This is a genomic window from Microbacterium sp. AISO3 (genome assembly GCF_002204305.1).
Lineage (GTDB): Bacteria > Actinomycetota > Actinomycetes > Actinomycetales > Microbacteriaceae > Microbacterium > Microbacterium arborescens.
The window spans coordinates 57,672-113,401 of the sequence record NZ_NHRF01000006.1 but is presented as its reverse complement, the minus strand read 5'-3'; the positions used below and the strand labels follow the sequence as shown (position 1 = coordinate 113,401).

The 55,730-nt window shown below is 70.2% G+C and carries 54 protein-coding genes (2 of these 54 cut by a window edge); 20 read left to right on the top strand and 34 right to left on the bottom strand.

The features are described 5' to 3' along the window. Together CBF90_RS10520 and CBF90_RS10515 are read right to left on the bottom strand one after the other, a co-directional pair. A protein-coding gene (locus CBF90_RS10520) for a bifunctional 4-hydroxy-2-oxoglutarate aldolase/2-dehydro-3-deoxy-phosphogluconate aldolase (protein ID WP_088380552.1) crosses the window boundary here: on the bottom strand, window positions 1-616 show its 5' portion. Its footprint begins 5 nt before the window's first position; only the first 616 of its 621 coding nucleotides appear in the window; the start codon lies at window positions 614-616; its stop codon lies beyond the left edge, outside the window. After that, window positions 613-1,551 carry a sugar kinase gene (locus tag CBF90_RS10515; protein ID WP_242435659.1) on the bottom strand — a complete coding sequence of 313 codons (939 nt, stop codon included), beginning with the start codon at window positions 1,549-1,551 and terminating at the stop codon, window positions 613-615. Before CBF90_RS10515 ends, CBF90_RS10520 begins: the two co-directional genes overlap by 4 nt. A 175-nt stretch (window positions 1,552-1,726) precedes the next feature. Here CBF90_RS10515 and CBF90_RS10510 point away from each other — a divergent pair, with 175 nt between their 5' ends. Genes CBF90_RS10510 through CBF90_RS10500 form a run of 3 tightly spaced genes read left to right on the top strand, consistent with a single transcriptional unit; the run spans window position 1,727 to window position 4,349 of the window. After that, a complete protein-coding gene (locus CBF90_RS10510) occupies window positions 1,727-2,668 on the top strand; it encodes an ABC transporter ATP-binding protein (RefSeq protein WP_088380551.1) in 942 nt (313 codons plus the stop codon). Beyond that, on the top strand, window positions 2,665-3,525 hold the full coding sequence (locus CBF90_RS10505; RefSeq protein WP_023955576.1) for an ABC transporter permease: 861 nt from the start codon (window positions 2,665-2,667) through the stop codon (window positions 3,523-3,525). Before CBF90_RS10510 ends, CBF90_RS10505 begins: the two co-directional genes overlap by 4 nt. Next, window positions 3,522-4,349: an ABC transporter permease gene (locus CBF90_RS10500; RefSeq protein ID WP_088380550.1), complete on the top strand. Its 828-nt coding sequence runs from the start codon at window positions 3,522-3,524 to the stop codon at window positions 4,347-4,349. The genes CBF90_RS10505 and CBF90_RS10500 overlap by 4 nt, the downstream gene beginning before the upstream one ends. Before the next feature lie 22 nt (window positions 4,350-4,371). On the opposite strand, the gene CBF90_RS10495 is transcribed toward CBF90_RS10500, so the two are convergent. The 9 genes from CBF90_RS10495 to CBF90_RS10455 form a co-directional block, all read right to left on the bottom strand. Then, entirely contained in the window at window positions 4,372-5,352 is a 981-nt protein-coding gene (locus CBF90_RS10495; RefSeq protein ID WP_172407821.1) for an NADP-dependent oxidoreductase, read from the bottom strand. Window positions 5,353-5,475: 123 nt separating this feature from the next. Further along, window positions 5,476-6,918, bottom strand: a complete 1,443-nt coding sequence (locus CBF90_RS10490; protein ID WP_088380548.1) for an MFS transporter — start codon at window positions 6,916-6,918, stop codon at window positions 5,476-5,478. 221 nt (window positions 6,919-7,139) lie between these two features. Next, on the bottom strand, window positions 7,140-7,490 hold the full coding sequence (locus CBF90_RS10485; protein WP_064955711.1) for a hypothetical protein: 351 nt from the start codon (window positions 7,488-7,490) through the stop codon (window positions 7,140-7,142). A 40-nt stretch (window positions 7,491-7,530) separates the two neighbouring features. After that, entirely contained in the window at window positions 7,531-8,004 is a 474-nt protein-coding gene (gene ribH, locus CBF90_RS10480) for a 6,7-dimethyl-8-ribityllumazine synthase (protein WP_023955566.1), read from the bottom strand. Then, the gene (locus CBF90_RS10475; RefSeq protein WP_023955564.1) at window positions 8,001-9,320 is read right to left on the bottom strand and encodes a bifunctional 3,4-dihydroxy-2-butanone-4-phosphate synthase/GTP cyclohydrolase II; all 1,320 of its coding nucleotides are present in this window, start codon (window positions 9,318-9,320) and stop codon (window positions 8,001-8,003) included. The genes ribH and CBF90_RS10475 overlap by 4 nt, the downstream gene beginning before the upstream one ends. Next, the gene (locus CBF90_RS10470; RefSeq protein ID WP_023955562.1) at window positions 9,317-9,949 is read right to left on the bottom strand and encodes a riboflavin synthase; all 633 of its coding nucleotides are present in this window, start codon (window positions 9,947-9,949) and stop codon (window positions 9,317-9,319) included. Before CBF90_RS10470 ends, CBF90_RS10475 begins: the two co-directional genes overlap by 4 nt. Then, entirely contained in the window at window positions 9,949-11,031 is a 1,083-nt protein-coding gene (ribD, locus tag CBF90_RS10465; RefSeq protein WP_088380547.1) for a bifunctional diaminohydroxyphosphoribosylaminopyrimidine deaminase/5-amino-6-(5-phosphoribosylamino)uracil reductase RibD, read from the bottom strand. The genes CBF90_RS10470 and ribD overlap by 1 nt, the downstream gene beginning before the upstream one ends. A 260-nt stretch (window positions 11,032-11,291) precedes the next feature. Continuing rightward, on the bottom strand, window positions 11,292-12,155 hold the full coding sequence (locus tag CBF90_RS10460; protein ID WP_088380546.1) for an Fpg/Nei family DNA glycosylase: 864 nt from the start codon (window positions 12,153-12,155) through the stop codon (window positions 11,292-11,294). A 69-nt stretch (window positions 12,156-12,224) separates the two neighbouring features. Then, window positions 12,225-12,788, bottom strand: a complete 564-nt coding sequence (locus CBF90_RS10455; RefSeq protein ID WP_023955556.1) for a GNAT family N-acetyltransferase — start codon at window positions 12,786-12,788, stop codon at window positions 12,225-12,227. A gap of 389 nt (window positions 12,789-13,177) precedes the next feature. Between CBF90_RS10455 and CBF90_RS10450 the strand changes: the two genes are divergently transcribed. Beyond that, window positions 13,178-14,059 carry an endonuclease domain-containing protein gene (locus CBF90_RS10450; RefSeq protein WP_242435658.1) on the top strand — a complete coding sequence of 294 codons (882 nt, stop codon included), beginning with the start codon at window positions 13,178-13,180 and terminating at the stop codon, window positions 14,057-14,059. A gap of 180 nt (window positions 14,060-14,239) precedes the next feature. On the opposite strand, the gene CBF90_RS10445 is transcribed toward CBF90_RS10450, so the two are convergent. From CBF90_RS10445 to sdhC, 8 genes are all read right to left on the bottom strand, one after another. Continuing rightward, window positions 14,240-14,770: a hypothetical protein gene (locus tag CBF90_RS10445; protein WP_023955552.1), complete on the bottom strand. Its 531-nt coding sequence runs from the start codon at window positions 14,768-14,770 to the stop codon at window positions 14,240-14,242. Continuing rightward, the gene (gene trpS, locus CBF90_RS10440) at window positions 14,763-15,770 is read right to left on the bottom strand and encodes a tryptophan--tRNA ligase (RefSeq protein WP_071919208.1); all 1,008 of its coding nucleotides are present in this window, start codon (window positions 15,768-15,770) and stop codon (window positions 14,763-14,765) included. Before trpS ends, CBF90_RS10445 begins: the two co-directional genes overlap by 8 nt. A gap of 100 nt (window positions 15,771-15,870) precedes the next feature. Further along, window positions 15,871-16,710: an exodeoxyribonuclease III gene (locus CBF90_RS10435; protein WP_036306185.1), complete on the bottom strand. Its 840-nt coding sequence runs from the start codon at window positions 16,708-16,710 to the stop codon at window positions 15,871-15,873. A 33-nt stretch (window positions 16,711-16,743) separates the two neighbouring features. Beyond that, a complete protein-coding gene (locus CBF90_RS10430) occupies window positions 16,744-17,904 on the bottom strand; it encodes a YihY/virulence factor BrkB family protein (protein ID WP_071919210.1) in 1,161 nt (386 codons plus the stop codon). Window positions 17,905-17,962: 58 nt separating this feature from the next. After that, window positions 17,963-18,733: a succinate dehydrogenase iron-sulfur subunit gene (locus tag CBF90_RS10425; protein WP_023955544.1), complete on the bottom strand. Its 771-nt coding sequence runs from the start codon at window positions 18,731-18,733 to the stop codon at window positions 17,963-17,965. Beyond that, window positions 18,733-20,559, bottom strand: a complete 1,827-nt coding sequence (gene sdhA, locus CBF90_RS10420) for a succinate dehydrogenase flavoprotein subunit (protein WP_023955542.1) — start codon at window positions 20,557-20,559, stop codon at window positions 18,733-18,735. Before sdhA ends, CBF90_RS10425 begins: the two co-directional genes overlap by 1 nt. Window positions 20,560-20,605: 46 nt before the next feature. After that, window positions 20,606-21,049, bottom strand: a complete 444-nt coding sequence (locus CBF90_RS10415) for a succinate dehydrogenase hydrophobic membrane anchor subunit (protein ID WP_023955540.1) — start codon at window positions 21,047-21,049, stop codon at window positions 20,606-20,608. Beyond that, entirely contained in the window at window positions 21,049-21,483 is a 435-nt protein-coding gene (gene sdhC / locus CBF90_RS10410; RefSeq protein WP_023955538.1) for a succinate dehydrogenase, cytochrome b556 subunit, read from the bottom strand. The genes CBF90_RS10415 and sdhC overlap by 1 nt, the downstream gene beginning before the upstream one ends. 189 nt (window positions 21,484-21,672) lie before the next feature. Here sdhC and CBF90_RS10405 point away from each other — a divergent pair, with 189 nt between their 5' ends. The 9 genes from CBF90_RS10405 to CBF90_RS10365 all read left to right on the top strand — a co-directional run bounded on the left by CBF90_RS10405 (window position 21,673) and on the right by CBF90_RS10365 (window position 32,235). Next, window positions 21,673-22,788, top strand: coding sequence for a mannose-1-phosphate guanylyltransferase (locus tag CBF90_RS10405; RefSeq protein ID WP_023955536.1), 1,116 nt, complete (start codon window positions 21,673-21,675; stop codon window positions 22,786-22,788). Between the two features lie 127 nt (window positions 22,789-22,915). Continuing rightward, complete coding sequence (locus CBF90_RS10400) at window positions 22,916-24,028, top strand: BMP family protein (protein ID WP_023955534.1); 1,113 nt, start codon at window positions 22,916-22,918, stop codon at window positions 24,026-24,028. Between the two features lie 85 nt (window positions 24,029-24,113). Further along, window positions 24,114-25,628 (top strand): ABC transporter ATP-binding protein, encoded by a 1,515-nt coding sequence (locus CBF90_RS10395; RefSeq protein WP_023955532.1) that lies wholly within the window; start codon window positions 24,114-24,116, stop codon window positions 25,626-25,628. After that, the gene (locus tag CBF90_RS10390; RefSeq protein ID WP_064955703.1) at window positions 25,625-26,959 is read left to right on the top strand and encodes an ABC transporter permease; all 1,335 of its coding nucleotides are present in this window, start codon (window positions 25,625-25,627) and stop codon (window positions 26,957-26,959) included. Before CBF90_RS10395 ends, CBF90_RS10390 begins: the two co-directional genes overlap by 4 nt. Continuing rightward, a complete protein-coding gene (locus tag CBF90_RS10385) occupies window positions 26,959-28,236 on the top strand; it encodes an ABC transporter permease (protein ID WP_023955528.1) in 1,278 nt (425 codons plus the stop codon). Before CBF90_RS10390 ends, CBF90_RS10385 begins: the two co-directional genes overlap by 1 nt. Before the next feature lie 7 nt (window positions 28,237-28,243). Then, on the top strand, window positions 28,244-28,645 hold the full coding sequence (locus tag CBF90_RS10380; protein WP_023955526.1) for a cytidine deaminase: 402 nt from the start codon (window positions 28,244-28,246) through the stop codon (window positions 28,643-28,645). Continuing rightward, window positions 28,642-29,952: a thymidine phosphorylase gene (locus tag CBF90_RS10375; protein ID WP_064955702.1), complete on the top strand. Its 1,311-nt coding sequence runs from the start codon at window positions 28,642-28,644 to the stop codon at window positions 29,950-29,952. Before CBF90_RS10380 ends, CBF90_RS10375 begins: the two co-directional genes overlap by 4 nt. 92 nt (window positions 29,953-30,044) lie before the next feature. Next, window positions 30,045-31,160: an adenosine deaminase gene (locus CBF90_RS10370; protein WP_088380545.1), complete on the top strand. Its 1,116-nt coding sequence runs from the start codon at window positions 30,045-30,047 to the stop codon at window positions 31,158-31,160. Between the two features lie 166 nt (window positions 31,161-31,326). Further along, window positions 31,327-32,235, top strand: coding sequence for a hypothetical protein (locus CBF90_RS10365; protein WP_088380544.1), 909 nt, complete (start codon window positions 31,327-31,329; stop codon window positions 32,233-32,235). 90 nt (window positions 32,236-32,325) lie between these two features. Here the strand turns inward: CBF90_RS10365 and CBF90_RS10360 are convergent, their stop codons facing one another. The 7 genes from CBF90_RS10360 to CBF90_RS10330 form a co-directional block, all read right to left on the bottom strand. Further along, window positions 32,326-33,129, bottom strand: a complete 804-nt coding sequence (locus CBF90_RS10360) for an alpha/beta hydrolase (RefSeq protein WP_088380543.1) — start codon at window positions 33,127-33,129, stop codon at window positions 32,326-32,328. Beyond that, complete coding sequence (locus tag CBF90_RS10355; RefSeq protein ID WP_088380542.1) at window positions 33,126-34,292, bottom strand: mannitol-1-phosphate 5-dehydrogenase; 1,167 nt, start codon at window positions 34,290-34,292, stop codon at window positions 33,126-33,128. The genes CBF90_RS10360 and CBF90_RS10355 overlap by 4 nt, the downstream gene beginning before the upstream one ends. Then, window positions 34,289-34,726 carry a PTS sugar transporter subunit IIA gene (locus CBF90_RS10350; RefSeq protein WP_023955519.1) on the bottom strand — a complete coding sequence of 146 codons (438 nt, stop codon included), beginning with the start codon at window positions 34,724-34,726 and terminating at the stop codon, window positions 34,289-34,291. The genes CBF90_RS10355 and CBF90_RS10350 overlap by 4 nt, the downstream gene beginning before the upstream one ends. An 86-nt stretch (window positions 34,727-34,812) precedes the next feature. Next, the gene (locus CBF90_RS10345; protein WP_064955699.1) at window positions 34,813-36,462 is read right to left on the bottom strand and encodes a PTS mannitol transporter subunit IICB; all 1,650 of its coding nucleotides are present in this window, start codon (window positions 36,460-36,462) and stop codon (window positions 34,813-34,815) included. A gap of 47 nt (window positions 36,463-36,509) precedes the next feature. After that, window positions 36,510-38,165, bottom strand: coding sequence for a phosphoenolpyruvate--protein phosphotransferase (gene ptsP / locus CBF90_RS10340; RefSeq protein ID WP_023955517.1), 1,656 nt, complete (start codon window positions 38,163-38,165; stop codon window positions 36,510-36,512). Window positions 38,166-38,215: 50 nt separating this feature from the next. Then, a complete protein-coding gene (locus CBF90_RS10335) occupies window positions 38,216-38,488 on the bottom strand; it encodes an HPr family phosphocarrier protein (protein WP_023955516.1) in 273 nt (90 codons plus the stop codon). Continuing rightward, the gene (locus CBF90_RS10330; RefSeq protein ID WP_023955515.1) at window positions 38,485-38,838 is read right to left on the bottom strand and encodes a PTS sugar transporter subunit IIB; all 354 of its coding nucleotides are present in this window, start codon (window positions 38,836-38,838) and stop codon (window positions 38,485-38,487) included. The genes CBF90_RS10335 and CBF90_RS10330 overlap by 4 nt, the downstream gene beginning before the upstream one ends. Window positions 38,839-38,945: 107 nt before the next feature. Between CBF90_RS10330 and CBF90_RS10325 the strand changes: the two genes are divergently transcribed. Further along, on the top strand, window positions 38,946-40,865 hold the full coding sequence (locus CBF90_RS10325) for a transcription antiterminator (protein ID WP_023955514.1): 1,920 nt from the start codon (window positions 38,946-38,948) through the stop codon (window positions 40,863-40,865). 10 nt (window positions 40,866-40,875) lie between these two features. On the opposite strand, the gene CBF90_RS10320 is transcribed toward CBF90_RS10325, so the two are convergent. The 3 genes from CBF90_RS10320 to CBF90_RS10310 form a co-directional block, all read right to left on the bottom strand. Continuing rightward, entirely contained in the window at window positions 40,876-41,445 is a 570-nt protein-coding gene (locus CBF90_RS10320; protein WP_023955513.1) for a GNAT family N-acetyltransferase, read from the bottom strand. Between the two features lie 150 nt (window positions 41,446-41,595). Continuing rightward, the gene (locus CBF90_RS10315; RefSeq protein WP_088380616.1) at window positions 41,596-43,296 is read right to left on the bottom strand and encodes a phospho-sugar mutase; all 1,701 of its coding nucleotides are present in this window, start codon (window positions 43,294-43,296) and stop codon (window positions 41,596-41,598) included. A gap of 26 nt (window positions 43,297-43,322) precedes the next feature. Then, window positions 43,323-44,156 (bottom strand): purine-nucleoside phosphorylase, encoded by an 834-nt coding sequence (locus CBF90_RS10310; RefSeq protein ID WP_023955510.1) that lies wholly within the window; start codon window positions 44,154-44,156, stop codon window positions 43,323-43,325. A gap of 68 nt (window positions 44,157-44,224) precedes the next feature. Here CBF90_RS10310 and CBF90_RS10305 point away from each other — a divergent pair, with 68 nt between their 5' ends. Beyond that, entirely contained in the window at window positions 44,225-45,688 is a 1,464-nt protein-coding gene (locus tag CBF90_RS10305) for an NAD(P)H-quinone dehydrogenase (protein WP_088380541.1), read from the top strand. A gap of 109 nt (window positions 45,689-45,797) precedes the next feature. Here CBF90_RS10305 and CBF90_RS10300 read toward each other — a convergent pair whose 3' ends face one another. The 3 genes from CBF90_RS10300 to CBF90_RS10290 all read right to left on the bottom strand — a co-directional run bounded on the left by CBF90_RS10300 (window position 45,798) and on the right by CBF90_RS10290 (window position 48,788). Then, window positions 45,798-46,250: a hypothetical protein gene (locus CBF90_RS10300; RefSeq protein ID WP_088380540.1), complete on the bottom strand. Its 453-nt coding sequence runs from the start codon at window positions 46,248-46,250 to the stop codon at window positions 45,798-45,800. Between the two features lie 16 nt (window positions 46,251-46,266). Further along, window positions 46,267-48,033, bottom strand: a complete 1,767-nt coding sequence (locus CBF90_RS10295; protein ID WP_023955504.1) for a biotin carboxylase N-terminal domain-containing protein — start codon at window positions 48,031-48,033, stop codon at window positions 46,267-46,269. A 98-nt stretch (window positions 48,034-48,131) separates the two neighbouring features. Next, entirely contained in the window at window positions 48,132-48,788 is a 657-nt protein-coding gene (locus CBF90_RS10290) for a nucleoside triphosphate pyrophosphatase (RefSeq protein ID WP_088380615.1), read from the bottom strand. A gap of 44 nt (window positions 48,789-48,832) precedes the next feature. Between CBF90_RS10290 and CBF90_RS10285 the strand changes: the two genes are divergently transcribed. From CBF90_RS10285 to CBF90_RS10270, 4 genes are read left to right on the top strand one after another with little or no spacing between them, the layout of a single operon-like run. Further along, on the top strand, window positions 48,833-50,128 hold the full coding sequence (locus CBF90_RS10285; protein ID WP_088380539.1) for a class I SAM-dependent RNA methyltransferase: 1,296 nt from the start codon (window positions 48,833-48,835) through the stop codon (window positions 50,126-50,128). A gap of 9 nt (window positions 50,129-50,137) precedes the next feature. Then, window positions 50,138-50,794, top strand: coding sequence for a response regulator transcription factor (locus CBF90_RS10280; RefSeq protein ID WP_023955498.1), 657 nt, complete (start codon window positions 50,138-50,140; stop codon window positions 50,792-50,794). Beyond that, window positions 50,784-52,022 (top strand): sensor histidine kinase, encoded by a 1,239-nt coding sequence (locus tag CBF90_RS10275; protein WP_023955496.1) that lies wholly within the window; start codon window positions 50,784-50,786, stop codon window positions 52,020-52,022. Before CBF90_RS10280 ends, CBF90_RS10275 begins: the two co-directional genes overlap by 11 nt. Further along, window positions 52,019-53,095, top strand: coding sequence for a hypothetical protein (locus tag CBF90_RS10270; RefSeq protein ID WP_023955494.1), 1,077 nt, complete (start codon window positions 52,019-52,021; stop codon window positions 53,093-53,095). The genes CBF90_RS10275 and CBF90_RS10270 overlap by 4 nt, the downstream gene beginning before the upstream one ends. 220 nt (window positions 53,096-53,315) lie before the next feature. Here CBF90_RS10270 and CBF90_RS10265 read toward each other — a convergent pair whose 3' ends face one another. Further along, the gene (locus CBF90_RS10265) at window positions 53,316-53,567 is read right to left on the bottom strand and encodes an acyl-CoA carboxylase subunit epsilon (RefSeq protein WP_242435657.1); all 252 of its coding nucleotides are present in this window, start codon (window positions 53,565-53,567) and stop codon (window positions 53,316-53,318) included. Continuing rightward, entirely contained in the window at window positions 53,564-55,153 is a 1,590-nt protein-coding gene (locus CBF90_RS10260; protein WP_023955490.1) for an acyl-CoA carboxylase subunit beta, read from the bottom strand. Before CBF90_RS10260 ends, CBF90_RS10265 begins: the two co-directional genes overlap by 4 nt. Before the next feature lie 129 nt (window positions 55,154-55,282). Between CBF90_RS10260 and CBF90_RS10255 the strand changes: the two genes are divergently transcribed. Further along, window positions 55,283-55,730: the 5' portion of a biotin--[acetyl-CoA-carboxylase] ligase gene (locus CBF90_RS10255; RefSeq protein WP_023955487.1), read on the top strand. The gene runs 341 nt beyond the window's last position; only the first 448 of its 789 coding nucleotides appear in the window; it begins with the start codon at window positions 55,283-55,285; its stop codon lies off the right edge, out of view.

The following is a 55,730-nucleotide window of genomic DNA, read 5'->3' as shown; positions in this document are numbered from 1 at the left end:
TGTTCATCACCTCGGCGAGACGCGCCAGTTCGGCAGCATCTGCGAGGGCGGATCCGACGGCTACGACGCGCGCGCCTCCGTCGAGGAATGCCGGCGCGTTTCGCGCATCCATCCCGCCGGTCGCGACGAAGGACACGTCGGGGAAGGGGCCGCGCATCATGGTGAACCACGACGGGCCGAGCGCGGCCGCGGGGAACGCCTTCAGCCAGCGCAGACCGGCGCGTCGCGCCTGGTGGATCTCAGACGCTGTCGCGACTCCCGGAAGCGACGGCATCCCCGCGTTCTCGCTGGCTCGCACCACCTCGAGGTCCCAGCCGGGGCTCACGGTGAACGTCGCGCCGGCCGACGCGGCGTCGCGCACGGTCCGCGCGTCGACGATCGTTCCCGCTCCCACCTGCTTGCCGCGGGCGCGGCCCGCCTCGACGACGGCGGTCAGCGCATCGAGGTCGACGGCGGTCTGGATCGGCACCTCGACCGCGTCGATACCGAGGTCCCAGGCGGTCTCGGCCAGCTGCAGGCTGCGCTCGACGCCCATCCCGCGGAGGATCGCCATGACGGGTGAGCCCGCGAACGCGTGGTCGAACCACGAGCCGGCGGTGTCTGCGGGGGTGTTCATGCTCGTCCTCTCGACGATGGTGACGGATCGGGCTGGGGAACGTCGGATGTAGCCGCGAGAGCGCGGGCGGCGGTCGCGTGTCCGTTCTCGAGGCGGCGCCGGGCATCGCCGCCGCGGATCAGCTCGCCGAGCCATCCCGCCGCGAACGCGTCTCCGGCTCCCACGGCCTCGACGACCTCGACGCGGTGCGCGGGCACGGTGACGACGTCGACCGGTCCGAACTCCGTCGCCTCGATGTCGGCGTCTTTCACGACGAGGTGCGGGACGTTCGGGAGATGCGAGCGGATGTCGGCCGCCGTGCTCGTGCCCCACAGCCGTTCGGCCTCGTCCCGGCCGACGAAGACCGCGTCGGCGCGCTCCGCGGCGTCGGCGATCGTTCGCGCGGCCGCCTCCGCATCGGGCCACAGGGCGGGTCGATGGTTCACGTCGAAGCTGACTCGAACGTCGTGCGAGCGCGCGGCGTCGATGGCGGCGTGGACGAGATCGCGGCACGAGGGGGAGAGGGCGAGCGTGATGCCCGTCAGATGGACGGTGTCGACCGTGGACCAGTCCACGACATCGAGTGCCGCGGGCGACAGGCGGGATGCCGCTGAGCCGGCGCGGTAGTAGTGGACGCCGTGGCCGGGGTCCTTGATGTAGACGCCGGTCGGTGCGCCGTCGTCGATGACCACGCCGTCCGTGCTCACACCGTGGCTCTCGATCCGACGCCGGATGCGGCGTCCCAGCGGGTCGTCGCCGAGGGCGCTGAACCATCGGGCGCTCAGCCCGGCGGCGGCGAGGTGGCAGGCGAGGTTCGACTCCGCGCCGCCCGCCTCCAGGCGGAAGTCGTCGGCGGACTCGAGCGGCTCGGCTCGCGCCGGGACGACGAGAGCCATCGTCTCGCCGATGCTCAGTACGTCGATCGCCCGAGACCGCGGGTTCGCCGGTTCGCTCACGCGACCCCCTTCCGCGGGCGGGCCCGCTTCACGTTGGTTTGACTCTTCCGCGGGCGGGCCCGCTTCACGATGGTTTAACTCGAATTATGCGGGGTTGACGAAAATCTTGCAAGAGTGGTCCGCTGGTGGTCTCCGGCGCCCCGGCGATGTCCGGCCGCATCGCTAGTGTTGTCGCGTGCCAGAATCCGTCATCTCCGCTCGTGGGCTGCGCAAGACCTATGCCGTGAAGGGCAAGCCCGACTTCGTCGCCGTCGACGACCTGTCGTTCGAGGTGGCGCCGGGCGAGTCCTTCGGGCTGCTCGGCCCGAACGGTGCCGGCAAGTCGACGACGATGAAGATGATCGGTGCGGTGTCCACCCGCAGCGGCGGCGACCTGGAGATCCTCGGGCTCGATCCCGATCGATACGGACCCGAGATCCGGTCGCGGCTCGGCGTCGTGCCCCAGCAGGACAACCTCGACGGCGAGTTGAACGCCCGCGAGAACCTCTACATCTACGGGCGGTACTTCGGTCTGCCGGGCAAGGTGTGCCACGAGAAGTCCGACGAGCTCCTCGCCTTCGCGCAGCTCGAGGACAAGGCGAAGAACAAGGTCGACCAGCTCTCGGGCGGCATGAAGCGGCGCCTCACGATCGCGCGCGGTCTCATCAACGATCCGCGCATCCTGCTGCTCGACGAGCCGACGACGGGCCTCGACCCCCAGGCCCGCCACGTGCTGTGGGACCGGCTGTTCCGGCTGAAGGAGCGCGGCACGACGCTCGTGCTCACGACGCACTACATGGACGAGGCCGAGCAGCTGTGCGACCGGCTCATCGTCGTCGACAAGGGGCGGATCATGGCCGAGGGCACCCCGGCCTCCCTCATCCGCGAGCACTCGAGTCGCGAAGTGCTCGAGGTGCGGTTCGGCTCCGACCGCAACGAGTCCGCAGCGGTGCAGCTGCGAGGGATCGGCGACCGCGTCGAGGTGCTTCCCGACCGCATCCTCGTCTATGCGCACGACGGCGAGGCCGCCCTCGAGCGCGTGTCCGCAGCCGGCCTCACGCCGCTCACGAGCCTCGTGCGCCGCTCGAGCCTCGAAGACGTCTTCCTGCGCCTGACCGGACGGTCGCTGATCGAATGAGCACGCGAACCGCGCACCCCACACTCGACGAGCTGCGCGCCGAGGCGCTCGCCGGCGGTCGCAGGCCCCGGCGCTACGGCACCTGGTACGTCGCCGAGCACATGATCCGCGCCATGCGCGCCTACGGCTGGACGATCGTGGTCGGCGCCGTCGGGCAGCCGATCATGTATCTGCTCGGGCTCGCGGTAGGCCTCGCGGCCCTCATCACCGCGCCGATCTCCTCCCACGGGCAGGAGGTCGGGTATCTGCCGTTCGTCGCGCCGGCGCTGCTCGTCACCGCCGCGATCGCAGTGGCCTCCGAAGAGATGACCTATCCGGTGATGGCGGGCTTCAAATGGCGCCGCTACTTCTACGGATTCAACGCGTCGGCACTGTCGAGCCCCCAGATCGCGAACGGCGTCATCATCGGTGCCACGGCGCGGATGATCGTCGCCGTCTCCGCGTACTACCTCTTCATCTGGCTCCTGCCGTTCGGGGCGGTGCCGAATCCCGCCACGGGGTGGCTGTCGATCCTCGCGGGCGTTGCGGCCGGTATCGCCTTCGGCATCCCGCTCATGGCGTACGCCGGGTCGATCCAGGACGACAAGGGGCAGTTCGCTCTCGTGCAGCGGTTCATCTTCATGCCGATGTTCCTGTTCTCGGGCACGTTCTACCCCGTCGAGACCCTGCCGATCGGCCTGCAGTGGATCGCGTGGATCTCGCCCTTGTGGCACGGCGCCGAGCTGGGGCGCGCGGCGACCTACGGGGCCGACATCGGTGCCGGGATGATCGCCGTGCACGTGCTCTACCTGCTCGCGCTCGCCGCCGTCGGGTACCTCTGGGGCCGGCGCGTCTTCACCGAGAGGCTCGCGAAATGAGCGCCGTGATCGAGCGGGGTGCACCGGCGGGACGGAGCGGCGGCGTGAGGGCGCTGTGGGCGGGCAACCCCGGCGCAGTCGTGCAGCGCGGTCTCATCGCGGCGCGCTCGTCGAGCTGGATCGTCGTGCTCTCGGGCTTCTTCGAGCCCGTGTTCTATCTCGCGTCTCTGGGCATCGGGCTCGGGGCCCTCATCGGCGAGGTCGAGACCTCGTCGGGCGCTGCGGTCCCGTACGCCGCCTACATCGCTCCCGCGCTCCTCGCGGTCTCGGCGATGAACGGCGCCGTGTACGACTCGACGTGGAACGTCTTCTTCAAGCTCAACTACGGCAAGCTCTACGAGGGCATGCTGTCGACCTCGCTGGGCCCGCTCGACGTCGCCCTCGGCGAGATCCTCTACGCGCTGCTGCGCGGTCTGGTCTACGCCACCGGATTCATGATCATCATGCAGGTGCTCGGCCTCAATCTCGCGTGGACCGCCGTGCTCGCGCTCCCGGCGGTGCTGCTCATCGCCTTCGGGTTCGCGAGCGTCGGAATGGCGGTCACGAGCTATATGAAGACGTTCCAGCACATGGACTGGATCAACTTCGTGCTGCTGCCGATGTTCCTGTTCTCGGCGACGTTCTACCCGATCACGGTCTATCCCGAGTGGGTGCAGGTGATCGTGCAGGCGCTGCCGCTGTGGCACGGTGTCGAGCTGATCCGCGGCCTGACGACCGGCATTCTCTCCGCCGGAATGCTGTGGCACGTGCTCTACTTCGTCGTCATGATCGCGCTCGGTCTCGTCTTCACCACGAAGCGGTTACGCGCCCTGTTCCTCGACTGACCGTGCCCGGGCGCGATCGGCGCTACGACTCGATGACCTCGCGGGCCTTGCGGATCCGCCGAGGGTTCACGGGGTGCGTGGCGAGCACGACCTTGCCCCGGGAATGCAGCTTCTGAAGGTCGTCGTACGCCTCGGCGACATCGGCGAGCGGGTAGAAGCCCGACACGAGCGGAGAGACCACCCGCTTCTCGGCGAGCTCGACGACCTTTCGCAGTTGCGCCGTGCCGTGGGCGACGGCGTCGGGGCTGTCGGAGAGCAGGGCCACCTCGCGATCGCGACGATCGGCGCTCGACCGGAACCGTCCCGCGGGCACGCCGAGAGCCTCCGCTATCTCGTGCCCGTCCTGCCCGAAGTTGTCGATGAACGCTGTCACGCCCCCGGGTGCGATGGCGCGGATTCGCTCGACGATCCCCTCGCCGTAGCGAACCGGCTTCACGCCGAGCTGGCGCAGATAGTCGAAGTTGCGCTCGCCGCACGTGCCGATAACGCGCGCGCCGCGGTGCATGGCGATCTGCGCCTCGATGCTGCCGACGCCACCGGCCGCCGCCGAGATGACGACGGTGTCGTCGGCGCCGATCTTCAGCTCGTCGAGGATGTCGAGGGCCGTGGTGCCCGCGAGATACAGCCCGCCTGCTGTCTCGAAGGTCACGGCGCGAGGCTTGCGCACCAGCCGGTCCACCGCGACCGTGACATGGCTCGCATGCGCACCCGACCGCAGATGACCGACGACATCGGTGCCGACGGGGAACCCGCTGGTGCCCGGGCCCGCAGCGATGACGGTGCCTGCGAAGCAGCTGCCCGAGCGGCGCGGATAGGGATCGTCCCACTCCTTCTCGGCACCGGAGCGCACGAACCCGTCGATGTGGTTGAGCCCCATCGTGATGACCTCGACCGTCACCTCGCCGGCGCCGGGTTCCGGCAGCGGTCGCTTCACCAGACGCAGGACCTCAGGACCTCCGGGCGCGTCGTATTCGACGACCGCTGCCTCGGTGACTTTTCTCATGGCACCCTCCTGACCTGAATGTGAATCAGACAGTAGACCGCGCATCCGGGGGCGGGGAGAGCTTGACAAAGACGGATGCCGCGAGCCCGAAGGCCCGCGGCATCCGTTCGTCCGGAGTCGGGATCAGCGCGTGGCTGCCGCGTCGCCGATGTTGGTGTCGTACTCGGAGTCCTTGGTCTCCTTCGACAGCCACAGGGCGATGAAGGTGAGCACGGCGGATGCCGTCAGGTATACGCCGACGAGCCACGTCGATCCGCCCGCGAGCGCCCACAGGGTCGTCGCGATGCTGGGGGCGACGGCCGCGCCGAGGATCGACGCCACGTTGTACGAGATGGCCGAGCCGGTGTACCGCACGTTGGTCGGGAACAGCTCGGGGAGGAGCGCCCCCATCGGACCGAACGTCGCGCCCATGAGCATGAAGCCGAGTACGAGGAACGCCTGGACGAGCGCGCCGGTGAACTTCGGGTCGAGCTGCGGCGCGAGGAACACCGCGAACAGCAGGCCGAACACGGCGATGACCCCGGTGACCCACAGGAGCAGCTTGCGGCGGCCGATCGAGTCGGCGACGGGGCCCGACAGCAGCGTGAAGATGCCGAAGAAGATGACGCCGACGATCTGCATGATGACGAAGTCGGTGAACCCGAACCCGAGGCCCGGGACGTAGGCCGCGGCATCGAACGTCGCTCCCGACGCCTCGGCGGTCGCCTGCGCGGCCTCGAGGGTCGGCTTGGTGCCGTACGCGAGGGTGAAGCTCGTCATGAGGTAGAAGAGCACGTAGGTCGCGAGCATGATGAACGTGCCGAGGATCAGCGCGCGCCAGTGGCCGCGGATGACGGATCCGAGCGGGAACTTGCGGATGGCGCCGGTCTTCTCCGCCTTGGCGAACGTCTCGCTCTCGACGAGCTTGAGACGCACCCACAGGCCGACTATGACCATGACCGCCGAGAACAGGAACGGCACACGCCAGCCCCAGGCGAGGAACTCCTCGGAGCGCTGAGCCGGGCCGTCGGGGTGGGGCAGCGCGAAGTAGATCACGAGGAAGACCGAGTTCGCGATGATGAACCCGATCGGAGCGCCCAGCTGGGGGAAGGTTCCGTACCAGGCGCGCTTGCCCTTCGGGGCGTTCTCGGTGGCCACGAGTGCCGCTCCCGACCATTCGCCGCCGAGGGCGAAGCCCTGAGCGAGGCGCAGCACGAGAAGCAGCAGGGCCGCCCACCAGCCGATGTCATTGAAGGTGGGGAGGCATCCGATGAGGATCGTCGCGATGCCCATCGTCAGGAGCGACGCGACGAGGGTCGCCTTGCGGCCGAACTTGTCGCCGAAGTGACCGAAGACGACGGCGCCGATGGGGCGGGCGATCATCGCTGCGCCGAAGACCGCGAACGAGGCCAGGAGCGACGCGGTGTCGTCGTCGCTCGGGAAGAAGAGGATCGGGAAGACCAGGACGGCCGCGGTCGCGTAGACGTAGAAGTCGTAGAACTCGATCGTGGTGCCGACGAGGCTGGCGGTGATGACGCGGGAACGGGGGTTCGCGGGCGCGGCGGGGTCCGCGGTGGCGGATGACATGTGCGGTGTGATGCCTGTCTGGGAGAACGGGTGAGCGCCCTCGTGGGAGCGTGCCGGTGGGCGGACGTCCGAGGCGGGGTGGTGCGGCGGACGCTCGACGCGGGGATCACCGGCGGCGTCGACGGTGTCGGCGACGCACGATCGTCCATTCTACGGCGGATGCCGCGACCCGGCGTCCGAGTCGCGGCATCCGCGTGCGTGGTGGGCCGGGGCCCGCGTCGTCAGCGCCAGAGCACCGCGATCGCGACGTTGGCCACCGTGCCGATTCCGATCAGCCAGAAGATGGCGGCGGGAACCGACTGGGTGCGCTTCTGGCGGGCCGAGCCGATGCCCAGCAGTGCACCGATCACGAGCAGGATGACGAGCTTGACGGCGATCTTCGTGTAGTTGAACTCGTGGTCGGTTCCCCACGGTGCTGCCAGGGCGAGCCCGGCGACACCGGCGACGAGGAGGCCGTAGCTCATGACCCGCGTGATGCGGCGGGCGCCGAGGGCTTCGACGAGCCAGGCGCCGAAGAGCGTGGCGAAACCGATGAGGTGGACGACGAGGACGATTCCGCGGAGCGTTTCCATACCCTCAGCCTAGCTGAAGGTATGGGGTTCCGACACGGTGTCAGCCGCGAAGCGTACGCAGCGTCAGCGCGGTGCGCAGCGCGGCATCCGCGGCCTCGGCACCCTTGTCCTCCTTCGAGCCGGGCAGACCCGCCCGGTCGATGCCCTGCTGCTCGTCGTCGAGGGTGAGCACGCCGAAACCGACCGGCTTGCCCGTGTCGATCGCGACGCGCGTCAGCCCGTCGGTGGCCGCCGACGACACGAAGTCGAAGTGCGGTGTGCCGCCGCGGATGATGACGCCGAGGGCGACGACGGCATCCGCTCCGGAATCCAGCGCGGCCTTCGCCACCACCGGAAGCTCGAAGGATCCCGGCACGCGCACGAGGCGCCAGGCCGCACCCGACTCCTCGAGCACGCGCTCGGCGCCGGCGATGAGGCCGTCGGTGATGACGTCGTGCCACTGGCCGGCGACGACGACGACCTTCAGGTCGCTCGCGTCGATCTGCTGGCGTTCGGGGGCGCCGTGTCCGCTCATGCGATGTTCTCCGAGTTCTGTCGGGGGTCGGTGGTCTCGTCCGCGGTGGCTGCGGCCGTGCCGCGGGCGAGCGCCGCGCTCAGCTCGGCGTCGTCGATGATGTGCCCCATGCGGTCGCGCTTCGTGGCGAGATACTGGTGGTTGTTGGCGCCCACGCCGACGAGCAGGGGAACCTGCTCGGCGATGTCGAGGCCGAGCGCGCGCAGCTGCGACACCTTGTCGGAGTTGTTCGTCAGCAGCCGGATGCTGCCCACGCCCAGGTCCGCGAGGATGCCGGCTGCCGCCGCGTAATCGCGGGCGTCGGCGGGGAGCCCCAGTGCGAGGTTCGCGTCGAGGGTGTCGAGCCCGCGCTCCTGCAGCTGGTAGGCCCGCAGCTTGTTGATGAGACCGATGCCGCGGCCCTCGTGCCCGCGCATGTAGATGACGATCCCGCCGTCGCGGTCGATCGCGTCGAGAGCGGCATCCAGCTGCGGTCCGCACTCGCACTTGAGCGAGCCGAACGCCTCGCCCGTGAGGCACTCGGAGTGAACGCGCACGAGCGGGGCGGCCTCGGTCAGGTCGCCCGAGACGACCGCGATGTGGTCGGTCCCGGTGACGCGATCTTTGTAGGCGAGGAACCGGAACGCGCCGTGCGAGGTCGGCACCTGCGCCTCGGCCCGCAGGCTCACGCGGCGCCGGTTCGATGCGGCACCGCCGGCGGGACGCGGGTCGGTCTCGTCGAGGTGTGCGATGAGCTGCTCGATCGTGATGACCGGGATGCCGTCGCGCTCACCGAGCTCGAGCAGACCCGGCATCCGCATCATCGAACCGTCATCGGCCACGATCTCGGCGATCGCGCCGACCGGCTCGAGACCGGCGAGCTGCATGAGCTCGACCGCGGCTTCGGTGTGACCGCTGCGCTCGCGCACGCCGCCCTCGACGGCGCGCAGGGGGAGGATGTGGCCGGGGCGGATGACGCTGCCCGGCGTCGACGCGGGATCGGCCAGCACCGTGAGGGTGCGGGCCCGGTCGGCGGCGCTGATGCCGGTGGTCACGCCCTCGGCAGCGTCGACCGACACGGTGTAGGCGGTGCCCCGAGCATCCTCGTTCGTCTCGACCATCGGGGGGAGGTCGAGGCGATCGGCCCACTCGGCGGGCATCGGAGCGCAGATGAAGCCGCTCGAGTGACGGACCGTCCATGCGATCCACTCGGGCGTGGCGAGGGCGGCCGACAGGATGACGTCGCCCTCGTTCTCGCGGTTCTCATCGTCGGCGACGATGATCGGCTTTCCGGCCCGCAGCGCGTCGAGCGCTTCGGAGAGGGGAGAAAGGCTCATCGGGAGCCTCCTTCGTTCGAAAGGGTGGTGAATGCCAGCAGCCGCTGGACGTGTCGGGCGAGGATGTCGGTCTCGAGGTTGACCGCGTCGCCGGCGATCCGGTCGCCGAGCGTCGTCGCGGCGAGGGTCTCGGGGATCAGGGAGACCTCGAGCCACGCCTCCGGCACGATCGCGGCGCTGACGTCGCTGACGGTCAGCGAGACGCCGTCGACCGTGATCGAGCCCTTGTCGACGACGAGCGGGGCGAGATCTGCGGGCACCGAGATGCGCAGGACGCGCCACTGCTCGCCGGGACGCACTTCCAGGACGCGGCCGAGGCCGTCGACATGTCCCTGCACGATGTGCCCGCCCAGGCGGGTGTGCGCCGCGAGCGCGCGCTCGAGGTTCACGGCCCGGCCCGGCTCGATCCCGGTGAGGCTCGACACGTCGAGGGTCTGGCGCATCACGTCCGCCGTGAACCAGTCGTCGCCCTGATCGACCACCGTGAGGCAGACGCCGCTGACGGCGATGGAGTCGCCGTGGCCGGCATCCGACACCGCCTTCGGCGCACGCACGGTGATCCGCACGCCGTCACCCGACGGCTCGACGGCGACGACCTCGCCGATCTCTTCGATGATTCCGGTGAACATCAGGCGTCTCCTTCGGACGGGGATGTCGGGGGCACGGGGGAGGCGATCACCAGCAGGTCGTCGCCGAGAGTCTCGATCGAGCTCACGCGCAGACGTCGCTGGTCGGCGATCGTCTCGACGCCGAGCGAACGCAGCGCCGGGCGGTCGTCGCCGGCTGCGCCGGAGCCGATGAGCGTCGGAGCGATGTAGGCCAGGATCTCGTCGGCGAGTCCGGCACGCACGAACGCGCTCGCGATGGTCGGGCCGCCCTCGACGAACACGCGCTGCACACCGAGTTCGCGCAGCTCCGCCATCAGCGAGGGCTCGTTGGAGCTCTCGCCGCCCAGGTTCTCGCCGTCGCGGTGCAGGAACGGCAGCGGATGACGGCGAACGAGCGCGTCGTCGGGCACGGCACGCTGGCCGAGGACGACGGGCATCGGCTGCCGGTCGTGCAGGGTGCCGTCCGGTCGCCGGGCGGTCAGAGCGGGGTCGTCCGAGAAGAGCGTGCCGGTGCCCACGACGATGGCATCGGCCTCGCTCCGGCGGCGGTGCACGTCTGCGCGCGCGGCGGGGCCGGTGATCCACTGGCTCGTGCCGTCGGCGGCCGCGGCGCGACCGTCGAGCGACTGCGCCCACTTCACGGTGACGTGCGGACGACCGAGGCGTTGCACGGTCAGCCAGTCATGGATGAGGGCTCGGCCCTCGTCGGCGAGCACTCCGTCGACGACGTCGACCCCGCCATCACGCAGGCGCTGCGCCCCGCCGGCCGAGGCGTCGCCCGGGTCGGACGCCGAGTAGACCACACGCGCGACGCCGGCCTCGATGAGCGCGAGCGCGCACGGGCCCGTGCGGCCGGTGTGGTTGCAGGGCTCGAGGCTCACGACGGCGGTGGCGCCGCGGGCGGCCCCCGCGGGCAGCTGAGAGAGGGCGTCGACCTCGGCGTGCGGAGTGCCCGCGCCGCGATGCCAGCCCTCTGCGAGCACCGAGCCGTCGGGCGCCAGGAGCACGGCGCCGACCTGGGGGTTCAGCCCGCGCGGACCGTTGCCGGCGAGCTCGAAGGCACGACGCATCGCGGCGATCTCGCGGTCGGTGGTGCCCGGCATCCTTCGTCCTTCGGTCAGTCTCCGGGGACGCGGGCGGGCGCGCGCAGCGCGAACGCTGCCGTGCTTCCTCTCATCCGGACTAGCGACTCGCGTCGCATCACCGTCGGTCCCGGAATTCCACCGGATCAACCTCTCGGCCCGAGGGCCTCGAGGGTCGCGGACTCTCACCGCCGGTTCGGATTCTCACCGACCCCGGAGCACGTTCAATACTCCGATCGTACTCAACGCGCGGACGCTTGTGGCATTCCCGACTTCCGCCGTCACTTGAGCAGGCGTGAGAGCCGGCGATCGGCGAGCAGCTTGCCGCCGGTCTGACACGTCGGGCAGTACTCGAGGCTGTTGTCGGCGAAGAAGACGCTGCGCACCTCGTCGCCGCACACCGGGCACGCTTCGCCGCGGCGGCCGTGGACCCGCATCCCGCGGCGCTTCGCGTCCTTCAGATCGGCGGGCGGCTTGCCGGATGCCGCGGCGACGGCTTCGGCCAGCGTCTCGCTGAGCGCCGTATAGAGCCGGTCGATCTCGGCGTCGTCGAGGTTCGCCGCCAGTGCGTACGGAGACAACTTCGCGACGTGGAGGATCTCGTCGGAATAGGCATTGCCGATTCCGGCGACGATCGACTGATCGCGCAGTACGCCCTTGATCTGCGTGCGGCGGCCCGCCAGCAGGCTCGCGAGGGCGTCGCGGTCGAACGAGGGATCCAGCGGGTCGGGACCGAGTCGTGCGATGCCCGGCACCTCGGCCGGATCGCGGACGACGTAGACCGCGAGCGACTTCTTCGTGCCGGCCTCGGTCAGATCGAAACCGGAGTCGTCGTCGAACCCGACGCGCAGCGCGATCGGGGTCTTGCCGGGGCGGATGACGGTCGACGGCAGCGCGTCGTACCAGCGCAGCCATCCCGCCTTGGCGAGGTGGAACACGAGGTGCGTGCCGCTGTCGGTGACGAGGTCGACGAACTTGCCGTGGCGGGCTGCGGCGGTCACGGTCGTGCCCTCGAGGGTCTCGATCGGCGGGTCGTAGGTCTTCAGGGCAGAGATCGCGCTGACACGGGCTTTCGTGATTCGGCGCCCGGCGAGGCGACCGCCGAGGTAGTCGACGAGTCCCTGCACTTCCGGCATCTCGGGCATGGCGTCATCCTGGCACGCACCACCCCCACCGGGCACGGGGTTGCGCGCGGCGGCGCTGCCGGTCGGGGTTCAGTCGGTGAGGATCGGCCAGGGCTGCGGGGCGCGGTCGTCGGTGGGCAGGATGCCGGCGATCCAGCCGTCGTGGCGGCCGCGGATGTCGGACAGGCCCTGGCGCAGCATCCCCTCGTACCGGAACCCGAGGCTGCGTGCGGTCCGCGCCGAGGCGATGTTGCCGGCGACAGCCCGCCATTCGATGCGCGCGAGCGCCAGCGGCTCGGCGAACCCGAAGTCGATGACAGCACGGGCGGCCTCGCTCAGGTAGCCGTGCCCGCGCGCCGGCGCGCTCATCCAGAACCCGATCTCCGCGGCACCGCCCGGGCTCACGCGATGGAGGCCGATCATGCCGATCCAGGCGCCCTCTCGGCGGATGCCCCACGTCAGCTCGGACTGTTCGTCCCACCAGCCTGCGGCCTTCGCGACGAAGTCCTCGGCGTGCTCGCGCGTATAGGGAGATGGCAGGGTCGTCCAGCGCGGCACCTCGGGGTCCTGAGCCGCGGTCGTGATGGCATCGACGTCGTCGAGCGTGGGGATCGACAGCTCGAGCCGCGCGGTACGCAGGGTCACCGGTTCCATCCCCCGACCCTACCGAGGTCGGGCCCGGCCCCCGGCCCCATGGCTGCGCCGCGAACAGGCTCATCCCGGTGTCGCCGTGCCGAGCGGCCGCAGGCCCCGTCCTCAGCCTGCTGACGGCACGCGCTTCAGCTGATGCGGATGCCGGGGCCGATCAGCCGACATCCCGAGCCGCGATGAAGGACGCCTCGTCGGGCGCGTGCCGAGGGGAGCCCAGCCGTGCCGTCAACAGGCTGGCGGCGCCAGGGTGCCTCTCATCGCGCGGAGTGCGGCGCCTGAGCCTGTCGGCGGCACGGATCAACGACTTCCGCACAGGCGGCGGGCGAGGTCAACTGTTCACAATTGTCTTCCGCGCCGGCCCCGCACGGGACCACGGACGACACCGTGTCGGCATGGACCCTCACGCCTCGTCAGCCTGGCTTCCCTCAGAGATCATGGAGTTGCATTGCTGGTCGACATCCGATCTGCGCGCGGGTGGTCTCCGCAAGCGCGACATCGCGGATGCCGTCGCCGCCGGCCGACTCGTGAGGCCTCGGCGGGGCTCGTACCTCGTCGCCGATGCGCCACCATCCGCCGCCGCCGCAGTTTCGCTCGGCGGCCGTCTGACCTGTGTGAGCCTGTTGCGCCTCCTCGGGGTGTTCGTCCTCGAGCCCAGCGGGCCGCACGTGCAGCTGCCGCGCACGGCCTCGCGCGTGCCGACGCCTGAGGTGGGCGCGGGATCGAGGCCGGTGCTGCACTGGACACCTCCCGTCGCTCCGCGCCCCAGATGGTTCGTCTGCTCGAGCATCATCGACGCGCTGGTCCGCGCGGTGCAGTGCCAGTCACCCCGAGCTGCTGTCGCCACGCTCGACAGCGCGCTCCACCTCAGGCTTCTCCATGCCGCGGATCTCGACACGGTCTTCGCCGCGCTGCCCCTCCGATACCGCCCTCTCCGGCGTCTGCTCGACGCGCGAGCCGAATCCGGACCGGAGACGCTCATGCGGCTCCTCCTGCGCGGAATCGCCAAGACGGTCGAGATACAGGTGCGCATCCCTGGAGTGGGACGAGTCGATCTGCTGGTCGATGGATGGCTGATCGTGGAGTGCGACAGCGATGCTCATCATTCTGGGCTCGACGCGCGGCGACGAGACGGCGCCCGCGATCTCGCGGCCGCAGCCCTGGGGTACCTGACTCTGCGCCCGATGGCGTCGGACATCATGTGGCGCCCGGATCGCGTCCTCGAAGCCGTGCGCGGCGGCCTCAACCGCGGAATTCGGCCGGTTTCCGCGCGCTGACGCTCGCCGGGCGGATTGCCAGTGTTTTGTGCGTGCCATGCGCAGGCTGAAACGGCTGGCGGCGGGCTGTCGAGGCGTGGAGCGCGCGCTAAGCCTGTTGACGGAACAGGGATGCGGCGAAGACGGCGTTGTCGGTCCGCTGGCGCCTGACCCGCCAGTGAGGACGCGGCCGAGGCGGGATCAGACCGACGGGTTCTGCGAGATGTAGACCGCCATCGCGGCGAGGTTCGACAGTGGGGCCATGGCACCGTTGCGGGGCGCGTCGAAGACCATCGCCTCTACGCCGGCCTCGGCGTAGGACGCGACCCAGGCCGCCGCCGAGGGAAGCGGCACGGCGAGCAGGCGCGACGCCTCCTCCTCGGGCAGGCCGAAGCCGAGCGCGGCTTCATGCGCCCGGTCGGCTGTGGAGAACGCGAAGATCACCGCGCCTTCGTCGGAGCGCAGGGCGAAGGGAGTGGGCTCGTCGTCGGAGCCTCGGGCGATGAAGAGCCAGCGGTCGAGCGCGAAGGCGGCACGCCAGAGCCGCTCCTGCACCGCGGCGTCGGCGGGGGCGGCCTTCGACGCGGCCGCAGCCTCGTCGAGCGCCTCGATCAGCGCGGGCGCGGGCTCGGCCGGCATCTGTGCGGGACCGCCCGGCGTCGCGGCATCCGGGCCGCCCTCGGCCGCAGCAGGCAGCTCCGGGTCGCGCTCGGTGGATTCGTTGTCAGACACGACGCAGCAGTCCCAACTTGTCGTAGACGTCACCGAGGGTGCGGTCGGCAACCTCGTCGGCGCGCGAAGCGTTCGACGCGAGCACCCGGTCGAGCTCGGCGGGGTCGTCGAGCAGCTCGAGGGCCCGCTCGCGGACCGGTCCGAACTCGGAGACGACGACCTCGGCCAGGCCCTTCTTGAAGTCGCCGTAGCCGCGACCGGCGTACTCGTCCTCGATCGAGGGGATCTGACGGCCGGTCAGTGCTGCGTAGATGACGAGGAGGTTCGACACGCCGGGCTTGTTCTCGCGGTCGTAGCGCACCGATCCCTCCGAATCGGTGACGGCGCGCATGATCTTCTTCGCCGACACCTTCGGGTCGTCCAGCAGCCACAGCACACCGGCATCCGACTCGGCCGACTTCGACATCTTCGCGGTCGGGTTCTGCAGGTCGTAGATGCGGGCGGTGTCCTGCTGGATGACGGGCATCGGCACGCGGAACGTCTCGCCGTAGCGCGAGTTGAACCGCTCGGCCAGAGTGCGCGTCAGCTCGACGTGCTGCTTCTGGTCGTCACCGACCGGCACGATGTCGGTCTGGTAGAGCAGGATGTCGGCGGCCATGAGCACGGGGTAGGTGAAGAGCCCGACATTGGTGGCGTCGGCGCCGTACCGCTGCGACTTGTCCTTGAACTGCGTCATCCGGCCGGCCTCGCCGAAACCGGTGATGGTCGAGAGCACCCAGGCGAGCTCCGCGTGCGCGCGGACGTGCGACTGCACGTAGAGCGTCGAGCGGGAAGGCTCGATACCCGCCGCGATGTACTGGGCGGCGGTACGCCGGGTCTTCGCGCGCAGCTCAGCCGGGTCGTTCGGCTGGGTCAGGGCGTGCAGATCGACGACGGAGAAGAATGCGTCGTAGGTGTCCTGCAGGTCGCGCCACTGCATGAGAGCCCCGATGTAGTTGCCGATCTGGAGCGAATCGGCGGACGGCTGCATTCCGGAGTACAGGCGGGGCTTGGTCACCAGAGAAGTCTACGGGCGTCGCCCCCAGCCCTGTCGCCCCAGCCCTGTCGCCCCAGCCCTGTCGCCCCCAGCCCTGTCGTCCCGGTCGCCCCCGGTCGTGGGATCAGCCCGGGAAGACGTAGTCCGCCACGACGGGGGCGTGATCGCTCCACCGGGTGTCCCACGACGGCGCGCGCACGACGTGGTAGTCGGCGACTCGCTCCGCGAGCTGCGGTGTGGCGAGGTGGTAGTCGATGCGCCACCCGGTGTCGGTGTCGAACGCCTTTCCGCGGTTGGACCACCACGTGTAGGGGCCGTCGACCTCGCCGGCGAAGGTACGGCCCACATCGACCCATCCGAGACCCGTGCCCCGTTCACCGTCGACGGTGTCGATCTCGACGCCCGCGGGGGCGGTGAACCGGTCGAAATACGCGCGCTCGCGCGGAAGGAAGCCCGCCTTCTTGCGGTTGCCGCGCCAGTTGCGGATGTCGAACTCGCGGTGCCCGACGTTCAGGTCGCCGGTGATGACGGCGAGCTCGCCGAGCTGCGGCATCCGCTTCTCCATCGCATCGAGGAAGGCGTACTTCGCGACCTGCTTCTCGGTGTCGGCCTCGCCGGTGAAGACGTACGCGCTGACGACCGTGAGGTGTTCTCCCGCGACCTCGATGTCGGCCTCGACCCAGCGACCCTTGGAGTCGAGGTCGTCGTCGCCGAGTTCGATGCGCCACACGTCGAGGGGCTCGCGGGCGGCGATCGCGACGCCCGCGCGCCCCTTCGCCAGCGCCTCGTCCGAGACGAAGTGCCAGCCCGGCAGCGCCGCCGCGAGATCGGAGGCCTGGGCGCGGACCTCTTGGAGGGTCAGGATGTCGACGTCGGCGGTCTCGAGCCACTCGTGCATGCCCTTGCGAGCGGCGGCGCGGATGCCGTTGACGTTGACGGAAGCGATGCGAAGACGGCGTGACACGTCTGCCAGCGTAATCGCGACCGCCGACATGGCTCAGCGAGCGGCCCGCTCCTCCGCATCGAGGCGTCGGAGCAGCTCGCGAGCCCGATTCACGTCACGCCGCGCGGGAACGCGCTTCCACCACCCGGCCTCGGCGAGAGCATGCTCGGCGTCGCGCAGCTGCGCCTCGGCCACCACGCGCAGGGCCCGTCGCTCGTCGGCGCGGCGCTCCTCCTCGGTCTTGACCTCGAGCGGGATGTCGTCATCAGCGGCCGACACCGCGACCCATGAGGCCGCGACGAGGATGACGATTCCGGCGAGGCGCAGCCAGAGGAGGAACCCGATGAGCACCGAGAACGTCGCGAGGAGCGGGTTCGTGGGGGAGTAGACGGCGAGGAAGCCTGCACCCAGCTGCAGGACGCTCAGCGCGGTGCCGCCGAATATCGATCCGGGGATGATCTTCCGCCACGGCAGCGCGGTGCCGGTGAGGAATCGGATGAGCGCCGTGAGGGCGGCGGCGTTGATGACGATCGCGACCAGCACCGACGCGAGCCGGCTCAGCACGTCGATCGTCGTCGACTCGTAGGGGATCTCGAAGAGGTCGAACAGTTGCCGGACGATGCCACCGGCGACGAGGCCGAGCGCGGCGCCGAGCACGAGCACGAGGCCGAACAGCAGGGCGGCGCCGAAGTCGCGCAGCTTCAGGAGCACGTAGTTCCGGGTGTCGAAGGGGAGCCCGAAGATGTCGCGCACGGCGCGGCGGGTGAACGTCACGAAGCCGATCGCCGTCCAGATCGCGACCGCGAGCGCGACGGCACCCGTCACGGCCAGGACGCTGCCGCTGTTGCGGGCGATGTCGGCGACGTCGCTCGGCGAGACGGGACCGCTGCCGGAGATCAGGCCCGGGATGTAGCTGTTGACGACGTCGATCAGGGCGTCGATCGCCATCGACGAGCCGCCGAGCCAGAGGCCGACGACGGCGAACGCCGTGTAGATCGTGGCGAAGAGGGCGAAGAGCGACTGATAGCTGATGCTCGCCGCGAGGAGGAAGCCGTTGTGGCGCAGGAAGTGGCGCCAGACGCGGATCGGGAACCAGCCGAGCGTGCGACGGGTGATCGTCGTCGCACGCTCGATGGGCTGGTCGAGACGCTCGCGCAATCGGGACGAGTCCCACCGTTCGCGAAGCGCATCTGTCGCCGAGGGGTCGGGATCCACGCCTTCGAATCTACCCGCGGCGGGACGGTCAGCTGCTCGGGCACGGGGCCCGCCCGGCTCAACGACCGCGCAGAACCGCCTGCTTGACCTCGGCGATCGCCTTGGTGACCTCGATGCCGCGCGGGCATGCCTCGGTGCAGTTGAAGGTCGTGCGGCAGCGCCACACGCCCTCCTTGTCGTTGAGGATGTCGAGACGAACGTCGCCGGCATCATCGCGCGAGTCGAAGATGAAGCGGTGCGCGTTGACGATCGCGGCGGGGCCGAAGTACTGGCCGTCGGTCCAGAACACGGGGCACGACGAGGTGCACGCGGCGCACAGGATGCACTTGGTGGTGTCGTCGAAGATCTCGCGGTCGGCGATCGACTGGATGCGCTCCTTGCCGGCCTCGGGCTTCGAGTTGGCGATGAGGAACGGCTGCACCTCGCGGTAGGAGGCGAAGAACGGCTCCATGTCGACGACGAGGTCCTTCTCCAGCGGCAGGCCCTTGATCGCCTCGACGTAGATCGGCTGCGAGATGTCGAGGTCCTTGATGAGCGTCTTGCAGGCCAGGCGGTTGCGGCCGTTGATGCGCATCGCGTCCGAGCCGCAGATGCCGTGGGCGCAGGAGCGCCGGAAGGTCAGCGATCCGTCGACGTCCCACTTGATCTTGTGCAGGGCGTCGAGCACACGGTCGGTCGAGTAGAGCTCGACGTCGTAGTCGACCCACCTCGGCTCGCTGTCGACCTCGGGGTCGAAGCGCCGGATGATGAAGGTGACCAGGAACGACTGGATGCCGGTGTCGTTCGCCGCCTCGGCAGGGGCCGCGGCATCGGTTTCGACGATCGTCATCAGTACTTCCTCTCCAGCGGCGGGTACCGCAGTTCGCCGGCCTCGTTCTTGGTGAACACGACGGGCTTCCAGTCGAGCCGGATGTGGTCCTCGGCGTGCGACGAGTGGGGGTCGCCCGAGAGGTAGGCCATCGTGTGCTTCATGTAGTTCTCGTCGTCACGCGTCGGGAAGTCGTCGCGCATGTGTCCGCCACGGCTCTCCTTGCGGTTGCGCGCGGCGACCACGACGACCTCGGCGATGTCGAGCAGGAAGCCCAGCTCGACCGCCTCGAGCAGGTCGGTGTTGAACCGCTTGCCCTTGTCGTCGACGTGGATGTTCTTGAACCGCTCGCGCAGGTCGGCGATGACGTCCATGACGTGCAGGAGCGACTCCTCGGTGCGGAACACCTGCGCGCCCTTGTCCATCTCGTCCTGGAGCGTCTTGCGCAGGACGGCGATGCGCTCGGTGCCGGGGTTGTTGCGCACGCCCTCGATGAGCTCGCGGACCTCCTTGGCGGGGTCCTCGGGCAGCGGCACGAAGTCGGCGGTCTTGACGTACTCGACGGCGTTGCGGCCGGCGCGCTTGCCGAAGACGTTGATGTCGAGCAGCGAGTTGGTGCCGAGGCGGTTCGAGCCGTGCACCGAGACGCACGCGCACTCGCCGGCGGCGTAGAGGCCCGGGACGACGGTGGTGTTGTCGGCGAGGACCTCGGCCTTGACGTTGGTGGGGATGCCGCCCATCGCATAGTGCGCGGTGGGCATGACGGGAACGGGCTCGACGACCGGGTCGACACCCAGGTAGGTGCGGGCGAACTCGGTGATGTCGGGGAGCTTGGTCTCGAGGACCTCGGCGCCCAGGTGCGTGCAGTCCAGCAGCACGTAGTCGCGGTGCGGCCCGGCGCCGCGGCCCTCGGCGACCTCCTGCTGCATGCACCGCGAGACGATGTCGCGGGGAGCGAGGTCCTTGATGGTGGGGGCGTAGCGCTCCATGAATCGCTCGCCCGACGCGTTGCGCAGGATCGCGCCCTCACCGCGCGCGCCTTCGGTGAGAAGGATGCCGAGACCGGCGAGACCGGTCGGGTGGAACTGGAAGAACTCCATGTCCTCGAGCGGCAGGCCCTTGCGCCAGACGATGCCGACGCCATCGCCCGTGAGGGTGTGGGCGTTGGAGGTCGTCTTGTAGATCTTGCCGAAGCCGCCGGTGGCGAAGACGACGGCCTTCGAGTGGAAGACGTGCAGGTCGCCGGTTGCCAGGTCGTAGGCGACGACGCCCGCGGTCTGGGTCGAGCCGTCGGGGGCGGTCACCGTGATGAGGTCGAGCACGTAGTACTCGTTGAAGAAGTTGATGCCGAGCTTGACGCAGTTCTGGAACAGCGTCTGCAGGATCATGTGACCGGTGCGGTCGGCGGCATAGCAGGCGCGGCGGACCGGGGACTTGCCGTGGTCGGCGGTGTGGCCGCCGAATCGGCGCTGGTCGATCTTGCCGTCGGGCGTGCGGTTGAAGGGCAGGCCCATGTTCTCGAGGTCGATGACCGCGTCGATGGCCTCCTTCGCGAGGATCTCGGCCGCGTCCTGGTCGACGAGGTAGTCGCCGCCCTTGACGGTGTCGAAGGTGTGCCACTCCCACGAATCCTCTTCGACGTTGGCGAGCGCCGCCGCCATGCCGCCCTGTGCCGCACCGGTGTGCGAGCGGGTCGGGTAGAGCTTCGAGATCACCGCGGTGCGGGCGCCCGGACCGGCTTCGATCGCCGCCCGCATGCCGGCGCCGCCGGCGCCGACGATGACGATGTCGAACTGGTGGTAGTGGATGCCGTCCTTGACGACGACCTCTTCGGTCTGGGTGCTCACGGGGCGAGCCTTTCGTTGCTGTGATTCACGTCGTCGGAGCGCAGGGTCAGCCCTGGCAGGTCTCCCAGAGCATGCTGTCCGCCGTCACTCCGAGGCAGGGGTCGAAGGTGAACACGACCAGGGTGCCGAGCAGGATCAGCAGGCCGGCCGAGAGCCAGATGGCCCAGACGAGGACCTTCCGCGCCGTTGCCCCGGTGACGTAGTCGTTCACGATCGTGCGCATGCCGTTCGCGCCGTGGATCAGGGCGAGCCACAGCATGAGGACGTCCCACCACTGCCAGAACGGGCTGGCGAACTTGCCCGCCACGAACGCGAAGTCGATGCCCTTGATGCCCTCGCCGAGCATCAGGTTGACGAAGAGGTGGCCGAAGATCAGGACGACCAGCAGCACGCCGGAGGCGCGCATGTAGACCCAGCCCCACTTCTCGAGGTTGGCGCCCTTCTTGCGGACCTGCGGGCTGCGGGGAGCGGCAAGGGTGTCGGCGGTCATCAGTGACCCCCTCCAATCTCGGAGAGAACGATGGGCACGTGACGGGCAGCGAAGCCGATGATCGTGACGGCCCAGACAGCCAGCACGCCCCACCACAGCTGACGCTGATGACGCGTGGCCCACGGCCACAGGTCGACCGCGATGATGCGCAGGCCGTTGAAGGCGTGGTAGACGATCGCGGCGACGAGGGCGACCTCGCCGAGACCCATGATCGGGTTCTTGTAGGTGCCGATGACGGCGTCGTAGGCCTCGGGCGACACGCGGATCAGCGCGGTGTCGAGCACGTGGACCAAGAGGAAGAAGAAGATGGCCACGCCGGTGATGCGGTGAAGCACCCACGACCACATGCCCTCGTTGCCGCGGTACAGCGTGCCGCGCGGGGTCTTTGAAGTGGTCTGGGCTACCGACGGTGTGACGCGTGCTGGTGCAGACACGGTCGTCCTCCCTGGATCGAACACGGTTCGTGGGGGCGATCGATGCCCCGGTGGGGTGGTTGACCCCCGGCGTCACATGGGCGCACAACGATTCTAGGCCGGGAAAATGACGCGGGGCGACGAAGGGCACCCTAAAGAAACAGGGTTCTTGCGCCGGGGCGAGCGCGGGGGGCCCGGTACGCTCGGAGGATGGTCGACGAGATCCCGGACTTCTACGCCGTCATCCCCGCCGGAGGGGTGGGCAGCAGGCTGTGGCCGCTGTCGCGTGCCGACGCGCCGAAGTTCCTGCACGACCTCACGGGGTCGGGGCACTCGCTGCTGCGCGACACGTGGGACCGGCTCGCGCCGCTCTCCGGTCCCGACCGCATCGCCGTCGTCACCGGTCGCGCGCACCGCGCGGCCGTCGAGGCTCAGCTTCCCGGCATCCCCGACAAGAACGTCTTCCTCGAGTCGGAGCCGCGCGACTCCGCGGCCGCGATCGGTCTGGCTGCCGCGATCCTGCACCGCCGGCATCCTGACGTCATCGTCGGCTCGTTCGCCGCCGACCACGTCATCCGCGGCAGCCGGGTGTTCGAGTTCGCGGTCCGCGACGCGGTCGAGGTCGCGCGCGAGGGCTACATCTGCACGATCGGGATCACTCCCTCCGAGCCCGCGGTCGGCTTCGGCTACATCAAGCGCGGGGGTGAGCTCATCGTCGAGGGCGCCCGTGACGCCTCCCTCGTCGAGCGATTCGTCGAGAAGCCCGACCTCGAGACCGCGCGTGCCTACGTCTCCGACCGGTCGTATCTGTGGAACGCGGGCATGTTCATCTCGCGCGCCGACGTCCTGCTGGCCGAGATCGAGGCCAACAGTCCCGAGCTGCACGCGGGGCTGCTCGAGCTCGCCGAGGCCTGGGACGACCGCGACCGGCGCGGGCCCGCCGTCGACCGCATCTGGCCGAAGCTGAAGAAGATCGCGATCGACTACGTCGTCGCCGAGCCGGCTGCCGAGAAGGGCAAGCTCGCCGTGGTTCCCGGGCACTTCGACTGGGACGACGTCGGCGACTTCGCGAGCCTCGCGAAGCTCAACTCCAACGGGCGCAAGAACGACCTCGCGATCCTGGGAGAGAACGCGCGCATCCTGTCGGACGCCGCCAGCGGGATCGTCGTCAGCCACACCTCGCGCGTCATCAGCCTCATCGGCGTCAAGGACATCGTCGTCGTCGATACCCCCGACGCGCTTCTGGTGACCACGAGCGAGAACGCCCAGCGGGTCAAGCACGTCGTCGACGCCCTCAAGCTGACGGGCCGCGGCGACGTTCTGTGACGCGCACATTGCGTCTTTGTAACCATTCGCGGGGCGCGGTGCGTCCGGCGTGCAAGCCGGGCGAAACAGTAGGTAACTTCATTCCAGCCGCCGCGAAGTCCGCGGCGCCTTCAATGTGGAGGCTGCATTGACACTCTCGACCCCTCAGAAGCTCGTCGGCATCACAGCTGCCGCGGGCCTTCTCGTCGCCCTCGCCGGTTGCGGAGCCGCACCCGATGAGGCCGGCGGATCCGCCGCACCCGAGGCGGGCTCGGACTTCACCCCCTGCCTCGTCTCCGACGAGGGCGGCTGGAACGACCGTTCGTTCAACCAGTCGGCCAAGGAAGGCATGGATCGCGCGGCCAAGGAGCTCGGCGTGGAATCGATCGAGGTCGAGTCCACCACCGAGAACGACTACGGCCCCAACCTCGAGACGCTCGTCTCGGAGGGCTGCGACCTCATCGTCGCCGTCGGGTACAAGCTCGCCCCGGCCACCGTCGCGTCGGCCACGGCGAACCCCGACATCGACTACGCGATCATCGACGACTACGCCGACACCGACTTCGACGGCAAGACCGACGCGCCGAACATCAAGCCGCTGGTGTTCAACACCGCGGAGGCCGCCTACCTCGGTGGCTACGCGGCGGCCTCGTGGTCGGCCGAGGCAGGCGTCAACAAGGTCGGCACGTTCGGTGGCGACAAGTTCAACTCGGTCACCGTCTTCATGGACGGCTTCCAGCTGGGCGTCGAGAAGTACAACGAGGACAAGGGCGCGAACGTCGGCGTCGTCGGCTGGGACATCACCGCTCAGGACGGCAACTTCACCGGTGGCTTCACCGCCAACGACACCGCCAAGCAGGTCGCCCAGGGCATCCTCGACCAGGGTGTCGACGTGATCCTGCCCGTCGGCGGCCCGATCTACCAGAGCGCCGCGCAGGCGATCCGCGAGGGCAACCGCGATGTCGTGATGCTCGGTGTCGACAGCGACCTCGCCGTCTCGGACGACACCGTCGCCGACCTGACGCTCGTGTCGATCCAGAAGGCGATCGACGTCGCCGTCTACGACGCCACCGTCGCCGCCCAGAGCGGTGACTTCACGACCGACCCGTACGTCGGCACGCTGAAGAACGAGGGCGTCAAGCTGTCGAGCTTCCACGACTTCGAGTCGCGTCTGCCGGCCGGTCTCGCCGACGAGCTGACCGCCCTGCAGGAGGCGATCGTCGCCGGTGACATCACCGTGGACTCGCCGAACTCTCCGTGAGCTCATGAGTCGTCGGGGCCGGGGAACGAAAGTTCCCCGGCCCCGACCGCTGTCCACCCACCATCCGTCGCATAGATTGGCCGACATGAAGCTCGAACTCCGGGGCATCACCAAGCGCTTCGGCACCCTGGTCGCCAACGATCACATCGACCTCGTCGTCCGGCCGGGCGAAATCCACGCTCTCCTCGGGGAGAACGGCGCCGGCAAGTCGACCCTCATGAACGTCCTCTACGGCCTCTATCAGGCCGACGAGGGCCACATCCTCCTCGACGACGTCGTCCAGGACTTCCGCGGGCCCGGCGACGCCATGAGCGCCGGCATCGGCATGGTGCACCAGCACTTCATGCTCGTGCCGGTCTTCACCGTCGCCGAGAACGTCATGCTCGGTCACGAGAACACCAAGGGCCTCGGCGTCCTCGACCTCGCTGCCGCTCGTGCGCACGTGCGCGCCGTCGCCGACCGCTTCGGCTTCCAGATCGACCCCGACGCCGTCGTCGGTGATCTGCCCGTCGGCGTGCAGCAGCGCGTCGAGATCATCAAGGCCCTCTCGCGCGAGGCGAAGGTCCTCGTGTTCGACGAGCCCACCGCCGTGCTCACTCCGCAGGAGACCGACGAGCTCATGGCGATCATGCGCCAGCTGCGCGACGAGGGCACCTCGATCGTCTTCATCACCCACAAGCTGCGCGAGGTCCGCGAGGTCGCGGACCGCATCACCGTCATCCGCCTGGGCAAGGTCGTCGGCGAGGCCTCGCCGACCGCGAGCAACGCCGAGCTGGCTGCGCTCATGGTCGGCCGCCCCGTCGAGATGGTCGTCGCCAAGGGCGCCCCGAATGTGGGGGAGGGGGGACTCGTCCTCGACGGCATCCGCGTCGTCACGCCGTCGGGCATCGTCGTGGTGGACGACGTCGACCTGCAGGTGCGCTCGGGCGAAGTCGTCGCCGTCGCCGGCGTGCAGGGCAATGGCCAGACCGAGATCGTCGAAGCGATCCTCGGGCTGCTGCCGATCGACCACGGCTCGATCCGCCTCGACGGCGACGAGCTGGGCGGCCGCAGCGTCCGCGCGATCCTCGACCGCGGTGTCGGATTCGTGCCCGAGGACCGCAAGGAGGACGGGCTCGTCGGAGCCTTCTCCGTTCAGGAGAACCTCATCCTCGACCGCTCCGACGACCGCGCCTTCAGCCGCGCGGGCACGATCGACCGCCGGGCGCTCGAAGCGTTCGCCCGCGAGCGCATCACCGAGTACGACATCCGTACGCAGGGCCCCGACACCCCGGTCGGCACCCTGTCGGGCGGTAACCAGCAGAAGGTCGTCATCGCGCGCGAGATGGCCCGTCCGCTGCGTCTGCTCGTCGCGGCGCAGCCCACGCGCGGCGTCGACGTCGGCAGCATCGAATTCATCCACAAGCGCATCATCGAGGCCCGTGACTCCGGTGTCGCCGTCCTCGTCGTCTCGACCGAGCTCGACGAGGTGGTCGCCCTGGCCGACCGCATCGCGGTGATGTACCGCGGTCGCATCGTCGGCGTCGTCCCGGCGACGACGCCGCGCGACGTGCTCGGCCTGATGATGGCCGGCGAGGTCCCCGAGGAGTCAGCAGCATGACCACCCCCACCCCCGGTCCCGGTCCCGACGTGCCCGTCGAGCCCGCGGACTCGCAGCTGCCGCCCGTCGGCGGCCCCCTGACGGGGAAGCCCGAGGTGGCTCCGCCGCCGACGACGAACCGCGTCATCACCGAGGTGATGCGCAGCAGTGCCGTCATCACCCTGCTCGCCATCGTGCTCGCGCTCATCGTCGGCGGAATCATGATGGCCGTCACCGACGAGCGCGTGGCAGCGGCATCCGGGTACTTCTTCGCGCGTCCGGGAGACACCTTCGTCGCGATCTGGCAGTCGGTGTCGGGCGGTTACGACGCGCTGTTCCGCGGCGCCGTCTTCAACTCGCGCGTCGACGACTTCGCGACGCAGATTCGTCCGCTGACGAACACCCTCGGCTTCGCGGCCCCCCTGATCGCCGCCGGGCTCGGCGTCGCGCTGGCCTTCCGCGCCGGTCTGTTCAACATCGGCGGCCGCGGCCAGATCCTCATCGGTGCCGCCTTCGCGGCGCTCGTGACGTTCAACCTCGATCTGCCGATGTTCATCCACCTGCCGTTGACGCTGATCGCCGGCATCGTGGGCGGCGCACTTTGGGGCGGGCTCGTCGGCCTGCTGAAGGCGCGGACCGGTGCGCACGAGGTGATCCTCACGATCATGCTCAACTACATCGCCTACTACCTCGTCAGCTGGATGGTGCGCACCCCCGCGCTCCTGCAGCAGCCCGGGACGACGCAGTCGATCTCGTTGCGCACCCCGGACTCCGCGCAGTTCCCCGAGCTGCTCGGTCCGCAGTACCCGCTGCTGGACTGGGGATTCGTCGTCGTCATCATCGCGACGGTCGTCGTGTGGTGGGTGATCGAGCGCTCGAGCCTCGGCCTGCGTCTGCGTGCCGTGGGCGAGAACCCGCACGCCGCTCGCGCCGCCGGCATCTCCGTCGAGCGCATGTACATCTACGCGATGCTCTTCGCCGGCGGACTCGCGGGCCTCGCCGCGATGAACCAGGTGCAGGGCCAGGTCACCACCGGCTTCACCGGCTCGATCGACGCGGGTATCGGGTTCGACGCGATCACGGTCGCCCTGCTCGGGCGTTCGCGTCCGTGGGGCGTCTTCGCCGCCGGCATCCTGCTCGGCGCGCTCAAGGCGGGCAGCTTCACGATGCAGGGTTCCGAGGGCATCCCCGTCGAGATCGTGCTCGTGGTGCAGGCGCTCATCGTCCTGTTCATCGCGGCGCCGCCGCTCGTGCGGACGATCTTCTTCCTTCCCAAGACCGAAGCTGAGAAGCGCGCGTCGGGCCGCACGAAGAACTCGTCGCGCCGCGCAGCTGTGAAGGCGGGTGCCTGATGGCAACGACCGATCTGACCTCCGCCGCCGCGGCTCCCGCCGCGGTGAAGGTCCGCCACCTCAAGCCGGCGATCGCCCTGGGCGTGGCGACGCTGCTGCTGGCGCTGCTGTTCGCCCTGGTCCCGCGAGGCGGCACGAGCACGTTCCGCCTCGCCGACGGCGGCTCGACCATCCCCATCCCCGACGTCGCGCTGCCGACCGGGCCGACCAGCTGGACGCTGCTCGTCCTGATGGCCGTCATCACGGCGGTCGCGGCGTGGGACGCCCTCTCGTACCGCCGTCCGCGCACCTGGCTGGTGGCGGTGGCCGGATTCGTGGGTGTGTTCGCCTTCCTCGTGTGGGCGGCAGCGGAGGGCCTCGTTCCCGTCATCGGTCTGCTGTTCGGCGCGGTGTCGCTGTCGGTGCCGCTCATCTTCGGCGCCCTCGGCGGTGTCATCGGTGAACGCGTCGGCGTCGTGAACGTCGCCATCGAGGGCCAGTTCCTGCTCGGCGCGTTCGGCGCCGTCGTCGTCGGCAGCATCACCGGCAACCCGTTCATCGGACTGATCGCCGCCATGGTCGGCGGTGTCCTGGTGAGCCTGGTGCTCGCGGTCTTCTCGATCCGCTACCTCGTCGACCAGGTCATCGTCGGTGTCGTGCTCAACGTGCTCGTCACGGGCCTCACCGGCTTCCTCTTCGGTGCGCTCCTCGCGCCGAACGAGGCGACCCTCAACCGGGCGACGACGTTCCAGCGCCTGCCGATCCCGCTGCTCAGCGACATCCCCGTGATCGGACCCGTGCTGTTCAACCAGACGTTCATCGTCTACCTGATGTACGTCACGGTCGGCCTCGTCGCGTGGGGGCTGTACCGCACCCGCTGGGGCCTGCGTCTGCGCGCCGTCGGCGAGCACCCGCAAGCGGCGGACACCGTCGGCATCAAGGTGAACCCGACCCGCTTCTGGAACGTCAGCCTCGCCGGAGCGATCGCCGGAGCCGGTGGCGCGTACTTCACGCTGGTTTCGGTGCCGACCTTCACCAAGGAGATGACCGCGGGCCTCGGCTTCATCGCCCTCGCCGCCGTCATCTTCGGACGCTGGGACCCGATCCGCGCCACTCTCGCGGCGCTGCTCTTCGGCTTCGCGACGAACCTGCAGAACCTGCTGACGGTGCTGCGTACGCCGATCCCCAGCGAGTTCATGCTCATGCTGCCGTACCTCGTGACGATCCTCGCGGTCGCCGGGTTCGCGGGGCACATCCGTGGGCCGGCCGCCGCCGGCAAGCCGTACATCAAGGGGTGACGCTGCTGTGACAGACATCGATTGGGACGAGCTGCGCGCCGTTGCGACCGAAGCCATGACGCGCGCGTATGCGCCGTACTCGCGCTACCGGGTGGGCGCGGCAGCGCTCGTCAGCGACGGTCGCATCGTCTCGGGATGCAACGTCGAGAACGCGTCGTACGGCGTCGGGCTGTGCGCCGAGTGCGCCCTCGTCGGCGACCTGCACATGTCGGGCGGCGGACAGCTCGTCGCCTTCGTGTGCGTCAACAACGACGGTCAGACGATCATGCCGTGCGGCCGGTGCCGCCAGCTGCTGAACGAGTTCGCCCTGCCCGGAATGCTGCTCGAGACCGTCTCGGGCATCCGCACGATCGACGAGGTGCTGCCCGACGCGTTCGGGCCCCGCGACCTCGAGGAGGCCGCCCGATGAGCGCCGAGTCCACCGCATCCGCTGTCGAGGCGTTCGACGCCGTCGACGTCATCCGCACCAAGCGTGACGGCGGCGCCGTCCCCGAGGACGCGCTCCGCTGGATGATCGACGCCTACACGCGCGAGTACGTGGCCGACTCGCAGATGGCGGCGTTCGCCATGGCGGTGCTGCTCAACGGCATGGAGCGCGACGAGATCCGCGTCATGACCGACGCGATGATCGCCTCGGGTGAGCGGATGAGCTTCGCCGGTCTCGGCAAGCGCACGGTCGACAAGCACTCCACCGGTGGTGTCGGCGACAAGATCACACTGCCCCTCGCTCCGCTCGTCGCCGCGTTCGGCGTCGCCGTGCCGCAGCTGTCGGGCCGCGGCCTCGGTCACACCGGGGGCACGCTCGACAAGCTCGAGTCGATCCCCGGCTGGCGCGCCGCGCTGTCGAACGACGAGATGTTCGCGCAGCTGCGCGACGTCGGCGCCGTCATCTGCGCCGCCGGCTCGGGCCTCGCGCCCGCGGACAAGCGGCTGTACGCGCTCCGCGACGTCACCGGCACGGTCGAGGCGATCCCGCTCATCGCCTCGAGCATCATGTCGAAGAAGATCGCCGAGGGCACCGAGTCGCTCGTGCTCGATGTGAAGTTCGGCTCCGGCGCCTTCATGAAGGACGTCGACAAGGCGCGCGAGCTCGCCCGCACGATGGTCGCGCTCGGCGCCGACTCGGGCGTTGCGACGACCGCGCTCCTCACCGACATGAACGCGCCGCTGGGCCTCGCGATCGGAAACGCGAACGAGGTGCGCGAATCGGTCGAGGTGCTCGCCGGTGGAGGACCCGCCGACGTCGTCGAGCTGACCGTCGCCCTCGCGCGTGAGATGCTCGCGCTGGCCGGACAGCCCGATGCCGACGTCGAAGCTGCCCTCGCCGACGGCCGAGCGATGGATGTCTGGCGCCGCATGATCCAGGCGCAGGGCGGCGACCCGGATGCCGCGCTCCCGACGCCCCGCGAGACGCACACGATCACCGCGCCGACAGCCGGTGTCGTCTCACGCCTCGAGGCGCTGCCGTTCGGCATCGCGGCCTGGCGCCTCGGTGCCGGTCGTGCCCGTGCGCAGGACCCGGTGATCCACGCGGCGGGCATCGACCTGCACGTCAAGCCGGGCGACGAGGTGGCCGCCGGTCAGCCGCTGTTCACCCTGCTGGCCGATGATGGTGCCCGGTTCGACCGTGCTCTGGACGCGCTGCACGGCGCGTGGGAGATCGACGACGACGCTCCGCCCGCGGGGCCGCTCGTTCTCGAGCGCATCACGGCCTGAGCCGGGCAGCATCCGTTCGTCGGGTGCCGACCACCGTCCCGTTCCATCCACCCGCCCGACCCACCCGCCCGTTCCGTCCGGAGGAGCCCGCCATGCCGATCGAACAGCACGCCGACGTCACACTGCAGGGCGTCTCGGTCCGGTCGCTGCCCAAGGTCTCGCTGCACGACCACCTCGACGGGGGCGTGCGCCCCGCGACGATCGTCGAGCTGGCGGACGAGCTCGGGACCGACCTGCCCGAGACCGACGCCGACGACCTCGCCGACTGGTTCGAGGAGCAGAGCGACTCCGGGTCGCTCGTCGACTACATCAAGACGTTCGAGGTCACCCTCGCGGTCATGCAGACCCGCGACGGCCTGCGCCGCATCGCGCGCGAGTTCGTGACCGACCTCGCCGCCGACGGCGTGGTCTACGGCGAGGTGCGCTGGGCGCCCGAACAGCACCTGCGCGGCGGACTGTCGCTGCAGGACGCCGTCGACGCCGTGCAGGAGGGCATCGAGGAGGGCGAGGATGCCGCCGAGGCGAAGGGTCACGACATCCGCGTCGGTCAGATCCTCTCGGCGATGCGTCAGGCCGATCGCTCGCTCGAGATCGCGCGTCTGGCCGTCGACAACCGCGGTCGCGGCGTCGCGGGGTTCGACATCGCGGGGCCCGAGGACGGCTTCCTTCCCGCCCAGCACCGCGACGCGTTCGACTACCTCGCGTCGGAGTTCTTCCCGGTGACGGTGCACGCGGGCGAGGCCGCGGGGCTCGACTCGATCCGGTCGGCGCTCATCGACGGCCGGGCGCAGCGCCTCGGCCACGGTGTCCGCATCGCGTCGGACCTCAACGTCGTCTCGCGTGAGGGCGAAGAGGTGCTCGTGCAGTTCGGCGGCCTCGCCCGGTGGGTGCGCGACCGCGAGATCCCGCTCGAGCTGTCGCCCTCGTCGAACCTGCAGACCGGTGCCATCGCCGGATGGGGCACGCAGTGGGAGGACCACCCCTTCGATCTGCTGTACCAGCTGGGCTTCTCGGTCACCGTGAACGTCGACAACCGCACGCAGAGTCGCACCTCGCTCACGCGCGAGCTCGCGACCCTGGCGCAGACGTTCGACTACGACCTCGACGACCTGCAGGCCTTCCAGCTCAACGCCGCCGCCGGGGCCTTCCTCTCGGTCGAGGAGCGCGAGGAGCTCATCGAGGTCATCGCCGAGGGCTTCGGCTCCTGACCCAGGCCTGATTTCCGCGAGGTCCCAGTTGGGCCGGGTTTCAGAGTCTGATTCCCGGCCGAACTGGGACCTCGCGGTTTCTGCCCAGGGGCGGTGAGCGCCGGATTGCTCACAGACGCGGCGGCGGGGGAGCCGCTGAAGCGACGATGAGGTCCAGGCTGTCGGGATGCGTCGACCCCAGCCCCTTCCTGAGCCGCTGCGCGGCGTGCCGTTCTCGGTCGGTGCCGCACGCGCGATGGGTGTGACGGCGGGACGACTCGACGCGAGTGATCTCGAGATCCCGTTTCGCGGTGTCCGGATACCGCGTGGCGCCAGCCCTCCGGATATCGCCGAGCGGTGCGCCCAGTATGCGCCGAGGCTGCGGCCATGGCAGTTCTTCAGCCACGACACCGCACTCGCCCGATTCGGGGCGCCGCTCCCGCTCGGGAGCGATCCGCTCGTCCTGCACGTGTCGGCCCATCGGCCGAACCGAGAGCCGCGAGCCGAGGGGGTGGTCGGGCACCGCCTGGGCGAACGCTCACCGGCGGTGTGGGCTGTCGGCGGCATCCCGTTCGAGCATCCCGCTCGTGCGTGGCGTCATGTCGGGGCGGCTTGGCAGCACGACGACCTCGTCGCGGCCGGTGACTACATCGTCGGCCGCGGCGGGCTCGTGACGCTCGACCAGCTGGTGGACGAAGTCGAGCTGCACGCGACGCGCGGGCGCAGCCGGCTCATCCGTGCGCTGTCCGACATCCGGCCCGGTTCGGAATCGTCGGAGGAGACGCGTCTGCGTCTGGTCCTTCAGCGGGCGGGGCTCCCCGAGCCGGAGCTGAATCTAGAGTTGCGACAGGCATCGGGCGTCTTCATCGCACGGCTCGACCTCGCCTATCGGCGATGGCGGGTGGCCGTCGAGTACGACGGGCGCCAGCATGCCTTCGACGACGCCCAATTCGCGCGAGACGCCGACCGCTGGCACGCGATCCGTGCGAGCGGCTGGGAGCACGTGCGGATCCTGCGCCACCACCTGCGTGGTGACGGCCGACGGGCGGTCGATATGGTCCGGTCTGCTCTTCTCCGCGCTGGCTGGCGTCCCTGACCCCTGAGGCGTCACCGAGGTCCCACTTGAGCCGGGTATAGCCGCCGAGTTCCCGGCCGAACTGGGACCTCGGCGCCCCGGCACGCCAGGTCAGCGGGGGAGAGACCCCACGAGGTCCGACAGCGCCGCGGTGACCTCGGCGCGCATGTCGGGAGCGGAGATGGCGGGGGTGCCGTCGCCGGCTTGGGGGCCGTAGTCGCCGAAGGATGCGTGGCTGGCGCCGGCGATCTCGACGAAGGCGGCATCCTCGGGGAGGAGGTGGCGGTTGTCATCGACCTTCTGCGGGGTCGTCAGACCGTCCTCCGAGCCCGACAGGCTGAGCACGGGCAGCCCCGACGCCGACAGGTCGGTGGCGCAATACGACGCGAACAGCACGAGTCCGTCGGCATCCTCCGCCAGCTGGCAGGCACGCACGCCCCCGAGCGAGTGCCCACCGACCAGCCACGTGTCCACGCTCGGAACGAGCTCGGTGAACGAAGACAGCGGGCGGGGGTCGAAGAACGCGAGGTTGAGCCACGGCCGCGTGATCACCACGGTCACCTCGTCCTCCGCCACGACGTCGGCGAGGATCGCGGCGTATGCCTCGGCCTGCACCTTCGCGCCCGGGATGAACACGAGCCCGACGTCGCTCGGCCCGGCGGCGGGCTCGAGCACGACGCTGCCCTCGACCTCGGACATGACGATGCGCTCATCGGCGTGGACGGCGTCGAGCGGGCCCGCCTCGGCGTTCATGACTCCTACCTGGCTCCAGACCAGGATGCCGATGACACCCGCCGCGACGACCCCGATGAGGGACAGGGTGACGATGACGACGATCCGTCGTGCCCGAGACCGCCGGCGCGGGCGCCCGGGCTCGTCACCGGCCGCCCGCACCGCCGCAGCGTCTCGGCTCATCGAGCGTCGGAGCCGATCGCCGCCTGACGTTCGGCGACCACGCGCTCGACCCGTGCGTACAACGGGTGCGAAGGCTCGAGCCCGGTCACGGATGCGGTGAAGGATGCCGCGTCCTCGGCGCGCAGGCGCTGCTGCAGCTCGACCGACTGCGGGTCCTCCGGGTCGTCGAACGCGAGCGCCGCCCCGATCGCCGCGACCAGCGCGTCGACCGGCAGGCCGGCCTCGGCGGCCTCCGCGGCGGGACCCACGAAGCGCTCATGCCGCGAGAGCTTGCGGAGGGGTTGCCGCCCCACGCGTCCGACCGTGTCGGGCAGCTCGGGGTTGGCGAAGCGCCGCAGGATCGTGGCGCGGTAGTCCGCGAGCTCGCCGGCGTCGAGACCGTGCTTGTGGACGAGGAGGGCCGAGGTCTCTTCGAGCGCGGCCGAGACGCTCGCGGCGATCTCCGGCACGGCGAGGGCTTCGGCCACGGTCGCGGTGCCGGCCTGCGCGCCGAAATAGGCGGTCGTGGCGTGACCGGTGTTGACCGTGAAGAGCTTCCGCTCGATGTACGGCTCGAGGTTCTCGACGAAGTGCGCGCCGGGGATGTTCGGCAGCTCGCCGCCGAACGGACCGGACTCGATCGCCCACTCGTAGAACGGCTCGACCGTGACGTCCACGCCGGCGCCGGCGGGCTGCGCGGGCACGATGCGGTCGACGGCGGTATTGGCGAAGATCGCCCGGCCCGAGACGGCTTCCCAGGCATCGCCGGCCTGTGCGCGGATCTCGTCGCGCAGCAGGTCGGTGGCACCGATCGCGTTCTCGCACGCCATGACGGCCAGCGGAGGTGCGGCGGGATCGCGCAGGGCGAGGCCGGCGAGGATATGGGGCGCGATGAACTTCAGCACGGTGGGGCCGACGGCGGTCGTGACGACGTCTGCTGCCGCGACGGCATCTGCCACGGCCTGCGGGTCCTCCGCGCTGTTGAGGGCACGGAAGCCGGTGACGGTGCGGTCGACGCCGCCCTCGCCGACCTCGTGCACCGTGTACTCGGAGGCGGCGTTGATGGCATCGACGAGGGGCGCGGCGACGTCGGAGAAGACGAGCTCGTAGCCGCCTTCGCTCAGGAGCAGACCGACGAAGCCACGGCCGATGTTGCCGGCCCCGAAGTGGACCGCGGTGCTCACTGGTTCACCGATGCGAGCAGCGCGTAGAGCTCGTCGGGGGTCTGCGCCGCCTTGAGGCGAGCGACGTCGTCCTCCTCGGAGAAGAGCAGAGCGATCTGAGACAGGATGTCGAGGTGCTCGTCGCCCTTGCCGGCGATGCCGACGACGAAGGAGACCGGCTCGCCGCCCCAGTCGACGCCGCCGTCGTAGCGGACGAACGACAGCGCCGAGTCGAGGATCGCATCCTTGGTCTCGTTGGTGCCGTGGGGGATCGCGAGCTCGTTGCCCATGTACGTCGACACGGTCTGCTCGCGCTGCTGCATGGCGTCGAAGTACGCGGAGGTCACGGCGCCGGCGGACTCGAGCAGGTCGGCGGCCTCCTTCATCGCCTCCTCGCGGGTGGCGCTTCCGGAGTGGATGCGGATCTGACCGATGTTCAGGACCTCACGTGCCATGTCTGTCTCCTTCGAATGGTGTTGCTGGGGGATGACGCGGGGCCGAGGCGGATGGACCGCCCCGGCCCCGGGTCTGGGTTTCGAGCCTACGCGTCGGCGTCGTGCTGCTTGCGGACCATCTCCACGACCTCGTCGTACTTCGGCGAGTTCATGAAGTTGTCCACCGACACGTGCACCGCGTCGGGTGTGCGCTGGCGCGCGCGATCGGTGAGCTGGTTCTGCGTGACGACGAGATCCGCCGATCCGTCCAGGTTGGCGATCGCTTTGTTGACGACCGTAACGCCCTCCACGCCCGCCTTCTTGAACTTGTTGCGCAGGACGCTCGCACCCATCGCCGACGAGCCCATTCCCGCGTCGCACGCGAACACGATCGATTCGATCGGCTTGGTCGCCGTAGCGGTGGCGGAGCCCGCCGCGGCGTCCTCGGCGGCGGTGGCCACCTCGGCATCACGACCACCGGCGCGGCGCAGTGAATCCATCGCAGCGGAGGACTTGCCCTTGTTGGCCTCGGTCTGAGCGATCGCGGCCTCGAAGTCCGAGCCCTCGGCTGCGAGGTCGCGCTTCCGGGTGGCCCGCAGGATGACCGCCGAGACGATGAACGTCACGGTCGCGGCCAGGACGACGGACAGCAGAACCACGATCAGGTTGCCCACACCGCCGGGGAGGGCGGCGGCGACGACCGCGATGATGCTCCCCGGGGCCGCCGGGAACGCGAGGCCGCCGCCGAGCAGCATGTTGGTGGTGACACCGGTGGCGCCACCGGCGATGAGGGCGAGGATGAGCATCGGCTTGCTCAGTGCGTAGGGGAAGTAGATCTCGTGGATGCCACCGACGAACTGGATCACCGCGGCACCCGGGGCCGAGGCCTTGGCGGCGCCGACACCGAAGAAGGTGAAGGCCAGCAGCAGGCCGATGCCGGGACCGGGGTTCGCCTCGATCAGGAAGAGGATCGAGCGACCGAACTCCTCGCTCTGCTGCACGCCCAGCGGGGTGAACACACCATGGTTGATGGCGTTGTTGAGGAAGAGCACCTTCGCCGGCTCGACGATGATCGAGACGAAGGGCAGCAGGTTCAGGCTGACGAGCCAGTCGACCGCCGCGCCGAGACCCTGGCTGATGACCCGGAAGAACGGGCCGAAGGCGAAGAACCCGACGACTGCGAGGATCATCGACAGGATTCCCGCGGAGAAGTTGTTGACGAGCATCTCGAAGCCCGGCTTGATCTTGCCGTCCCAGATGCGGTCCATGTACTTCACGGCCAGGGCGGCGAGGGGACCCATGATCATGGCGCCGAGGAACATCGGGATGTTCGTGCCCGCGATGACGCCGACCGTGGCGATCGTCGCCACAACGCCGCCGCGCTCGCCGTAGACCATGCGGCCCGCAGTGTTCGCGATGAGCAGGGGCAGCAGGTAGGTGATCATCGGGCTGACGAGGCCGACGTACGCCATCACGTTGGTGCCGTCGCTCTCCGCCAGCGTCGTCATGGCGCCCTGCCAGCCGATCGCCTCGAGGTTGCCGGAGCCGCCGATGATGTCGGCGACCGGGTACCAGTGGATGCCGAAGGGGCTGTCGGCACCGAGGAACCCGGCGGGGATGAACAGCATGGTGATGAAGCCCCACGCGATGAAGGCCGCGATATTGGGCATGATCATGCCCGACAGGAAGGTCCCGAATCGCTGGACGGCGACGCGGGCCCCTCCCGTCTTCCTATCGACTGTTGACGTCGTTGTCATTTCTGGTTCTCCTTCTGGTGCAGTGTGTGGTGCGGGTGCGGTGCTGATCAGATGCCGGCGGCGGTCTGCGCGGCGGCACGTGCCGAGGCCGCGTCCGTCGCGGTCAGGGCGGCTTCGGCGATGCGGCGTGCGTCGTCGAGGGTGTGGTGGAGCAGGGTGGCGCGGACGTCGGCGAGCGCGGTGGGCGCCATCGACAGGCTCGTGGCGCCGAGGCCCACGAGCACGACGGCCAGCAGCGGGTCGGCTGCGGCCTCGCCGCAGATGCCCACGGGCTTGCCGTTGGCCTGGCCCGCCTTGCCGGTCTCGTGAATGAGGCGCAGCACGGCCGGGTGCCAGGGGTCCTGGAACGACGACACCGAACCGAGCAGGCGGTCGGCGGCGAGCGTGTACTGGGTGAGGTCGTTGGTGCCGATCGAGGCGAAGTCGGCGACCTTGAGGACGTGGTCGGCCAGCAGCGCCGACGACGGCACCTCGACCATGACGCCTGCGGTCTTGATGCCGTACTCGCGGGCGATCCCGACGAAGTACTCCGTCTCCTCGACGGTCGAGACCATGGGGGCCATGACCCACAGGTCGGCCTCGGTCGCGGCATCCGCTTCGGCGAGGGCGGTGAGCTGTTCGCGCAGGATGTCCTCGCTGGCGCGCAGGGCGCGGAGACCGCGGAGACCGAGCGCGGGGTTCTCCTCGTGCGCGTCGTTGAGGAACGCGAGCGGCTTGTCGGCACCGGCATCCAGGGCGCGGACGACGACCTTCTGGCCCGGGAACGCCTGCAGCAGCTTCGTGTAGGCCTCGCGCTGCTGGGCGACGGTCGGTGCCTGCGCCGAGCTGAGGAAGAGGAACTCGGTGCGGAAGAGACCGACACCCTCGGCGCCGAGCTCGACGGCCTGCGCCGCGCCCTCCGGCTTGCCGAGATTGGCCAGCAGGGGGATCGCGGTGCCGTCGGCGAGGGCTCCGGGCGTGATCGGGGCGGATGCTGCCGACTTGCGCTCGTCGGCGCGGTTCTGAGCCTGTGCGAGCTCGTCCTCGCTCGGGTCGGTGGTGACGACGCCCTTGGCGGCGTCGACGATGACGGTCTCACCGTCGGAGAGGCCGGCCGCCTCGGTGACGCCGACGACCGCGACGATGGACTTCTCTCGCGCGAGGATCGCGGTGTGCGAGGTCGGTCCGCCCTCGGAGGTGACGAGAGCGAGGACCATGTCGAGATCGAGCAGCGCGGTGTCGGCAGGGGCGAGGTCCTTGGCCACGAGCACGAAGGGGTGTCCCGGCTCGGGGACGCCCGGGGCCGGGACGCCGCGCAGGTGCGCGATGACGCGCTGCGCGACGTCGTCGAGGTCTGCGGCGCGCTCGCCGAGATAGCCGCCCATCGCGGACAGCTGGTCGCGGAACGAGGCGAAGGCGTCGTAGACGGCGAACTCGCCGGTCTTGCCCGCCTGCAGTCGCGTCGCGACCTCGGCCTCGAGGCTCGGGTCCTCGGCCATCATGGCCTGGGCCTCGAGCACGTCGCGGGCGGCGCCGCCCGCCTGCGCACCGCGCTGTTCGAGTTCACGTGCGACCGCGGCGACGGCATCCTTCACGCGCGCCGTCTCCTCATCGAGGGGCAGCTGCGACTTCTCGTCCTTCGGCGCGGGAAGCGGCTCCGCCATCCGTGCGATCGGTCCCTGCGCGACTCCCAGGCCGATGCCCACTCCGCGAAGCTCACTCATTGCTCGATCTCCTTCGTATCGTCCGTGTTCGTATCGATGGTCGTTCGTGGTCACTCGTCGTGATCGGTGGCGAGCAGGTCGGCGAGCTCGTCCAGGACGCTCTCGGCGCTGTCGCCGTCGGCCGTGAGGGTGACGTAATCGCCGTACTCGACGCCGAGCGCGATGACTCCGAGGATGCTCGCGGCGTTCACGGGAGAGCCCGAGCCCTTCGCGATCGTGACGTTGGCACCCGACTGCTTGACCGCCTGGGCGAACAGCTTCGCGGGACGGGCGTGGAGCCCGTTGGACGATCCGATGCGGACGGTACGCGATGCCTCGCTCATGAGGAGGTCCTCTCCGTTGAAGGGATGTCGGTGCTGGAACGTGTCGTGGTGGTGGCCGGAGCGGTGATCAGCGCGAGCGTCCGGCTCCCATCGAGATCTCGGAAGATGTCGGCGGGCATCAGGATGACGCGCGTTCCGCGGGCAGCCGCGGCCTCGGTGATCCGGTCCAGCTTCGGGATGAGCTGGGGGCCGACGAGGACGATGTCCGCCGCGTCGAGATCGATCGGCAGTGACTGCTCGGTTCCGGCGGTGGCGGTGATGTCCAGGCCGCGCGCTTGCGCCGCGTGGCGCACTCGCTGTGCGACGAAAGTACTCGACGCACCCGCGCCGCATACGACCAGGATCCTCATCGACCCGCCTCCTCCTCTCCCCATTGTTGTGAGCGGTCTCAGAGGCGACAAGGCCTTCCTGCTTCCGCAGGGGCGGAAGCTCAGCCGGGCCATGATGGAATGGGAACGTGACCAGGAGCCGGCAGGACCGCGTCCTCGCGATTCTCGCGCGCGACGGCGACTGGGTGACCGCAGCGGCGCTCGCCGATGCGATCGGCGTCACGCCTCGCTCGATCCGCAGCTACGTCACCGCCCTCAACGCTCGGGTTCCCGACGGTGTCGTGGTCGAGTCCGGGCCGCAGGGTTACCGCGCGGGCCCCGACAGCTCGGGGGCCGTGCACGTGGGCGACGCCGGCACGCCACGCGATCGGCTGCACCGCCTGGTGCGCTCACTGCTGGACTCTCCCGACGGGATCGACGTCTTCGAGACCGCCGAGGCCTTCTTCGTCAGCCCCGCCACGATCGACGCCGACCTCGGCCGGGTGCGCGGGCTCCTCGGCGGCACCGAGCTCAGCCTCGAGCGCACATCGTCGCGGGCACGTCTGCGCGGTACCGAGATGGCCCAGCGCCGGCTCCTCAGCCGACTGGCGCACGAGGAGACCGACGACGGCTCGTTCGATCTCGACAGCCTCCGCCGGACTCTCGGCGAACGCTCGGTCGGCGCGGTGGCCTTCGGTCCCTTCAAAGACGACCTGGTCTCGGAGCTGACCGAGCTCGGCTACTTCGTCAACGAGTTCGGCATCGGGGATGTCGTCATGCACATCGCCATCGCCGCCGATCGCATCACGCGGGGCCGGGCGCTCGAGGTGGCGGAGGCCGACGATGCCGCGTTCCGAGCTGAGGTCGGCGACATCCTCGACCGCCTCACGCGCCGGCACCTGGGCGTCGTCCTCGGGTCGGGTGACCGCCAGCATCTCGCGGCACTCGTGCTCACGCGCGTCGTAGCCCCGGGGGCGACCGAGCCGGCGGCGCTCATCCGCGAGCGCATCGACGCCGATGTCGCGACCGCGGTGCGCGACGTCGTGCGGCGGGCAGCCGCGGAGTTCCTCGTCGACATCGACCAGGAGGACTTCGTGCTGCGGCTGTCGCTGCACGTGCAGAACCTCAAGCATCGGGCGCGCGAGCAGGCGTGGTCGCGCAACCCTCTCACGCGATCGCTCAAGACGACGTATCCGATGATCTTCGAGGTCGCCGTCTACATCGCCGACGCCCTGCGCGGCCTGCTCGGCATCCCGCTCCTCGATGACGAGATCGCCTACATCGCGATGCACGTCGGCGGGCGGCTCGAACGCAGCCGACTCTCGGCGCAGGCGCTGACGGCGACGATCGTGTGCCCCGGCTACTACGAGCTGCACGAGCTGCTGCGCTCGAGCGTCGACCGGTCGCTGGGCCAGGCGCTGGACGTCGTCGGCGTCGAGACGCGCGTCGACCCGGACTGGGCATCCATCGACACCGACCTCATCCTGTCGACCATCGCCCCGCCCGTCGGGAGCGACCGGATCGTCCACATCCAGCCGTTCCTCACCGACGCCGACATCGATCGGGTGCAGACCGCCGCCGCGCGGCTCCGCCGGGCCCGGCGCCTGGCCCGCCTGCGCGCCGAGCTGGAGCGCTACTTCGACCCGTCCGCCTTCATCCGCGGGCTCGACGGCGAGGGGGGAGAAGAGGGCGTCATCCGGCAGCTGGGCTCGCTGCTCGTCGGTCAGGGCGTCATCGACGACGACTACATCGAGCGCACGATCGAGCGGGAGCGGCTGTCGTCCACGGCCTTCACCGACGCGCTCGCCGTTCCGCACGCCATCGGGATGACCGCGACGCGGACGGCGATCTCGCTCGGGATCGCCGACCCGTCTATCGCATGGGGCGACGGCCGCGTGCAGGTCGTGGCGATGGTCGCGTTCTCCGAGTCGGATCGTGCGGCCTTCCAGACGGTGTTCGAGCAGTTGGTCGAGGTGTTCAGCGAGCGCGAGAGCGTGCAGCGGATCGTGCGGCGCGGCACGACCTTCAGCGCCTTCCTCGATGAGCTCGTGGCGGTCGTCGACGGCTGATCGCGCGCACTCAGCGGGCGAGTCGGGCTTCGAGCCCCAGCTTCACCGCGGGCCACTCGTGCGGGAGCACCGAGTACACGACCGTGTCGCGGAGCGTCCCGCGCGGCCCCAACCGGTGGTTGCGGAGCACCCCGTCCTGCTTGGCGCCGAGGCGTTCGATCGCCGCGCGTGACTGGCGGTTGTGCCAAGACGTGCGGAACTCGACCGCGATGGCGTCGCAGCTCTCGAACGCGTGGCCGAGCAGCAGGCGCTTCGCAGCGGTGTTGACCGCGGTCCGCTGCACCGCAGGGGAGAGCCAGGTGTGCCCGATCTCGACCCGGCGGTTGGGCTGATCGATGTTGCAGAACGTCGTCATCCCGACCGCGATGTCGTCCCGCAGCACGGCGAACGGGTTCATGTGACCCTCATCGCGCCAGGCGAGGCGCTGGGCGATGTCGGCCGGTACCGAAGCGGGCACCGAGGTGTACCAGGCGTATTCCAGCCCGGCCGTGGCGCGGGCGAGGTCGTCGGCATGATCGACGTCGAGCGGCACGAGCCGTACGTGATCGTCAGCGAGCTCCACAGGTTCCGTCAGCAGCACTCCCGAAGCCTAGCGGCGCGGATGCGCGATACAGACGTCGGACGGGTGGTGCTGGTGGGGTGCCCAGGGTCCCTCGAGGCGGCATCAGCCCCGCGCGTCAGGCGGATGTATCGCCAGAAGCGCGGGACCATGCAGGCCGGAGGGCGGGTGTCAGTCGATGGCCGCGAGCAGGTCGCGCACACCGGTCTCGAGCGCGGCGAGCCGCGATGCCGCATCGGCGGCCGAGTCTCCGCGAACGTCGAGGTACAGCTTGAGCTTCGGCTCGGTGCCGCTCGGGCGGACCAGGATGCGCGCGTCGCCCTCGAGCCACAGGCGCAGGATGTCACCGAGGGGCGGGCCCGACACCGGAGCGGCGAGATCCTCGAACGACACGACCGCGGCGTCGCCGATGCGGGTCGGCGGCGCGGAGCGCAGCGCGGTGGTGATGCGCCCGATGACCGCGAGATCGTCGACGCGGACCGACACCTGCCCGCTTGCGAAACTGCCGAACTCGGCGTCGAAGTCGGCGAGGAGGTCGCCCAGCGTCCGGCCCTGTTCCCGTGCCTCGGCGGCGAGGCCGAGGATGGCGATGGCGGCGGAGATGCCGTCCTTGTCCTTCACGGTCTCGGGGTTCACCAGGTAGCCGAGCGCCTCTTCGAACCCGAAGACGAGGCCGGGGGCGCGCGAGATCCACTTGAAACCGGTGAGGGTGGCGTGGAAGTCGAGGCCGTAGCGCTCCGCGACGACCTGGAGCGCAGGCGACGAAACGAGCGAGCAGGCGAGCGAGGCGCCGTCGGCGACACCGCCCTCCGCGGCTCGACGCGCCGCGCGCCAGCCGAGCAGCAGACCGATCTGGTTGCCGGTCAGCCGCCGCCAGCCGCCCTCGGCGGCGGCATCCGGGATCGCGACCGCGAGGCGATCGGCGTCGGGGTCGTTCGCGAGGATGAACTCCGCGTCGTTCGCGCGGGCGGTCTCGAGTGCCAGATCCATCGCGCCCGGTTCCTCGGGGTTGGGGAAGGCGACGGTGGGGAACCGGCCGTCCGGCTCGGCCTGCTCGGCGACCGGGACGGGATGCGGGTACCCCGCAGCGTCGAGGATGCGCAGCATCGTCTCGGTTCCGACACCGTGCATGGCCGTGTAGACCCAGCGCATCCCGTTCGCTCCTGCGGGAGCCGGCGCGACGGTCGCCGTCGCGGCGACGTACGCCTCGACGACCGCGTCGTCGGCGGTCTCGTACTGCTCGGAACGGGGAAGGGCTGAGATGTCGCCGGCATCCGCCACCCGCTGGATGTGCGCGGCGATCTCGCCGTCGGCGGGCGGAACGATCTGCGAGCCGTCGTCGGTCCCGCCGAGGTACACCTTGTAGCCGTTGTCGTCGGGCGGGTTGTGGCTCGCCGTGACCATGACACCGGCGTCGGCGCCGAGATGGCGCACGGCGAACGCCAGGACCGGCGTCGGAAGGAGCCGGGGCAGCAGGATGGCGCGCAGCCCTGCGCCCGCGAAGATCTCGGCCGAGTCTCGCGCAAAGCGCGCCGAGCCCCGACGGCCGTCGTAACCGATGACCACGACGGGCGGAGCATCGGGCCCCGCCTTCTCGAGCAGGTAGGCCGCGAGTCCTGCCGCTGCCTGCGTGACGAGGACGCGGTTCATGCGGTTGCTGCCGGCGCCGAGCCGGCCGCGGAGTCCCGCGGTGCCGAAGGCCAGGCGCGTGCCGAAGCGGTCGACGAGATCGGCCGCGGCAGCGGCATCCCCCGACTCGGCCGCGGCGATGACGGCCGTCAGCTCGTCACGGGTCTCGGGGTCGGGATCCTGAGCGAGCCAGGCTCGCGCCGCGTCCCAGGGGACCGCCGGCGTCGTCGCGTCGACGGTCACGCCCGTGGCGGGCTCGTCCGCGCCGGTCACAGCGCCTCGATCACGCGGGCGAGGAGCGCCGAGATCACCGGCTCGGCCTCGCGACCGGCCTCGATCACCTCGGCGTGGCTGAGCGGGGTCTCCTGGATGCCGGCGGCGAGGTTGGTGATGAGCGAGAAGCCGAGGATCTCCATGCCGGCCTCGCGGGCGGCGATGGCCTCGAGCGCCGTCGACATGCCCACGATGTCGCCGCCGAGCGTGCGAGCCATCCGGACCTCGGCCGGTGTCTCGTAGTGCGGGCCGCGGAACTGGGTGTACACGCCCTCGTCGAGCGTGGGGTCGATCGAGCGGGCGATGTCGCGCAGTCGCGACGAGTAGAGGTCGGTGAGATCGACGAAGGTGGCGCCCTCGAGCGGCGAGTCCGCGGTGAGGTTCAGGTGATCGCTGATGAGCACCGGCTGGCCGGGTCGCCACGTCGGCTTGATACCGCCGGCACCATTGGTCAGCACCATGATCTTCGCGCCCGTGGCGGCGGCGGTGCGCACGCTGTGCACGACCCGGCGAACGCCGTGCCCCTCGTAGTAGTGGGTGCGGGCGCCGATGACGAGGATGCGCTTGCCCTCGGGGGTGAGGATGCTGCGGATCGTCCCGACGTGCCCCTCGAGCGCCGGCTTGCTGAAGCCGGTGACGTCGGTGGCCGGGATGGTCGCCGTGGTCTCGCCGATGAGCTCGGCCGCGCGACCCCAGCCGCTGCCGAGGGTGAGCGCGATGTCGTGGCGCTCGACGCCGCTGATACGGGCGATGTCGGCCGCCGCCTCGCGGGCCACATCGAGCGGGTCGACAGCGGGATCGTCGAGCGGGTGCGCGGAGGAGTCAAGCATCCCCCCACTCTAAGACTCGCGACCCGTCGGACGCAGGTGTGCGCGACCGACTCTGCGGCTGAGGAAGAATGGGGACCATGTCGCCTCTCAGCTTCGAGCGCACCCAAAGCGTCGCCGTCCTCGGTGGCGGCCCCGGCGGATACGAGGCGGCGCTGGCCGCCGCCCAGCAGGGTGCGGAGGTGACGCTGGTCGAACGCGCCGGCGTGGGCGGCTCGGCCGTCATCACCGACGTCGTCCCCTCGAAGTCGCTGATCGCCACGGCCGATGCCGCGGTGGCCATCGCCGGGGCATCCGATCTCGGCGTCCAGCTGTTCGCGCGGTCCGACTCCGGCACCCCCCTCAAGCCCGAGATCGCGATCAACCTGGCGGCGGTCAACCGCCGACTGCTGTCCCTCGCGCGCCAGCAGTCCGACGACATGCGCGCGCAGCTGGTCGAAGCGGGCGTGCGCATCATCTCCGGTCACGGCCGCCTCGACGGCACCCACGCCCTGATCGCGGCGACCGGCCCCGGTGGCACCGACTTCGACCGCGTGGAGGCCGACACCCTGGTCGTCTCGGTGGGCGCGTCGCCGCGCGAGCTGCCCAGTGCGAAGCCCGACGGGGAGCGCATCCTCACCTGGACGCAGCTCTACGACATGAAGTCCCTGCCCGAGCACCTCATCGTCGTGGGATCCGGCGTGACGGGAGCGGAGTTCGCGTCGGCCTACATGAACCTCGGGGCGAAGGTGACGCTGATCTCCAGCCGCGACCAGGTGCTTCCGGGCGAGGACGTCGACGCGGCGGCCGTCATCGAGAAGGTCTTCAAGCGCGGCGGGATGACGGTGTTGTCGAAGTCTCGCGCCGAGAAGGTCGAGCGCACCGAGAACGGCGTCGTCGCGACCCTCTCGGACGGGCGCACGGTCGAGGGGAGCCACTGCCTCATGGCGGTCGGCTCGATCCCCAACACCGCCGGCATCGGTCTCGAAGAGGCCGGTGTCCAGCTCACCGACTCGGGTCACATCCAGGTCAACCGCGTTGCGCGCACGTCCGTGCCGAACATCTACGCCGCGGGCGACTGCACCACTTTCGTACCGCTCGCCTCGGTCGCCGCGATGCAGGGGCGCCAGGCCGTCTTCCACGCGCTCGGCGACACCGTCATCCCGCTCGAGCGCCGTCGCATCACCGCGAACATCTTCACCGCGCCCGAGATCGCGACAGTGGGCCAGCAGCAGAAGGACATCGAGTCGGGTCTCGTGAACGGGTACGTTCACAAGCTCCCGCTCGCCGCGAACCCGCGCGCCAAGATGATGGGCGTCAAGGACGGCTTCGTGAAGATCATCGCGCGCGAGGGGTCGGGCACCGTCATCGGCGGCGTCATCGTCGCCCCGCGCGCGTCGGAGCTGATCTACCCGATCGCGATCGCCGTCGAGCGTCGGCTCACGGTCGACCAGGTCTCGCGGGTCTTCGCGGTGTACCCCTCGCTCACCGGCAGCATCACGGATGCCGCGCGTGCGATGCACCTGGTGCAGCGCGACGAGGACCCGCTGTCCTGAGCCGCGCGCGCGAGCGTCGGAGAATCGCGCGAAGATCGGAGTGATCCTGGCGATCGCTCCGATTTTCGCGCCTCTCTCCGACGCGAACGCGCGACGATGCGTCGCCGTGTCACTTCACATCGGCGTAGTAGCGCGTCTCCGGTTCGGCGCGGACGGCAATCCTGACGGCTGTGGTGCGGGTGGCATCGACGAGCTCGAGAGAGTGCGGCTTCTCGTCGCAATCGATGCTCGTCTCCACGCCGCGCGAGCCGGACGTCGTCGACGCCTCGACGGACACCGTCGCGGTGTGACCGCCGAAACACCGCACCTCGACCGCACTCGCCGGAGCCGGCTCGGCGAGCGTCAGGATGACGCCTGCGCTCCGGTCACCGGAGTTCTCGAACGGCATCGTGCGACCGCTCGCCGCGCCGATGCCGACATCCGCGCCGGCTGGTTCGGCCGCGACCGAGGCGAGCCACGCGTCCGCCGCCGCGAGGTCGACCGTGTCGGAAGCGCAGGCGCTCAGCCCGAGAGCGAGCCCCAGCAGACAGACGACGGGAAGAACACGTACAGGGCGGTGCATGCCCCCACCCTAGGGCTCAGGAGATCGTGAGCAGGGGGTGACCCGCGCCGACCGTGGTGCCGGGTGTCGCGTCGATCGCGCCGACCACGCCGTCCTTGTGCGCCTGGATGGGCTGCTCCATCTTCATCGCCTCGAGGACGACCACGAGGTCGCCCTTGACGACCTGCTGGCCGGCCTCGACGGCGACCTTGACGACCGTCGCCTGCATCGGCGACTTCACGGCGTCTCCGGATGCCGCAGCGCTGGCGCTCGCGGCGTGCGATCGGCGCGACGGCGGTACCTGAGCGGGACGGCCGACCGCGACCGGCGGCGATGCGACGCGATCGGGGAGGCTCACCTCGAGGCGCTTGCCGGCGACCTCCACGACCACCGTGTGGCGGCCGCTCGGTTCTGCGGGCGCCTCCAGTTCGCCGTCCCAGGCCGGGATGTCGTTGACGAACTCGGTCTCGATCCATCGCGTGAACACGCCGAACGTGCCGTCCTCCGCCGTGAAGGCGGGCTCGCGCACGACCCGGCGGTGGAAGGGAAGCACGGTGGGCATGCCGGCGACCTCGAACTCGTCGAGTGCCCGGCGCGACCGCTCGAGAGCCTCCTCGCGGGTGCGGCCCGTCACGATGATCTTGCCGAGCATCGAGTCGAAGGCGCCCGAGACCGAGTCGCCGGCCGTGACACCGGAGTCGAGACGGATGCCGGGACCGCCGAACGTCTTGAAGACGTGGATGCGGCCCGGCTGCGGCAGGAAGTTGCGCCCGGGGTCCTCGCCGTTGATGCGGAACTCGATCGAGTGGCCGACCGGGGCCGGGTCGTCGTAGTCGAGCGTGCCGCCCTCGGCGATGCGGAACTGCTCGCGGACGAGGTCGATGCCGGTGACCTCTTCGGACACGGGGTGCTCGACCTGCAGGCGGGTGTTGACCTCGAGGAACGAGATCGTTCCGTCGGCGCCGATGAGGAACTCGCAGGTTCCGGCCCCGACATAGCCGACCTCGCGCAGGATGGCCTTCGAGGCGGAGTAGAGGATGTCGTTCTGCTCGGCCGTGAGGAAGGGCGCGGGCGCCTCTTCGACGAGCTTCTGGTGGCGTCGCTGCAGCGAGCAGTCTCGCGTGGAGACGACGACGACGTTGCCGGCGGCGTCGGCGAGGCACTGCGTCTCGACATGGCGCGGCTTGTCGAGGTACTTCTCGACGAAGCACTCACCACGGCCGAACGCGGCGATCGCCTCGCGGGTGGCCGACTCGAACAGTTCGGCGACCTCGTCGAGCTCGCGCGCGACCTTCAGGCCACGCCCGCCGCCGCCGTAGGCGGCCTTGATGGCGATGGGCAGGCCGAACTCGTTCGCGAAGGCGATGACCTCGTCGGCCCCGTCGACCGGCCCGGGGGTGCCGGGGGCGAGGGGAGCGCCGACCTTCTCGGCGACGTGCCGGGCGGTGACCTTGTCACCGAGGGCCTCGATCGCCTCGGGGGAGGGGCCGATCCAGGTGAGGCCGGCGCCGATGACGGCGCGGGCGAACTCGGCGTTCTCAGCGAGGAAGCCGTAACCGGGGTGCACGGCGTCGGCGCCGGAGCGGCGAGCGACCGAGAGGATCTTCTCGATGGAGAGGTAGGTCTCGGCGCTCGTCGAGCCCTCGAGGGCGTACGCCTCGTCGGCGAGGCGGGCGTGGAGCGCGTCGCGATCCTGGTCGGCGTAGACGGCGACCGACGCCTTCCCGCTGTCTCGGGCGGCGCGCACGATTCGGACGGCGATCTCGCCGCGGTTCGCGATCAGGACCTTGGCGATCTCAGGCATGAATGCCAGCCTAGCGAGCGCGGGCGCTCGTCTTTTGGATCACTCGCACAAAGTGATCGATTGAACGTGGGCGGATGCCTACGAAACGGGTGTAGCGGTCAGGCCGTGCGGGGCCTGCTCCAGAGGTCGGTCCAGGCCACGTCGAGCTCGCGGACGAGCAGGCGCAGCGTCGACAACGACATCCCCACCACCGTCGAGGGATCGCCCTCGACTCGCGTGATGAAGGCGCCGCCGAGGCTGTCGACGGTGAATGCGCCGGCGACCTGCAGCGGCTCGCCGGTCGCGACGTAGGCCGCGATCTCGTCGGACGAGATGTCGTCGGCGAAGGTGACGGCCGCCTCGGCGACCGCGTGGGCCTCGCGCGGGTCGGCTCCCGGACGAACACGGAAGACGGAGTGCCCGGAGTGGAGGATGCCGGTGCCGCCGCGCATCCGCTCCCACCGCTCGGTCGCGACCGCCGGCCGCAGCGGCTTGCCGAGCACCTCGCCGTCGAAGGCGAACATCGAGTCGCCCCCGATGACGATGCCGTCGAAGTCGGGCTCGTCTCGTGCGAGCGTCGCGACCACGTCGGCCGCCTTGCGCCGAGCGAGCACCAGGACGTGCTCCTCCGGCGGCAGGACCCGGCCCTCCACGGCCTCGAGCGCGGCGACGACGGCCTCCTCATCGACCTCGGGCGCCCGGGTGGCCGGTTCGATGCCGGCCTGACGCAGGAGCATGAGACGAGCGGGGGAGGTCGAGGCCAGGCACACGCGCATGCCGTTCACGCTACCCGCGGGCGCGCGTGTGCGAGCATCGTGGGATGCAGTCCGGCGACCTTCTCGATCTCGACGTCACCGACGTCGCCCACGGCGGCGTCTTCGTCGCCCGTCACGAAGGCCGCGTCGTCTTCGTCCCCGACGCGATCCCCGGAGAGAGGGTGCGTGCGCGGCTGACCGACACCGCGAAGTCGTCCTTCTGGCGTGCCGAGGCGCTCGAGGTGCTCGAGGCGTCGCCGCATCGGCGACCTCACGTCTGGTCTCCGGCCGACATCGGCACCGACCCGGAGAGCCGGCCGGGCGGAGCGGACTTCGGGCACATCGAGCTCACGCACCAGCGCGAGCTCAAGCAGCGCGTCCTGCGTGATGCGCTGCAGCGCTTCGGCGGCGTCGACAGCGACGTCGTGGTGGCGAGCCCCGGTGCCGACGAGACCGCCGACGGCACCGGATGGCGTACGCGCGTCAGCCTGCACGTCGATGACGAGGGACGCATCGGACCGTTCGCGGCGCGATCTCACCGCGTCGTCGAGGTCGACGATCTGCCGCTGGCCACGCCCGCGATAGCCGAAGCGGTCACGGGCGGTCGCTCCGCCGCGCCCGGCCGCCTCGATCTCGTTCAGCCCGCCGACGGGCGCGTGCGCGCTCTTCCTCGGCCCGAGACCCCCCGCCGACGGGGTCGAGGCGGACCGCGGCCGACCGTGGACCCGGCTCTGCGCGAGGTCGTGACCGAGCGGGTCGGTGACCGGGACTTCCGCGTGGACGCCGGCGGCTTCTGGCAGGTGCACCGGCTCGCGCCGGTGGCGCTGCGGGATGCGGTCCACGGCGGGCTGCGCGCGGCGGGGCGCGACACGGTCGATCCCGACGCGTGGCACCTCGATCTGTACGGCGGCGTCGGCCTGCTCGCCGCATCCGTCGCCGAGCTCGGTGGTCCCGCTACCCGCATCACGAGCGTCGAGTCCGATCCGCGTGCCACCGACCATGCCGGCGAGAACCTGGCCGAGTGGGTGGGGGCGCGCGCGGAGACGGGTCGCGTCGACCGCTGGCTGCTGCGGACCGAGCAGACGGCTTCGAACGCCGAGCGCGCCCGGTTGCGCGCCGGAGTGACGGTGCTCGACCCGCCGCGATCGGGAGCCGGACGTGAGGTCGTCGACTCCCTGCTGCGGCTGCGCCCCGGGACGCTCGTCTACGTCGCGTGCGATCCGGTCGCGCTCGCGCGCGATCTCGGCATGCTCCGCGCGGGCGGCTACACACCCGTGTCGCTGCAGGGGCTGGACCTGTTCCCCAACTCGCACCACATGGAGGCGGTCGCGGTACTCACCGACGAGGGTCCACTGTCCTAGGCTGAGCGCATGACACGGGTGGCACTCATCGACGATCACGAGTCGGTCCGACTCGGGCTCGCCGCCGCCTGTTCCCGTGCCGGAGTCGGCGAGGTCGTCTTCACCGGCAGCACCGTCGCCGAGTACCTGCGATGGCGCAAGGACACGGGTGAGACACCCGCGGATGTTGTCGTCCTCGACCTCATGCTCGGTGACGGCGCGACGGTGTCCGAGAACGTCGCGCAACTCGTGTGGAACGGCTCGCAGGTGATCATCCACAGCGTCGCTGACCGTCCGGTCGCGGTGCGCGAGGCGCTCTCGGCCGGAGCGCTCGGCATCATCAGCAAGTCGGCGCGCGCCGACGACGTCGTCTCGGCGATCCGGACGGTCGCGCGCGGCGAGCACCTCGACAACGTCGAGTGGGCGAGTGCCGTCGACGGCGACCGTGCGTTCGCCGATGCCCAGCTCTCTGCGCGGGAGCGCGACGTTCTGCGCCTGTACGCCGCGGGCCTTCCGCTCAAGGCCGTGGCCGAGCGCCTGGGGATCGCGTATTCCACCGCCAAGGAGAACATCACCCGCGTTCGGGTGAAGTACGTCGAGGTCGGTCGTCCCGCGCCCACCAAGGTCGATCTTCTCCGCCGTGCGATGGAAGACGGTCTCGTCGCCGAAGCCTCCGATGCCCGCTGAGCCCGCGGGCGCCGGCATCCCGCGTCCCCGCCGGCCCGCGGAGTTCCGCGAGGCGCTGGCGCAGACGCAACGATTCACGCAGTCGCGCATCGACCGCATCCTGGGCATCGTCGTCGGGGCGGGAAGCGCCGTCATCGGCATCCAGGCGCTCGTGGGCGCCCTGAGCGCCCCGGTCGGGCACTCGACGTGGAACACGGCGCTGCTGATCGCCGTCCTCGGCTCGCTCCTGCTGATGTGCGTCTCGCTCATCACATCGCGCGGCGTCCGCGTCTTCACCGGCATCTTCGCCGGCGTCTTCCCGATCGCGACGTTGCTCTGGCCGCTCGCAGCCCGTACCCCCGCGACGGTGGACGAGCAGCCCTGGCTATGGTTCCTCATCAACGTCGGGACGGTCGCCGCGGTCTTCTGCATGCCGCTCGCGGGGCAGATCGTGTGGGCTTTCCTGCTCCCGTTGCTGTACGGCGCGATGCGGCTGACCTTGCTGCCGCTCACGCCGGCTACCGTGCTGGACGTCGCGCTGGACTCGGCGTTCGCGATCATCCTCGCGAGCGTCCTGATCGTCGTGGGGTGGATTCTGCGCTCCCTCGCCGCCAGCATCGACAGCGGGCGCGAGGGGGCCGTCCGCTCCTTCGCGCAGGCGGCGGCCGCCGATGCGGTCGAGAAGGAACGCGTCGCTGTGGCGGCCCTCATGCACGACAGCGTCCTGGCGGCCCTCATCGCGGCCGAACGCGCCGAGACCGACCGCGAGCGCACTCTCGCGGTCTCCATGGCCCGCGACGCGCTCACCCGTCTCGCCAATGTCGATCAGGAGGCGGGCGAGGGGCCGGATGCGCCATTGGCGGCCGCGACCCTCGGCGAGGAGCTCGATGCAGCCGTGCGGCGATTGCACCCGGCTGCCGCGGTGATCCAGGATGTCCGGCCCGACGCCCGGCCGGTCCCGGGTCGCGTCGCGCGGGCGCTGCAGCTCGCGGCCGCCCAGGCGGTCACCAACTCGGTCGAACACGCCGGCGCGGCGAACCTGCGGGTGTCGTTCCGCGCAGACGGGGCAGGTTTGAGCATCGAGGTCCGAGACGACGGCCCCGGCTTCGAGGCGGCTCGCGTCGCCGAGGACCGGCTCGGCATCCGAGCCTCGATCATCGCGCGTGTCGCCGCGGTGGCAGGCGTGGCCACGGTCGATTCCGACGGGTCGGGGACGACCGTGTCGATCAGCTGGCGGGAGCGCTCATGAACCGTTCGGTGCGCTGGGTGCTCTCGGCGCTCGGGGTCGCGTTCACGGCCTATCTGGCGGTGGGCGGGATGATCTGGACCCGGCCGGTCGACGTGCCCGCCGTCTTGATTCTGAATCTCGTCGTCTACCTTGCCGTCACCGGCATGTGCATCTTCTGGCCGACGCGGCCCATGGGTGTTCCCTCTCGCCCTGGCGCCGATGCTCCGGCGGTCAGCGCCGTGACGGCGGGGATGAGCCGTCCGGCGCCGCTGCCGCTGTGGATCGCGCTGCTCGCCCTCGCCGTGACGGTCGTGATCCCGTCCGCCACGTGGTGGGCCGCGGGGGAGGCGGGGCGGCTGCAGCCTTTCGCGACCTGGAGTCTCGGCGGCCTCGGGGCGTTGATGGCGATCCTCGTGGTCCGCCGGCGATCGATCGTCGCGTGGTCGGGGATCGCGATGCTCTTCCTGCAGTCGGTGATCTGGATCGGACCCGAGCCCACCCTCTCTCTCGGCGCCGTCGGCTCGGCGCTCTGGGTGGGCGGTGCCCAGGTCATCGTGCTCCTGATCGACCGCGCGGCCGTCGAGACCGCGCAGCTGACCGCGCTCCAGCGCGAGGCGTCGGAGTGGCTGGCGACCCAGGAGGGACGCCGACGGGAGCGACGGGTGCGCGTGCAGCGCGCGCTCGCCGTGGCCGGGCCGGTGCTCTCGCGAACCATCAAGGCCGACGGCGACCTCGATGACGACGAGCGGCTGCAAGCCAGGCTCGCCGAGGGGCGCCTGCGCGATGAGCTGCGGGGGCCGCGTCTGCTGGATGACGCCGTGCGCCGCGTCCTGGAGGACGTCCGCCGGGCCGGCTCCCACGTGACGTTCCTCGACGAGGGCGGCCTCGACGGTCTCGATGACCGGGAGCTCGCCGGCATCCGGGCCGAGCTCGCCGAGGTGCTCGAGGGCGTCCGGTCGGAGCGCCTCTACATCCGTACCTCGACGCATCCCGACACGGCAGTCACAGTGGTCGGGCGGTCGCGCCACGACGACGGGTCCGACGAGACGGTGGACCTCTGGCGAGAGATCGCCCGCCCGCGTCCGCGTCCTTGACGTGCCGTGAGGTGCTGGGGGCGAGGGGCGGCGAAGCCGCCCGCCCCTCGCCATGCGAGTGGTTACCCGAAAACCGACTCGCAGCAGTCACCGGCATGACGCCGAGGTGACCGAACGCAGTAGCGTTCCAGCACATCAAGTCTGCGAGAGTGTGCCGGATCTGTCTGTAGGTATTTCGGGGGACAAAACCGCGGCCGCGCGGACCGGGCCGGCCGACGCGTCAGCCGGTGAACCGGCCCCAGCCGAAGCCGCGGCGCAGCGGCGTCCGCAGCGCGCGCGCCGAGCGCCGCCACGCCGATTCGGGTGCCGGCTCGGGGGCGACAGCCTCGGCGGCCTCCTGGGCGTACGACTCGCTCACGACCGCGATGACGGCGGCGAGCTCCTCGGGCGTCGGGGCGCCGCGGCGCACCTCGATGCGCAGGGGGCGCTCGGCGTGCGCCGCCACGTCTCGAGCGTCTTCGGGGCCGGTCACAGGGGGATGTTCCCGTGCTTCTTCGCGGGCAGCTCGGCGCGCTTGCCGCGCAGCGCGCGCAGCGACTTCGCGATGTAGACGCGCGTCTGCGCGGGCTCGATGATGCCGTCGAGCTCACCGCGTTCGGCGGCGAGGAACGGGGATGCGACGTTGTAGGTGTACTCGGAGGCCAGGCGGGACCGCACGGCGGCGACATCCTCGCCCGCCTCCTCGGCACGCTTGATCTCGCCGCGGTACAGGATGTTCACGGCGCCCTGCCCGCCCATGACGGCGATCTCGGCGGTGGGCCAGGCGACATTGACGTCGGCGCCCAGCTGCTTCGAGCCCATCACGATGTACGCGCCGCCGTACGCCTTGCGCAGGATGACGGTCACGAGCGGGACGGTCGCCTCGGCGTAGGCGTAGAGCAGCTTGGCGCCGCGGCGGATGACTCCGGTCCACTCCTGGTCGGTGCCCGGGAGGTAGCCCGGAACGTCGACGAGCGTGACGATCGGCACCGAGAAGGCGTCGCAGAAGCGCACGAAGCGGCTCGCCTTCTCGCCTGCGTCGATGTTCAGCGTTCCCGCCATCTGCGAGGGCTGGTTGGCGATGATGCCGACGGTGCGACCCTCCACCCGACCGAACCCGACGACGATGTTGGGAGCGAAGAGCGGCTGCACCTCGAGGAAGTCGCCCTCGTCGACGATGCCCGCGATCACCTGGTGGATGTCGTACGGCTGGTTGGGCGAGTCCGGGATGACGGCGTTGAGGGTGCGGTCGTCGTCGGTGGTCTCCCACTCGAAGCCGGTCTCGTAGACCGGGGCGTCCGACATGTTGTTGTCGGGCAGGAAGCTCAGCAGCGAACGCGCGTAGTCGATCGCGTCGTCCTCGTCCTCGGCCAGGTAGTGCGCGACGCCCGAACGGGTGTTGTGGGTGTGCGCGCCGCCGAGCTCCTCCATACCCACGTCCTCGCCCGTGACCGTCTTGATGACGTCGGGACCGGTGACGAACATCTGGCTCGTCTTGTCGACCATGATGACGAAGTCGGTGAGGGCGGGGGAGTAGACCGCGCCGCCCGCGGCGGGCCCCATGATGAGCGAGATCTGGGGGATGACGCCGGATGCCGCGGTGTTCAGGCGGAAGATCTCGCCGTACTTGCCGAGAGCGACGACGCCCTCCTGGATGCGCGCGCCGCCCGAGTCGAGGATGCCGATGATCGGCATCCCGCCGCGCAGGGCCAGCTCCATGACCTTGATGATCTTCTCGCCCGCCGATTCGCCGAGCGAGCCGCCGAACGTGGTGAAGTCCTGGGAGTAGACCGCGACGGTGCGGCCGTGGATGGTTCCGACTCCCGAGACGACCGAGTCGCCGTACGGCCGGGAGCGATCCATGCCGAACGCCGTGGTGCGGTGGCGCACGTACTCGTCGAGCTCGACGAACGATCCCGGGTCGACGAGCATCTCGATGCGCTCGCGCGCGGTGAGCTTGCCCTTCTTGTGCTGCTTCTCGCGTGCCACGGTCTCGGCGTCGACGACGGCCGTCTGGTAGCGGGCGCGGAGGTCGGCGATCTTGCCGGCGGTCGTGGACAGGTCGGGCTGGTCGGTCACGCGTTCCACCCTATCCAGCGACGCCCCGCAGCCGTTGGAGCACACCCACAACGACGGCGCGGATCACCTGTGGAAACCCTCGGGCGCAACCCCTCGCCGCGCTCCGACCCGACGTCGTAGGGTGACGCCATGAGCATCCCCGAGAACGGATATCCCCGCGCGGCGGCGGTCTCGCCCCGCGTGCACGTTGTCGACCACACCGATTCGACGAACGCCCATCTCCGTCGCGACGTCGAGGCCGACCCCGATGCCCATCCGCACCTCTCGGTCCTCCTGACCACCGACCAGCGCGCCGGTCGCGGCCGCCTCGACCGCAGCTGGACGGCTCCGGCCGGCACCGCGCTCGCGATCTCGGTGCTGCTGCGCGTGGGGGCCGTGCCCGTGCATTCGCGCGGCTGGATCCCGCTGGTCGCCGGTCTCGCCATGAGCGACGCGGTCTCCGCACAGCTGCGCGACCGCCGGGTGGGCGTGAAGTGGCCGAACGACGTCCTCGTCGACGGGCGGAAGATCAGCGGCATCCTCGCCGAGGTCCTTCCGGGGGAGGACGGGGACGTCATCCTCGGCGCCGGCGTCAACA

What these genes read in the sequence shown, in the direction of transcription:
- CBF90_RS10505 (WP_023955576.1), top strand. Translation starts at nt 2,665, where the DNA reads ATGAGCACGCGAACCGCGCACCCCACACTCGACGAGCTGCGCGCCGAG.
- CBF90_RS10500 (WP_088380550.1), top strand. Translation starts at nt 3,522, where the DNA reads ATGAGCGCCGTGATCGAGCGGGGTGCACCGGCGGGACGGAGCGGCGGC.
- CBF90_RS10495 (WP_172407821.1), bottom strand. Translation starts at nt 5,352, where the DNA reads ATGAGAAAAGTCACCGAGGCAGCGGTCGTCGAATACGACGCGCCCGGA.
- CBF90_RS10490 (WP_088380548.1), bottom strand. Translation starts at nt 6,918, where the DNA reads ATGTCATCCGCCACCGCGGACCCCGCCGCGCCCGCGAACCCCCGTTCC.
- CBF90_RS10485 (WP_064955711.1), bottom strand. Translation starts at nt 7,490, where the DNA reads ATGGAAACGCTCCGCGGAATCGTCCTCGTCGTCCACCTCATCGGTTTC.
- ribH (WP_023955566.1), bottom strand. Translation starts at nt 8,004, where the DNA reads ATGAGCGGACACGGCGCCCCCGAACGCCAGCAGATCGACGCGAGCGAC.
- CBF90_RS10475 (WP_023955564.1), bottom strand. Translation starts at nt 9,320, where the DNA reads ATGAGCCTTTCTCCCCTCTCCGAAGCGCTCGACGCGCTGCGGGCCGGA.
- CBF90_RS10470 (WP_023955562.1), bottom strand. Translation starts at nt 9,949, where the DNA reads ATGTTCACCGGAATCATCGAAGAGATCGGCGAGGTCGTCGCCGTCGAG.
- ribD (WP_088380547.1), bottom strand. Translation starts at nt 11,031, where the DNA reads ATGCCGGGCACCACCGACCGCGAGATCGCCGCGATGCGTCGTGCCTTC.
- CBF90_RS10460 (WP_088380546.1), bottom strand. Translation starts at nt 12,155, where the DNA reads ATGCCCGAGATGCCGGAAGTGCAGGGACTCGTCGACTACCTCGGCGGT.
- CBF90_RS10455 (WP_023955556.1), bottom strand. Translation starts at nt 12,788, where the DNA reads ATGGAACCGGTGACCCTGCGTACCGCGCGGCTCGAGCTGTCGATCCCC.
- CBF90_RS10450 (WP_242435658.1), top strand. Translation starts at nt 13,178, where the DNA reads ATGGACCCTCACGCCTCGTCAGCCTGGCTTCCCTCAGAGATCATGGAG.
- CBF90_RS10425 (WP_023955544.1), bottom strand. Translation starts at nt 18,733, where the DNA reads ATGACGATCGTCGAAACCGATGCCGCGGCCCCTGCCGAGGCGGCGAAC.
- CBF90_RS10415 (WP_023955540.1), bottom strand. Translation starts at nt 21,049, where the DNA reads ATGACCGCCGACACCCTTGCCGCTCCCCGCAGCCCGCAGGTCCGCAAG.
- CBF90_RS10405 (WP_023955536.1), top strand. Translation starts at nt 21,673, where the DNA reads ATGGTCGACGAGATCCCGGACTTCTACGCCGTCATCCCCGCCGGAGGG.
- CBF90_RS10395 (WP_023955532.1), top strand. Translation starts at nt 24,114, where the DNA reads ATGAAGCTCGAACTCCGGGGCATCACCAAGCGCTTCGGCACCCTGGTC.
- CBF90_RS10390 (WP_064955703.1), top strand. Translation starts at nt 25,625, where the DNA reads ATGACCACCCCCACCCCCGGTCCCGGTCCCGACGTGCCCGTCGAGCCC.
- CBF90_RS10385 (WP_023955528.1), top strand. Translation starts at nt 26,959, where the DNA reads ATGGCAACGACCGATCTGACCTCCGCCGCCGCGGCTCCCGCCGCGGTG.
- CBF90_RS10375 (WP_064955702.1), top strand. Translation starts at nt 28,642, where the DNA reads ATGAGCGCCGAGTCCACCGCATCCGCTGTCGAGGCGTTCGACGCCGTC.
- CBF90_RS10370 (WP_088380545.1), top strand. Translation starts at nt 30,045, where the DNA reads ATGCCGATCGAACAGCACGCCGACGTCACACTGCAGGGCGTCTCGGTC.
- CBF90_RS10365 (WP_088380544.1), top strand. Translation starts at nt 31,327, where the DNA reads ATGCGTCGACCCCAGCCCCTTCCTGAGCCGCTGCGCGGCGTGCCGTTC.
- CBF90_RS10360 (WP_088380543.1), bottom strand. Translation starts at nt 33,129, where the DNA reads ATGAGCCGAGACGCTGCGGCGGTGCGGGCGGCCGGTGACGAGCCCGGG.
- CBF90_RS10350 (WP_023955519.1), bottom strand. Translation starts at nt 34,726, where the DNA reads ATGGCACGTGAGGTCCTGAACATCGGTCAGATCCGCATCCACTCCGGA.
- CBF90_RS10345 (WP_064955699.1), bottom strand. Translation starts at nt 36,462, where the DNA reads ATGACAACGACGTCAACAGTCGATAGGAAGACGGGAGGGGCCCGCGTC.
- ptsP (WP_023955517.1), bottom strand. Translation starts at nt 38,165, where the DNA reads ATGAGTGAGCTTCGCGGAGTGGGCATCGGCCTGGGAGTCGCGCAGGGA.
- CBF90_RS10335 (WP_023955516.1), bottom strand. Translation starts at nt 38,488, where the DNA reads ATGAGCGAGGCATCGCGTACCGTCCGCATCGGATCGTCCAACGGGCTC.
- CBF90_RS10330 (WP_023955515.1), bottom strand. Translation starts at nt 38,838, where the DNA reads ATGAGGATCCTGGTCGTATGCGGCGCGGGTGCGTCGAGTACTTTCGTC.
- CBF90_RS10310 (WP_023955510.1), bottom strand. Translation starts at nt 44,156, where the DNA reads ATGCTTGACTCCTCCGCGCACCCGCTCGACGATCCCGCTGTCGACCCG.
- CBF90_RS10305 (WP_088380541.1), top strand. Translation starts at nt 44,225, where the DNA reads ATGGGGACCATGTCGCCTCTCAGCTTCGAGCGCACCCAAAGCGTCGCC.
- CBF90_RS10300 (WP_088380540.1), bottom strand. Translation starts at nt 46,250, where the DNA reads ATGCACCGCCCTGTACGTGTTCTTCCCGTCGTCTGTCTGCTGGGGCTC.
- CBF90_RS10295 (WP_023955504.1), bottom strand. Translation starts at nt 48,033, where the DNA reads ATGCCTGAGATCGCCAAGGTCCTGATCGCGAACCGCGGCGAGATCGCC.
- CBF90_RS10290 (WP_088380615.1), bottom strand. Translation starts at nt 48,788, where the DNA reads ATGCGCGTGTGCCTGGCCTCGACCTCCCCCGCTCGTCTCATGCTCCTG.
- CBF90_RS10285 (WP_088380539.1), top strand. Translation starts at nt 48,833, where the DNA reads ATGCAGTCCGGCGACCTTCTCGATCTCGACGTCACCGACGTCGCCCAC.
- CBF90_RS10280 (WP_023955498.1), top strand. Translation starts at nt 50,138, where the DNA reads ATGACACGGGTGGCACTCATCGACGATCACGAGTCGGTCCGACTCGGG.
- CBF90_RS10275 (WP_023955496.1), top strand. Translation starts at nt 50,784, where the DNA reads ATGCCCGCTGAGCCCGCGGGCGCCGGCATCCCGCGTCCCCGCCGGCCC.
- CBF90_RS10270 (WP_023955494.1), top strand. Translation starts at nt 52,019, where the DNA reads ATGAACCGTTCGGTGCGCTGGGTGCTCTCGGCGCTCGGGGTCGCGTTC.